General features: G+C 37.0%; 57 protein-coding genes and 2 other annotated features (2 of these 59 only partly in view). Of the genes, 14 read left to right on the forward strand and 43 right to left on the reverse strand.

Translation table 11 applies throughout. The features are described 5' to 3' along the window. The 4 genes from FA707_RS07520 to FA707_RS07535 all read right to left on the reverse strand — a co-directional run. Positions 1 to 172: the 5' end (the start) of a SprT family protein gene (locus FA707_RS07520; RefSeq protein ID WP_136953643.1), read on the reverse strand. The gene continues 347 nt to the left of window position 1, outside the view; only the first 172 of its 519 coding nucleotides appear in the window; it begins with the start codon at positions 170 to 172; its stop codon lies beyond the left edge, outside the window. Positions 173 to 176: 4 nt separating this feature from the next. Continuing rightward, positions 177 to 2,351 (reverse strand): Tex family protein, encoded by a 2,175-nt coding sequence (locus FA707_RS07525; protein WP_136953644.1) that lies wholly within the window; start codon positions 2,349 to 2,351, stop codon positions 177 to 179. A gap of 49 nt (positions 2,352 to 2,400) precedes the next feature. After that, positions 2,401 to 3,129, reverse strand: coding sequence for a metallophosphoesterase family protein (locus FA707_RS07530; RefSeq protein WP_136953645.1), 729 nt, complete (start codon positions 3,127 to 3,129; stop codon positions 2,401 to 2,403). Positions 3,130 to 3,212: 83 nt separating this feature from the next. After that, complete coding sequence (locus FA707_RS07535; RefSeq protein WP_136953646.1) at positions 3,213 to 3,596, reverse strand: DUF1149 family protein; 384 nt, start codon at positions 3,594 to 3,596, stop codon at positions 3,213 to 3,215. Positions 3,597 to 3,836: 240 nt separating this feature from the next. Between FA707_RS07535 and yfcC the strand changes: the two genes are divergently transcribed. The 3 genes from yfcC (at position 3,837) to iadA (ending at position 7,094) form a co-directional block, all read left to right on the forward strand. Then, positions 3,837 to 5,570 carry a putative basic amino acid antiporter YfcC gene (gene yfcC, locus FA707_RS07540; protein WP_136953647.1) on the forward strand — a complete coding sequence of 578 codons (1,734 nt, stop codon included), beginning with the start codon at positions 3,837 to 3,839 and terminating at the stop codon, positions 5,568 to 5,570. 100 nt (positions 5,571 to 5,670) lie between these two features. Further along, positions 5,671 to 5,835 (forward strand): hypothetical protein, encoded by a 165-nt coding sequence (locus tag FA707_RS10475; RefSeq protein WP_154299918.1) that lies wholly within the window; start codon positions 5,671 to 5,673, stop codon positions 5,833 to 5,835. A gap of 74 nt (positions 5,836 to 5,909) precedes the next feature. Next, on the forward strand, positions 5,910 to 7,094 hold the full coding sequence (gene iadA, locus FA707_RS07545) for a beta-aspartyl-peptidase (RefSeq protein WP_136954212.1): 1,185 nt from the start codon (positions 5,910 to 5,912) through the stop codon (positions 7,092 to 7,094). 334 nt (positions 7,095 to 7,428) lie between these two features. Here iadA and FA707_RS07550 read toward each other — a convergent pair whose 3' ends face one another. The 5 genes from FA707_RS07550 to FA707_RS07570 all read right to left on the reverse strand — a co-directional run bounded on the left by FA707_RS07550 (position 7,429) and on the right by FA707_RS07570 (position 12,433). Then, a complete protein-coding gene (locus FA707_RS07550; RefSeq protein WP_136953648.1) occupies positions 7,429 to 8,250 on the reverse strand; it encodes an amino acid ABC transporter substrate-binding protein in 822 nt (273 codons plus the stop codon). A gap of 12 nt (positions 8,251 to 8,262) precedes the next feature. Next, on the reverse strand, positions 8,263 to 8,883 hold the full coding sequence (locus FA707_RS07555; protein WP_136953649.1) for an amino acid ABC transporter ATP-binding protein: 621 nt from the start codon (positions 8,881 to 8,883) through the stop codon (positions 8,263 to 8,265). A gap of 11 nt (positions 8,884 to 8,894) precedes the next feature. Beyond that, the gene (locus FA707_RS07560) at positions 8,895 to 9,539 is read right to left on the reverse strand and encodes an amino acid ABC transporter permease (protein ID WP_136953650.1); all 645 of its coding nucleotides are present in this window, start codon (positions 9,537 to 9,539) and stop codon (positions 8,895 to 8,897) included. A gap of 46 nt (positions 9,540 to 9,585) precedes the next feature. Continuing rightward, positions 9,586 to 9,846 (reverse strand) — a binding site (T-box leader). Positions 9,847 to 9,882: 36 nt separating this feature from the next. Further along, positions 9,883 to 10,129 (reverse strand) — a binding site (T-box leader). A 130-nt stretch (positions 10,130 to 10,259) separates the two neighbouring features. Further along, positions 10,260 to 10,967 carry a DUF4811 domain-containing protein gene (locus tag FA707_RS07565; RefSeq protein ID WP_136953651.1) on the reverse strand — a complete coding sequence of 236 codons (708 nt, stop codon included), beginning with the start codon at positions 10,965 to 10,967 and terminating at the stop codon, positions 10,260 to 10,262. Continuing rightward, the gene (locus FA707_RS07570; RefSeq protein WP_136953652.1) at positions 10,967 to 12,433 is read right to left on the reverse strand and encodes an MDR family MFS transporter; all 1,467 of its coding nucleotides are present in this window, start codon (positions 12,431 to 12,433) and stop codon (positions 10,967 to 10,969) included. Before FA707_RS07570 ends, FA707_RS07565 begins: the two co-directional genes overlap by 1 nt. A gap of 136 nt (positions 12,434 to 12,569) precedes the next feature. Here FA707_RS07570 and FA707_RS07575 point away from each other — a divergent pair, with 136 nt between their 5' ends. Beyond that, entirely contained in the window at positions 12,570 to 13,043 is a 474-nt protein-coding gene (locus FA707_RS07575; protein WP_136953653.1) for a MerR family transcriptional regulator, read from the forward strand. Positions 13,044 to 13,362: 319 nt separating this feature from the next. Here the strand turns inward: FA707_RS07575 and FA707_RS07580 are convergent, their stop codons facing one another. The 13 genes from FA707_RS07580 to FA707_RS07635 form a co-directional block, all read right to left on the reverse strand. After that, a complete protein-coding gene (locus FA707_RS07580) occupies positions 13,363 to 14,742 on the reverse strand; it encodes an ATP-binding cassette domain-containing protein (RefSeq protein ID WP_168177375.1) in 1,380 nt (459 codons plus the stop codon). 47 nt (positions 14,743 to 14,789) lie between these two features. After that, complete coding sequence (locus tag FA707_RS10480) at positions 14,790 to 14,951, reverse strand: hypothetical protein (RefSeq protein WP_154299919.1); 162 nt, start codon at positions 14,949 to 14,951, stop codon at positions 14,790 to 14,792. Positions 14,952 to 15,253: 302 nt separating this feature from the next. Beyond that, positions 15,254 to 16,660: a dihydrolipoyl dehydrogenase gene (gene lpdA / locus FA707_RS07585; protein ID WP_136953655.1), complete on the reverse strand. Its 1,407-nt coding sequence runs from the start codon at positions 16,658 to 16,660 to the stop codon at positions 15,254 to 15,256. 12 nt (positions 16,661 to 16,672) lie between these two features. After that, positions 16,673 to 18,277: a dihydrolipoyllysine-residue acetyltransferase gene (locus tag FA707_RS07590; protein WP_136953656.1), complete on the reverse strand. Its 1,605-nt coding sequence runs from the start codon at positions 18,275 to 18,277 to the stop codon at positions 16,673 to 16,675. A gap of 32 nt (positions 18,278 to 18,309) precedes the next feature. Next, entirely contained in the window at positions 18,310 to 19,287 is a 978-nt protein-coding gene (locus FA707_RS07595) for an alpha-ketoacid dehydrogenase subunit beta (RefSeq protein ID WP_136953657.1), read from the reverse strand. Positions 19,288 to 19,289: 2 nt separating this feature from the next. Beyond that, on the reverse strand, positions 19,290 to 20,402 hold the full coding sequence (pdhA, locus tag FA707_RS07600) for a pyruvate dehydrogenase (acetyl-transferring) E1 component subunit alpha (RefSeq protein ID WP_136953658.1): 1,113 nt from the start codon (positions 20,400 to 20,402) through the stop codon (positions 19,290 to 19,292). 477 nt (positions 20,403 to 20,879) lie between these two features. Further along, positions 20,880 to 21,809 carry an aldo/keto reductase gene (locus tag FA707_RS07605; protein ID WP_136953659.1) on the reverse strand — a complete coding sequence of 310 codons (930 nt, stop codon included), beginning with the start codon at positions 21,807 to 21,809 and terminating at the stop codon, positions 20,880 to 20,882. A 9-nt stretch (positions 21,810 to 21,818) separates the two neighbouring features. Continuing rightward, complete coding sequence (locus FA707_RS07610) at positions 21,819 to 22,487, reverse strand: GntR family transcriptional regulator (protein ID WP_154299920.1); 669 nt, start codon at positions 22,485 to 22,487, stop codon at positions 21,819 to 21,821. Further along, positions 22,480 to 23,613: an ATP-grasp domain-containing protein gene (locus FA707_RS07615; protein WP_168177376.1), complete on the reverse strand. Its 1,134-nt coding sequence runs from the start codon at positions 23,611 to 23,613 to the stop codon at positions 22,480 to 22,482. Before FA707_RS07615 ends, FA707_RS07610 begins: the two co-directional genes overlap by 8 nt. Before the next feature lie 21 nt (positions 23,614 to 23,634). Then, positions 23,635 to 24,270, reverse strand: a complete 636-nt coding sequence (locus FA707_RS07620) for a glycoside hydrolase family 73 protein (RefSeq protein ID WP_246032315.1) — start codon at positions 24,268 to 24,270, stop codon at positions 23,635 to 23,637. After that, positions 24,242 to 25,072, reverse strand: coding sequence for a M15 family metallopeptidase (locus FA707_RS07625; protein WP_136953662.1), 831 nt, complete (start codon positions 25,070 to 25,072; stop codon positions 24,242 to 24,244). The genes FA707_RS07620 and FA707_RS07625 overlap by 29 nt, the downstream gene beginning before the upstream one ends. A 6-nt stretch (positions 25,073 to 25,078) precedes the next feature. Next, entirely contained in the window at positions 25,079 to 25,627 is a 549-nt protein-coding gene (locus FA707_RS07630) for a hypothetical protein (RefSeq protein WP_136953663.1), read from the reverse strand. A gap of 31 nt (positions 25,628 to 25,658) precedes the next feature. After that, the gene (locus tag FA707_RS07635; RefSeq protein ID WP_136953664.1) at positions 25,659 to 26,600 is read right to left on the reverse strand and encodes an aromatic acid exporter family protein; all 942 of its coding nucleotides are present in this window, start codon (positions 26,598 to 26,600) and stop codon (positions 25,659 to 25,661) included. A 151-nt stretch (positions 26,601 to 26,751) separates the two neighbouring features. Between FA707_RS07635 and FA707_RS07640 the strand changes: the two genes are divergently transcribed. From FA707_RS07640 to FA707_RS07650, 3 genes are all read left to right on the forward strand, one after another. Then, a complete protein-coding gene (locus tag FA707_RS07640; RefSeq protein ID WP_136953665.1) occupies positions 26,752 to 27,375 on the forward strand; it encodes an FUSC family protein in 624 nt (207 codons plus the stop codon). Positions 27,376 to 27,467: 92 nt separating this feature from the next. Continuing rightward, a complete protein-coding gene (locus FA707_RS07645) occupies positions 27,468 to 28,142 on the forward strand; it encodes a DNA/RNA non-specific endonuclease (RefSeq protein ID WP_136953666.1) in 675 nt (224 codons plus the stop codon). A gap of 3 nt (positions 28,143 to 28,145) precedes the next feature. Beyond that, positions 28,146 to 28,526, forward strand: a complete 381-nt coding sequence (locus FA707_RS07650; RefSeq protein WP_136953667.1) for a hypothetical protein — start codon at positions 28,146 to 28,148, stop codon at positions 28,524 to 28,526. 63 nt (positions 28,527 to 28,589) lie between these two features. On the opposite strand, the gene rpoE is transcribed toward FA707_RS07650, so the two are convergent. Both rpoE and FA707_RS07660 read right to left on the reverse strand, forming a co-directional pair. Further along, entirely contained in the window at positions 28,590 to 29,204 is a 615-nt protein-coding gene (gene rpoE / locus FA707_RS07655; protein WP_136953668.1) for a DNA-directed RNA polymerase subunit delta, read from the reverse strand. Positions 29,205 to 29,279: 75 nt separating this feature from the next. Next, the gene (locus tag FA707_RS07660) at positions 29,280 to 29,726 is read right to left on the reverse strand and encodes a YwiB family protein (RefSeq protein ID WP_136953669.1); all 447 of its coding nucleotides are present in this window, start codon (positions 29,724 to 29,726) and stop codon (positions 29,280 to 29,282) included. A gap of 155 nt (positions 29,727 to 29,881) precedes the next feature. Here FA707_RS07660 and FA707_RS07665 point away from each other — a divergent pair, with 155 nt between their 5' ends. From FA707_RS07665 to FA707_RS07685, 5 genes are all read left to right on the forward strand, one after another. After that, on the forward strand, positions 29,882 to 30,766 hold the full coding sequence (locus FA707_RS07665) for a lipoate--protein ligase family protein (RefSeq protein ID WP_136953670.1): 885 nt from the start codon (positions 29,882 to 29,884) through the stop codon (positions 30,764 to 30,766). Continuing rightward, positions 30,750 to 32,105, forward strand: a complete 1,356-nt coding sequence (locus tag FA707_RS07670) for an HD domain-containing protein (RefSeq protein WP_136953671.1) — start codon at positions 30,750 to 30,752, stop codon at positions 32,103 to 32,105. Before FA707_RS07665 ends, FA707_RS07670 begins: the two co-directional genes overlap by 17 nt. Before the next feature lie 12 nt (positions 32,106 to 32,117). Then, positions 32,118 to 32,927 carry a sugar-phosphatase gene (gene yidA, locus FA707_RS07675; RefSeq protein ID WP_136953672.1) on the forward strand — a complete coding sequence of 270 codons (810 nt, stop codon included), beginning with the start codon at positions 32,118 to 32,120 and terminating at the stop codon, positions 32,925 to 32,927. A gap of 83 nt (positions 32,928 to 33,010) precedes the next feature. After that, entirely contained in the window at positions 33,011 to 33,388 is a 378-nt protein-coding gene (gloA, locus tag FA707_RS07680; RefSeq protein ID WP_136953673.1) for a lactoylglutathione lyase, read from the forward strand. Between the two features lie 104 nt (positions 33,389 to 33,492). Next, positions 33,493 to 34,317 (forward strand): NUDIX domain-containing protein, encoded by an 825-nt coding sequence (locus FA707_RS07685; RefSeq protein ID WP_136953674.1) that lies wholly within the window; start codon positions 33,493 to 33,495, stop codon positions 34,315 to 34,317. Positions 34,318 to 34,353: 36 nt separating this feature from the next. On the opposite strand, the gene FA707_RS07690 is transcribed toward FA707_RS07685, so the two are convergent. The 18 genes from FA707_RS07690 to uvrC all read right to left on the reverse strand — a co-directional run bounded on the left by FA707_RS07690 (position 34,354) and on the right by uvrC (position 55,909). Then, a complete protein-coding gene (locus FA707_RS07690) occupies positions 34,354 to 35,769 on the reverse strand; it encodes a basic amino acid/polyamine antiporter (protein ID WP_136953675.1) in 1,416 nt (471 codons plus the stop codon). Between the two features lie 71 nt (positions 35,770 to 35,840). Next, positions 35,841 to 36,608 (reverse strand): dimethylarginine dimethylaminohydrolase family protein, encoded by a 768-nt coding sequence (locus FA707_RS07695; protein WP_136953676.1) that lies wholly within the window; start codon positions 36,606 to 36,608, stop codon positions 35,841 to 35,843. A 193-nt stretch (positions 36,609 to 36,801) separates the two neighbouring features. Continuing rightward, on the reverse strand, positions 36,802 to 37,041 hold the full coding sequence (locus FA707_RS07700) for a type B 50S ribosomal protein L31 (RefSeq protein ID WP_136953677.1): 240 nt from the start codon (positions 37,039 to 37,041) through the stop codon (positions 36,802 to 36,804). A 109-nt stretch (positions 37,042 to 37,150) separates the two neighbouring features. Beyond that, on the reverse strand, positions 37,151 to 38,431 hold the full coding sequence (gene rho / locus FA707_RS07705; RefSeq protein ID WP_136953678.1) for a transcription termination factor Rho: 1,281 nt from the start codon (positions 38,429 to 38,431) through the stop codon (positions 37,151 to 37,153). A 16-nt stretch (positions 38,432 to 38,447) separates the two neighbouring features. After that, entirely contained in the window at positions 38,448 to 39,710 is a 1,263-nt protein-coding gene (gene murA / locus FA707_RS07710; protein WP_136953679.1) for a UDP-N-acetylglucosamine 1-carboxyvinyltransferase, read from the reverse strand. A 199-nt stretch (positions 39,711 to 39,909) separates the two neighbouring features. After that, positions 39,910 to 40,773: a VOC family protein gene (locus FA707_RS07715; protein WP_168177377.1), complete on the reverse strand. Its 864-nt coding sequence runs from the start codon at positions 40,771 to 40,773 to the stop codon at positions 39,910 to 39,912. 96 nt (positions 40,774 to 40,869) lie between these two features. Next, positions 40,870 to 41,481, reverse strand: a complete 612-nt coding sequence (locus FA707_RS07720; protein ID WP_136953681.1) for a DUF1054 domain-containing protein — start codon at positions 41,479 to 41,481, stop codon at positions 40,870 to 40,872. 47 nt (positions 41,482 to 41,528) lie between these two features. Next, complete coding sequence (locus tag FA707_RS07725) at positions 41,529 to 42,059, reverse strand: GNAT family N-acetyltransferase (RefSeq protein WP_210409615.1); 531 nt, start codon at positions 42,057 to 42,059, stop codon at positions 41,529 to 41,531. Between the two features lie 139 nt (positions 42,060 to 42,198). Continuing rightward, entirely contained in the window at positions 42,199 to 43,563 is a 1,365-nt protein-coding gene (gene rlmD, locus FA707_RS07730) for a 23S rRNA (uracil(1939)-C(5))-methyltransferase RlmD (protein ID WP_136953683.1), read from the reverse strand. A 153-nt stretch (positions 43,564 to 43,716) separates the two neighbouring features. Next, positions 43,717 to 44,736 (reverse strand): diacylglycerol kinase, encoded by a 1,020-nt coding sequence (locus FA707_RS07735; protein WP_136953684.1) that lies wholly within the window; start codon positions 44,734 to 44,736, stop codon positions 43,717 to 43,719. A gap of 17 nt (positions 44,737 to 44,753) precedes the next feature. Continuing rightward, positions 44,754 to 46,184, reverse strand: a complete 1,431-nt coding sequence (gene gatB, locus FA707_RS07740; RefSeq protein ID WP_136953685.1) for an Asp-tRNA(Asn)/Glu-tRNA(Gln) amidotransferase subunit GatB — start codon at positions 46,182 to 46,184, stop codon at positions 44,754 to 44,756. Position 46,185: 1 nt separating this feature from the next. Further along, entirely contained in the window at positions 46,186 to 47,652 is a 1,467-nt protein-coding gene (gatA, locus tag FA707_RS07745; protein WP_136953686.1) for an Asp-tRNA(Asn)/Glu-tRNA(Gln) amidotransferase subunit GatA, read from the reverse strand. Continuing rightward, positions 47,652 to 47,957, reverse strand: coding sequence for an Asp-tRNA(Asn)/Glu-tRNA(Gln) amidotransferase subunit GatC (gatC, locus tag FA707_RS07750; RefSeq protein ID WP_136953687.1), 306 nt, complete (start codon positions 47,955 to 47,957; stop codon positions 47,652 to 47,654). Before gatC ends, gatA begins: the two co-directional genes overlap by 1 nt. Positions 47,958 to 47,981: 24 nt before the next feature. Next, a complete protein-coding gene (locus FA707_RS07755) occupies positions 47,982 to 49,067 on the reverse strand; it encodes a CamS family sex pheromone protein (protein WP_136953688.1) in 1,086 nt (361 codons plus the stop codon). 3 nt (positions 49,068 to 49,070) lie between these two features. Next, complete coding sequence (gene ligA, locus FA707_RS07760) at positions 49,071 to 51,080, reverse strand: NAD-dependent DNA ligase LigA (RefSeq protein WP_136953689.1); 2,010 nt, start codon at positions 51,078 to 51,080, stop codon at positions 49,071 to 49,073. A gap of 13 nt (positions 51,081 to 51,093) precedes the next feature. Next, positions 51,094 to 53,397, reverse strand: a complete 2,304-nt coding sequence (gene pcrA / locus FA707_RS07765) for a DNA helicase PcrA (protein ID WP_136953690.1) — start codon at positions 53,395 to 53,397, stop codon at positions 51,094 to 51,096. A gap of 159 nt (positions 53,398 to 53,556) precedes the next feature. Further along, positions 53,557 to 53,853, reverse strand: coding sequence for a hypothetical protein (locus FA707_RS07770; RefSeq protein WP_136953691.1), 297 nt, complete (start codon positions 53,851 to 53,853; stop codon positions 53,557 to 53,559). Between the two features lie 277 nt (positions 53,854 to 54,130). Then, positions 54,131 to 55,909, reverse strand: a complete 1,779-nt coding sequence (gene uvrC, locus FA707_RS07775) for an excinuclease ABC subunit UvrC (protein ID WP_136953692.1) — start codon at positions 55,907 to 55,909, stop codon at positions 54,131 to 54,133. A 113-nt stretch (positions 55,910 to 56,022) separates the two neighbouring features. Between uvrC and FA707_RS07780 the strand changes: the two genes are divergently transcribed. Together FA707_RS07780 and FA707_RS07785 are read left to right on the forward strand one after the other, a co-directional pair. Continuing rightward, entirely contained in the window at positions 56,023 to 56,592 is a 570-nt protein-coding gene (locus FA707_RS07780) for an A24 family peptidase (protein WP_136953693.1), read from the forward strand. A gap of 104 nt (positions 56,593 to 56,696) precedes the next feature. Next, complete coding sequence (locus FA707_RS07785; protein ID WP_136953694.1) at positions 56,697 to 57,167, forward strand: arginine repressor; 471 nt, start codon at positions 56,697 to 56,699, stop codon at positions 57,165 to 57,167. 115 nt (positions 57,168 to 57,282) lie between these two features. Here FA707_RS07785 and FA707_RS07790 read toward each other — a convergent pair whose 3' ends face one another. Beyond that, positions 57,283 to 57,671, reverse strand: partial view of a YfcC family protein gene (locus FA707_RS07790; protein ID WP_168177411.1) — the 3' end only. The gene runs 1,066 nt beyond the window's last position; only the last 389 of its 1,455 coding nucleotides appear in the window; its start codon lies off the right edge, out of view; the stop codon is at positions 57,283 to 57,285.

Here is a 57,671-nt window from a genome sequence, read left to right on the forward strand (position 1 = left end):
GATAACGCCCACCTGTCGTTTTTAGCCTTCGATTGACCTTAGCTTGATGTGTAAACGGACGCTTAAAACATCGAGATGAAATCACTTCAATCCAACTTTGTAAATTAGCATCTGTTAACGGTGGCTTCCCTTCAAACAGTGCCGTAAAAAACTCTCGATCTTTTGCCAACATCTTTTTATTTAGGTCCAATCATACTTAAAGCAACACGATGTTTCGTTAAATCTACCTCTTCAATCCAAACGGTAACGATATCACCTACTGCTACCACATCGGTTGGATGCTTCACAAACTTATTACTTAATTTAGAAATATGAACTAAACCATCTTGCTTCACTCCGATATCAACGAACGCACCAAAATCTACCACATTACGAACGGTTCCTTCTAACTCCATTCCAACTTTTAAATCTTCCATAGTTAAGACATCTTTGCGTAGTAATGGCGCTGGCATTGCGTCACGCATATCTCGGCCAGGTTGTTTTAACGCTTCAATGATATCTTTAAGTGTTTCTTCCCCAACGGCTAATTTCGTCGCCATGTCAGATAAAACGATGTTGTCTAGTTTTTGCTTACTTTCATCTGTGCCCAAATCAGCTAAATTAATTGCTAACTCTTTTAATAACGTTTCTGTAGCTTGATAACTTTCTGGGTGAATACCGGTATTATCTAGGACGTTTTTACCACCAACAATACGTAAGAAGCCAACCGCTTGTTCAAAGGCTTTTGGCCCTAAACGTGGCACTTTTTTAAATTGCTTACGATCAGTAAAGACGCCTTGTTCGTCACGATATTTCACAAAGTTTTGCGCAGTTGTTTTATTTAAACCGGCTACGTGTTGTAACAACTCAGAACTAGCCGTATTCGCATTCACTCCGACTTGGTTCACTGCTGTTTCAACGACAAAGTCTAATTGTTCGGCTAAACGTTTTTGAGAGACATCATGTTGATATTGACCAACCCCAACGGCTTTTGGATCAATTTTTACAAGTTCTGCTAATGGATCTTGCAAACGACGCGCAATGCTAACCGCGCTACGTTCTTCAACTTGTAAGTCAGGGAATTCTTCACGGGCAACGCTACTAGCTGAGTAAACAGATGCCCCAGCTTCGTTAACAATCACGTAATAAACATTACGTTTGATGTCACGTAATTGCTCGGCAACAAATAGCTCAGACTCACGACTTGCTGTTCCGTTACCAATCGCCACCATTTCAACTTGATATTTTTCAATTAATTCTTTAAATTGTGTACCGGCTTGCGCTTGCTTGGCGGCAGGTGCTGGTTTATGAGGATAGATTACGCTGATAGCTAACACTTTACCTGTCGCATCAACAACGGCTAGTTTACAACCTGTACGATAGGCAGGGTCAAAGCCCATCACCACTTTACCTTTTAAAGGTGACTGTAATAATAAATTACGCAAATTTTCCCCAAAAATATTAATCGCTTGCTCGTCGGCTTTTTCAGTTAAGTCCCCGCGAATTTCGCGCTCAATTGCTGGCTTGATAAAACGTTTGTAGCTATCTTGATAAGCAGTACGAATCAAGTCAGTAGCTGTACTTTGCGTATGTTTACCAATTAATTGACGTTCAAAATACTGCATCACTTCGTCTTCTGGTAAGACTAACTCAACTTTTAAAATACCTTCTTTTTCTCCACGGTTCATTGCTAAAATACGATGAGATACTAGCGTTTTAACTGCTTCTTGATAGTCGTAGTACATCTCAAAAATGCCTTTTTCATCTTTTGAGGCATCTTTTTCAGTGCTGACCATTACACCTTTTTTCACCGCAAATTCACGCAACCATTCACGGAATTTTGCTTCGTCACTAAACGTTTCAGCCAAAATTTCATGAGCGCCACTATAAACGTCTTCAACAGTAATCAGTTCATATTCGTCGCTTAAATATTTTTGCGCTTCCACTTCAACTGAACCAGTTGGAAATGTTAATAACCAGTTAGCAAATGGTTCTAAACCTTTTTCTTTTGCAATCGTAGCTTTTGTACGACGTTTTTGTTTATATGGTCGGTAAATATCTTCTAACTTTTGCATAGTTGTGGCCGCCTTTATTGCTTTAGACAATTCTGGCGTTAATTTATCTTGTTCAGCAATTAGACGCTCCACTTCTTCGCGGCGTTTTTCTAAGTTAGTAATATATTGATGACGTTCTTCAATTTCACGAATCATCACTTCATCTAGACTGCCGGTTACTTCTTTACGATAACGTGCAATAAACGGTACCGTGTTACCTTCTGCTAGTAATTCCAATACTTTTTTTATTTGATTAGGTCGATATTGCGTTAATTCTTTCGTTACAATCGAAAGCACGCGTTGTTCTTTTTCATCCAAATTTGTCACGTCCTTTACTTCATTTGTTTCCTATTTATCATATCACAAGTTAGCCTTCAGGTTGCCAAACTTCCCCTTGAAAAAATTCCTGGTCTTGGACAATTCCCCGCTCATCAAAAATAACTGCATGTACGCTACCGCCGTAGATGCCCCCACCATCCATTCCGATTTTATGGTCAACTTGCCATAACTTAGTTGTTTGATTATCACCATATAAATTAGGAGTCGGGGTATGGCCAAACACAATTGTTTTACCCGTCTGGTTAGGTAGCTGATGGAATGGTTCACGTATCCAAACGAAATCACGGGCACTAGTCTGTTGCAAATTTTCTTTCGTTAAATCAACCCCTGCATGCACAAAAACATACGGCCCCCATTCATAATAAAGTGGTAATTCCCCTAAAAAAGCTAACAATTCTTTATAATGATGACGAATCATACTAGCAATTTCAACTGCTGAATACTCTTCACAGGCGCCTGGATGAAGTAAACTTTCAATCGTTGCTTTCCCACCATTTAATAAATAATTAGGATAACGCTCAATCGGATCTTCAATAAATCGCAACAATAAATCTTCATGATTTCCTTTTAAATATATAGCTTGTTGCTTCTTAACTAACTGTTGCCCCAACAACAAACACTCCTTGCTGTAACTACCACGATCTAACAAATCTCCTAATAATACGAGTTGATGACTTGAAAAATCATAATCCGCTAACGCACGGTGAAACATAGTGATATCTCCATGAATATCTCCAATAGCATAAATCGACTTCATTATCTCACCTACTTATTATTTTTATACAAAAGTTATACAAAAAGAGGCAGACCTAATCGCCTCCCCCTCATTTACTCACTCTATTAGTCTTCTCTTTGGAAGTTTAATTTTACACCTGGAATATCTAATGCAATTTCAGTTACTTCTTCCGTTAATCGCTCAATCATGCGGAACAATGGTTTAATTAATTCGTTTACTTCTTCCTTAGTTAATTCTTCAGATTTTGTTATTTTACGACCGTGAACTTCTACTAATTGACGGACAGCACCTGTTAAAGCAAAATCTGGGAAAAGAATTTTATAGATAACACGTACCCCTAGAACACTGTTATTATCTGAATCAAAATCTGCTTCTTCATTGACTTCTAGTGGTGTAACATCAACTTTAATTTCATTTTCACCAGTTTCTTCTTTGATTGCATCGTAATGAAAAGCTTCTACAAATGCTTTATGTCTTACTAATTCCATTGTCTTCCTCCTACTTATTCACCGATAATGTATCGATCAATCACTTTTTGTTTTATTATAACATATTGTTTCTAAATAATATCATCCGTGTCTTATATTCTCAGATTTATCCCAAAAAATACATGGTACAATCAAAAATACGTTAACAATTCTATTTAGATGAAATTTTTCAAAGAATTATATTTATTCATGTGCTATAATATTCATTGAATTTATATCATATTATAAAGGAGAAATTATATGTCGGAAACAAACTTGAAGAAGAAAAAAGATTTGACTAAGATTAAAACGCCTCATACTTACGTCATTATCTTTGGTGTTGTTGTCTTCGCATGGTTGCTAACATTCTTAGTACCGGCCGGAAAATTCAATACAACTGATATTGAATACAAAGATGCTAATGGCGAAATTGCAACAAAAACGGTCTTAGACCAAGATTCATTCCGCTATCAATACAACTTAGATGGCAATGTAGTTATCGATAAATTAGAAGATTTAGTTAACGATGAAACTAAATTGGAAGAAATCGGTGTAGCTCAGGCGGACGTTGAAGCGTTAATCGCTGAAGGTCCAGAAAACATTTCACAATCTGCTTTAGATGAAGCAAACTTAACAGATGATACACTGTATGACTTATACGGTAAAGATATTTATGATACGTCAAAAAAATTACACAAAACAGCTAAATTATGGGGAACAGATGACTTCGGTGGTTTTGGTTTCCTAAACTTCGTTTTCGAAGGTTTAGTATCTGGTGATAAATATGGATCAGCTGTCGGAATTGCTGCATTGATCCTAGTCGTAGGTGGTGCCTTTGGTATTATCATGCGAACTGGTGCAATCGATGCTGGTATTTATGCCTTCATTAGTAAAACAAAAGGTTTGGAAAAATTCGCTTTACCATTATTATTCTTTGCCTTTTCATTTGGTGGCGCAACTTTCGGAATGGCTGAAGAAGTTATCCCATTCTCTATGGTAATGGTTCCGTTTGTTATTGCCTTAGGTTATAACTCCATTGTTGCCGTAACCGTGACCTATGTCGCGTCACAAGTCGGGAATGCTGCTTCTTGGATGAGTCCATTTAGTGTGGCAGTTGCCCAAGGTATCGCAGGTGTACCCGTTCTTTCAGGTGCAACTTTCCGTTTAATTATGTGGGTGGTGATTACAGGAGCTGCCGCAGCGTACATGATGATTTACGCTGAAAAAATCCGTAAAAATCCATTAGCTTCAGAAACTTATGAATCAGATCAACATTTCCGTGATCAAATTCAAAAAACTTCTGATGAACAAAAACCTTTCTTATTAGGGCATAAATTAGTCCTAGTAGAAATGTTAGTCGTATTAGTTTGGATCATCTGGGGCGTAACGCAAAAAGGTTACTACATTCCAGAAATCGCTTCTCAATTCTTTGTTATGGGATTAGTAGCAGGTATCACTGGTGTCATTTTCAAACTTGACGGTATGGGAATTAACGATATCGCGAAAAGTTTCCAAAATGGTGCTGCTGATTTAGCTGGAACTGCAATTGTTGTAGGGATGGCTAAAGGTATCTTATTAGTATTAGGTGGTTCTGATGCTGCTCAATACTCAGCTTTAAATACAGTCTTACATTCAATTGGTTCAGCATTATCTGGTTTACCAGCTTTACTTGGTGCTTGGTTCATGTATATTTTCCAAAGTTTATTCAACTTAGTGGTAACGTCAAACTCTGGACAAGCGGCATTAACAATGCCAATTATGGCACCTTTAGCTGACTTACTAAATATCCCAAGACAGATTGCTGTCTTAGCTTACCAATTAGGTGCCGGCTTCATGGATGCCTTCACACCCGTTTCAGCAAGTTTAATCGGGGTACTTGGTGTAGCACATATCGATTGGGCTAAATGGGCTAAATTCCAAATTAAAATGCAAGCATTCTTATTCGTACTAGGTTGTATTTTTATTGCCATTGCGATAATGATTGGTTTACAATAATTAGAACATTTTGAGCTGAAACTTAGGTTTCAGCTCTTTTTTACTATTAATGGGAGCTTTTTTATCGTAAAATATAGACAAACAATGATGGAGGGCTACAATGAAAGCATTAAAAATTATTACTTACGTTGGTATTTTTTCAAGTATCGTTCTACTAATTTCTGGAGTATTTAGCAAAAATTATTACTTAATCGGTGGTGCTGTTCTACTATTCTTAATTTCATTGAGTGACATGAAAAAAGTTAACGATCGTTCTGACAACTAATAAAAATTGTTCAAACGCATTTTCATTACTAATGTTATTGATTTACACTATCACAAAAGGAGTGATTCAACATGATGAAATTAATTAAAAATGCCGAAGTTTACACACCTGATTATTTGGGCCGAAAAGATTTGTTATTAGCAAATGATAAAATTATCGCTATCGAGGACCAAATCAACGCTGAAGGATTTCCGGTGCCAGTCGAAGTAATCGATGTCGCTGGTAATATTGTCACACCTGGTTTTGTAGACTGTCATTTCCACTTAACTGGTGGAGGTGGCGAAGGAGGTTATCAAAACCGCACACCTGAAGTGACATTATCAAAATTAACAACAGCTGGTGTTACAACTGTTGTGGGATGTTTAGGGACTGACGGTATTGGACGTGATATGGTGGCGCTAATTAGCAAGGCTCGAGGTCTTGAAGTTGAAGGAATTTCAACTTACTTATATGTTGGTTCGTATCGTTTGCCTGTCAAAACAGTAACTGACTCTATTATTAAAGACTTACTAACGATTGATAAAATTATTGGGATTGGTGAAGTGGCAATCGCTGACCACCGCTCTTCTCAACCAAGTTTTGAAGAATTCACTCGTGCGGCTGCTGATGCACGAGTTGGAGGAATGTTATCTGGTAAAGCCGGGATTATCAATGTCCATCTAGGTGATGGGGCCAACCCATTTGGCTTAATTGAACGCACAGTCGATGAAACGGAAATTCCAATTAGTCAGTTTTTACCGACTCACATTAACCGTACCGAAGCAGTTTTTGAAGCGGCAATTGACTATGCTAAGCGCGGAGGATATGTTGACTTTACTGGTAGTGAAAATCCTGAATTCTGGGAGAAAAGCGATGGCGAAGTGCGCTTTAGTAAAGGTCTAAAACGACTGTTAGCAGAAGGTATCTCAATTGACCAAATCACAATGACTTCTGACGGACAAGGAAGCTTGCCTTATTTCGATGAGGATAATCAATTTCTTGGTTTAGGAGTTGGAAGTGCTAAATCATTATTAGTTGGCATTAAAGATGCCGTTCTAAACGAAGAAATTCCATTAGAAACAGCAATCCGAACCATTACTAAGAATCCGGCAACGATTTTAAAATTGGAACATAAAGGGAGCTTAGATGTTGGAAAAGATGCAGATATCTGTGTCTTAAATCCTGAAACACTAGACTTAGAAACAGTAATTGCTAAAGGAAAAATTATGGTTCAAAACCAAGAAGTTAAAGTTTGGGGAACATTCGAACAAAACTATTAGAATAACCAAAAGGAGCGATACCAAATTGGTATCGCTCCTTTTTTAGTCTAGGCTTCTTATATTGCTCAAAAGTCCAAGCACTCGCAAGCACTTTATTTAATCCGGCTTTTGGGTGCTGCTTTTTCGACAATATGCTGTGACTCTCAATAATTGTTACACAATTTTCGTCGTCCCACGCATATTGCTCAAAAGCAACCCGTACCCGCAAGCACTTTTATTTAATCCGGCTTTTGGCATCAGCGTCTGCGGTAATATGATGAAGTTCTCAAAAGGATTTTTAATCCTTTCGTCACTTCATGCATATTACTTGAAGCTAAACGATGCCTCAAGCACTTTATTTTACCAAACGGTCTTCGCCAAACCATTTCTCGCTGATGGTTTTAGCTTGGCCATTTTCAATTAGGTTGTTGATAGCTTCATTTACTTTATCTGCTAAATCTGTTTCACCTTTTCTAAAACCAATCGCATAGTCTTCTTCTGGAAATTCAGTTGCTAACATTTTGAAGTCATCTTTGTTAGTTTTTTGAGCTAAATAATAATCAGCAAAAATCTTATCAATTAATAAGCCATCTATACGACCTGCTTCTAAGTCCATAAAGGCTTCTGTATAAGCTGGGTAAGAAATTGCTTCCTGGTCTTTAACAAAGTCCTTTAACAGTTCAGGATTATTATTAAATGCGTCTTCTCCGCTAGAACCTTCTTGTAGTCCAACAACTTTTCCATCTAAATCATTTGGTGTTCTCATTTTATTTTTTTTCAATGTTACGACTACTTGATCGTTTTTCAAATAAGTTTGACTGAATGTCACTTGCGCTTGACGTTCTGAGGTAATCGTATAACCATTCCAAATCGCATCAATGGTGCCATTTTTCAATTCTGTTTCTTTCATTGACCAATCAATTGGTTGAAATTCAACAGATAAACCTAGCTCTTCCCCAACTTTGTCGGCAAGTTCAATATCAAAACCTGTCAATTCTCCCTTGTCGTCACGGAATCCCATTGGTACGAAACTATCGTCTAAGCCAACTACTAACTTGCCTCTCTCCTGATAATCAACAAATGTACGCTCTTCTTCTTTTTGAGCGTTACAAGCGGTTAAACTCACGCCTAATCCAATTAAACAGGCTCCTAATAATACTGATACAGCTGCTTTCATAATAAATTCCTCCTAATATTTTACATTCACTTCATAAATTTTATCGGCAATTGTTTGAGCAAAGGTATGATCATGCGTCACTACAATCTGAGTAATGCCGTTTTCTTTTAAATTCAATAGCATAGCGCCCACACTATCACGTAATTGTGGATCAAGAGCGCTCGTTGGTTCGTCATAGCATATCACTTCTGGTGTTAGCATTAAGGCTCTCGCAATCGCTACCCGTTGTTTTTGTCCACCTGAAAGCTCATACGGATAATGATTCACTTGTTCTCCCAACTCAAATTGCTCAAGCAAGCCTTGTGCTTGTGCCGTCAACTTTTCTACTGATTGACTACTTTTTAATTTAGGGGCTAGTAACAAGTTTTCTAAAACCGTCATATGCGGAAATAAATGATAATCTTGGAACACAACGCCAATTTTGTTCCGTTGCGTTGATATTGGTTGATTATCTAGTAAAATCTCACCTTCTTCAAAATGTTCTAACCCGCTTATACAACGTAGCAGCGTTGTCTTACCTCCACCAGACGGGCCTACCAAACAAATTAATTGGCCTTTCGGAATTTCTAGTGATAAGTTATCAATAATCGTTTTATTCTGAAACTTCTTGGTTAAATTTTTAATCGTTAACATCTACGAACTCCTTATTGATAATAATTTATTTTTTTCTCACCATATTTAAGTATTAAGGTCATCACACCTGTTAAAACTAAGTAAATAATAGCAACATCGATAAGTGGAATAATACTAACCTCACGCTGCATAGCAATACGTCCTGCTTTCATCAATTCACTTAAACCTAATGCATAAACTAATGAAGTATCCTTTACTAACGTGATGACTTCGTTCCCAACTGAAGGATAAACAACTTTGAATACTTGTGGAATAATGACTTTCTTCAACGTTTCCAACTTTGTTAAGCCTAGCACTTGAGCCGCTTCGTATTGTCCTTTAGGAATCGCTTGAATGCCTCCTCTAAAAATTTCAGCAAAATAAGCCGAATAATTAATGACAAATGCAAGTAAAACTGCGGCTAAACGATTTTCAATGACCATCCCTAGTAATGGAAATCCGTAGAAAACGAAGATCATTTGTAATAACAAGGGTGTTCCACGAATCATCCAAACTAAACCATTCAACAAATAACTGAGCCACTTTATTTTGGTTTTTAATAATAATCCTAAGATTAAGCCAAGTGGTAACGATAATAATAATGTCAGAAAAAACACTTCAAGTGTCATTTTAGTTCCTTCAACAAGTGAAGGGAAAACTTTTAATGCGATATCCATCTTCATCTCTCCTTTAAAATAAAAAAAATCCTCTTAGCCTAATAGCTAAGAGGACGTATATTCATACGTGGTGCCACCTCAATACGTTCTCACTTCACAGTAAGAACCTCATGCAGTCAATAAATGACTGACAAGCAGTAACGAGCTCAATCGGTTAAAACTAATAAATCCATCTCAATCACTTGATGAATCTTTCATTTTAACAACTCATAGGTGTGTGTTCAATCCGTTTACTTACTCCGTTTTCAGCTACCGGGAGCTCTCTTTAAGTAGGGACGCATTTACTTGGCCTAATCATTGTTTTTGCGTTATTAAAAAATAAAAAAGTCCTCATGACCGCAGTCATGAGGACGAATAATTACTATACGTGGTGCCACCTCTAATTTTTCTTTATCTCACAATAAAGAACTTAGTTAGTCAATCTATATTGACTAAAAGCGGTAACGGGCTTAACGAAACTTCTTACTTAATACGTGTTCAGAAGTTTAACTCATAGGTGTGTTTCGATTCATGTTCTTACTCTGTTCTCAGCTACCCAGAGCTCTCTATCAAGAAGGGATTTATCTACTTGTCCTAATCAATGTTTGTTACTTTGTTTATTTTTAATACTTTACCATACAAATTCTTATCTGACAAATATTTTTGACTGTTTTTTTTGTGATTATATCAAAAAAGCACTAAAACAGTCCGTTTATCACGACTGTTTCAATGCTTAAAAAATTATTTTTTAATTTCGGCTAAAATATCAGCCACAACTTTTTGCTGGAATTCGCCTGTTAACTTTTCAGTTAATTTAGCAATAGCATCTTTATCCATACTTGGGTCTTTGGCCATAGCCGCTTGAATGCCTGCTTGTACGAAGGCTTTCGCGTCTTCTTCCATTGTTGCTTGTTTTTCTTTCATTAACTTACCAAATTGTTCTAATTGGTCAGTGCTTAACACTTGCCAACCGTTGGCAACGTAAAATTCATTTTTCTCAGAAATAAATTCTTTCTTATTATTTCCATAGTTGAATAAAACTTTCATTACTTTATTTTTTGGTACCCAATACGTTTTAGATTGGACCCATTTAGCTTCTGAACTGTTTTCAATCACTTTGTTGGTAGTATTCGTAGTACCAGTTGCTTTAGGTTCTTTTTGGTCCTCTGAACTTTTCACTAAGTAAATTTCTTCTGACCCGTCGCCTAAACTTTGATACATTAAAATGTTCATACCGTTCATATCACCGCTTGAGACTAGCGCATGTTCTTTTACAACGGTTTCTTTTTTCATGCCGAAATGCTCACTACCATTAGCAATCATCGCAATTGTTGACGCGACAAATAATAACCCAAAAATGGTTGGCAACGCAATATGGCGTTTATCTGTTGCTTTAATTGAGAAATAGGTAAATAATAGCGCACTAATCGCTGAAATCAATAACATCATTACGCCTTACCTCCTACCGCAGTTTGTTTTTTAGCTTTTAACATAAACGCTAATAGACATCCAATAATCGCGAAAATTACTGCGACATAGAAAGCTGAATGATAACCTGATAATAACGCCTCAATTACTTGATCTTTATAAGCAAGTGGTGTTTTATCAACTAGACTTTCTTTTGGCATGTTGTTAGTTGTGACATTTGATAATACACTGATTAAAATAGCTGTTCCGATTGAACTTGCTACTTGGCGGAAGGTACTGTTAACTGCAGTACCGTGACTCACTTGATGATGTGGTAAAGCATTCAATCCTTCAGTTGTTAATGGCATCATCGCCATTGAGATAGCGAACATACGAATACCATATAACACAATAATATAAATTAATGGTGTTTCAGAGGTTAAGAAGGCAAATGGTAAAGTCGCCACTGCTAAAATAAACATTCCTAAAATCGTTAAGCGTTTTGCCCCTTGCTTATCAAAAATCTTACCCGTAATTGGCATCATGAATCCCATCACTAACGCACCAGGTAATAGCATTAAACCTGAGTTGAATGCTGATTCACCGCGAATATTTTGGATATACATTGGTAAAACCATTTCGGCACCAATCATCGCCATCATCACTAAACCAGATAAAATAGTTGAGACTGTAAATGTTTTTGATTTGAACACACGTAATTCTAAGAATGGCTCGTCCATTTTTAATTGACGTAAGCTAAATAACGCTAAGAATACAGCACCGATTACAATACATGCAATAACTAAACTGTCGCCCCATCCTCTTGAACCAACTGATGAAAAACCATACAACATCGTACCAAACGCGATACAAGATAAAATGACTGAAGCAAAGTCGATTTTTGGTTTCGAAACTTCTAATACATTTTTCATTAAGAAGAATGACAAGAATACTACAATCACACTAATCGGTAACATCATACCGAAAAGTACACGCCAGCTGTAATGGTCAACAATCCAACCAGATAAAGTTGGGCCAATCGCTGGAGCTAGTCCGATAACAATTCCAGACATCCCCATAGCGGCCCCACGTTTTTCAGGAGGGAAAATTGAGAACATAATGTTTTGTTGCAATGGCATAGAAATCCCTACACCCATCGCTTGAATCAAACGTCCTATCAGTAAGATAGTAAAATTAGGTGCTGCAAAACAAGCAAATGTTCCGATTAAGAAAATAATCATCGCTGCTAAATATAGGTTCTTAGATGGGAATCGGCTAATTAACCAGCCAGTAATTGGAATCATCATCCCATTGATTAATAAAAAGCCTGTTGTTAACCATTGTACGTCGTTAGCTCCTATGCTAAACGCGTCCATTAGTTTAGGTGTCGCTGTTGCTAGTAATGTTTGGTTTAATACGGTACAGAATGAACCGATTAATAACACAGCAACTAGCCAACCGCGTTTATACGGTTTGCCATGAATATCAAGTGTTTCTTGTTTACTCATTAAATAATTTCTCCTTTATTCTTTTTAATTTTTCACCTACATTACTTTATAAGGTTTCGCTTTCTTTATCAAGAAAGTTGACATATTTGTTAAAGGAAGTATAATGAAAGTTAACTAATGAACAAGGAGTAAGTACATGATTGGAGCAAATGTTAGGCACTTATTGGATAATAATCACCTAGTTATCGGGATTGGAGAACTCGCTGAAATGACTGGTGTCACAACACGTCAACTACGATATTGGGAGAGTAAAGAATTTATAGAATCGATTCAGAACGAGCATCACGCTGCCCGTAGTTTTAACCTCGTCAATATCTTGAAAGTTGAATTAATTAAAGGCTATTTAGACGAAGGTTTCACCCTAAAAAAAGCGGTAGAAAAGGCTCAAAACCAAATGATTTTAATAGCGAATGCAAAAAAAATATTTAATGATTCCTTTAAATCCGTCAATATTTTTGAAGAGTCTCACACTGTCATTTCACTAGGAAATTTTGAAACACAAGCTGAAACGATTTATTTAATACGCGAAAATAAAACAGGAAAATCCTATTATCATATCCAAGCAAACGATGAACGTTTCAATTTGACTAAAGCTTTAGCTAATAAATAACAATAAAGGAGGGGACTGTATCTAGTCCGCTCCTTTTCTTTTTTACAATATAATTATATTTTTCACAATGGTTTTTACACTTTGTTTTTCAAGAAAATCAAACGATTAAAACTAACATCACTCTCATTGATTCTTGATTCAATCACTTTTGTAATCAATTGGGATTTCAGTGGCTCATCATTTTTCCATCACGACTTTAGAAATCACTTTCCTAAACTCTTCTATCAAATTCATTTACTCACTTAATTGAACGATGAACCAAATGATAAGAAATAAACACTAAACAAGCGCTTTACTTTCTGATTTTATCCACCTTATTTTATTTGCTGAATGAGTAAATCCGTTCAAAATAATGACTTAAGCTACTATTTAAATGATGGGTTACAAAAATCACGGTTAAATCTGGCTCAGCTAATATTGTCTCTTCTATCAATTGAGCAGTTTTAGGATCCAAGCCACTCGTTCCTTCGTCAATTATTAGTAAATCTTGAGTATGTAACAAAGCCCGACCTAATTCGACACGTTGTGCTTGTCCTCCTGAGATATTAGCACCTTGCACCCCAAGCGCCTGTTGCTTGTCAAAACTAACTTCGTTTAAAATCATATCCCTCATAACCTTAGTGAGTCTATCATCATCAACATCTTCTTCTAACGTGAGATTAGCGACTAAACTCAAATCAAAGATAGTTGCTTTTTGCGATACATAAGCCCAATGATATTTTAGTTCATCATCATCGATTCTTTGTAACGATTGGTTATCAACTTGAATAACACCTGTAAAATCACGATAATTTTTCATCAAAATATTTAAAAATGTTGATTTACCTGAACCACTTTTCCCGACAATCGCATATTTCTTCCCTTTTTCAAATACCATATCAGGAATTTTAACCGTTACTTCAGGAAACTGATAGCTCACATCCGTAACAGTAATTTTTCGAGTAAACGAATAATCTTGATTAGCTTTAATCGTAACTTCATCATAAATAAGTGCTTCATCGATTTTATCCGAAATCTTTAGAGCAGAGATAAAGTTAGTCACTTCATCAATAAAAAAACTGGTATTGCCAAAAAAATTGCCCGTCAAATCACCAATTGCAAAAATTGTTCCAGCAGATAATTTTTTAGCTAAAATCATTAATCCAGTTACTAATATAATAGCATATTGGGCGATTACCGAGCTCGAACGAATCGCGGTATACATCATTCCTTGCGTTTTCTTTAAGCGCTGCTTCTCCTCCTTAACCCCAATAATCACGCCAGCTAATTTCTGACTTAACAGTTGCGTGTGATTGTAGTGATAAAGCGTATCAAAGCCTTTAAACCATTCATCAATTGTCGCCGTATATTTTTCGAATGATTTCGACATTCTTGCTGTATTGCCCTCTAACGCCTGTTTAAATAACTTAGGAATTAACATCATCAGAACCGATAAAACCAGTGAAACGGCTAATAATAGCCAATGAAACTTAAATATCGCAATGGCAGAAAGCAATAATAGGGTCGCACTTGAAATGGCTCGGTAAAAATTTGCAAAGCCTTGTTCTTCAATTAAATTAATATCATTCGTTAACCACGAACTATACTCATTCGTATTACGCTCATGAAATTGTTCATAGGACAACTGTTCAATTCTTTCAATCACGCTCTTTTTAAAAGTAACTAATTGCTTTTGTTTAATATTCTCGACATATAACAAACGTATTAATCCAATGACTAGTGCAATAGCCCAGGCCCCTCCCGAAATTAAAAATGAAGAGAAAATAACGCACGCTCACTAGCAATTAAACTATTCATAATTTTTGCTAAATAAACCGTTGATAAAATAATCGCTCCTGATTCAATCATTGTTAATATCACTGCCCAAAAATTTTCTCGCCAATATTGCTTAATTATCGTTGCTAACATCTAAACTCCTTTCCTTGTTACAGACTATTTTAGCTTTTATTTTGTCCCTTATAGTAAAAAATAACTATGACAACGATGGATAATGAATAAAACAGGTTATCTGTTGTTAATAACTCTAAATGTAATAAATTGTTAGCGAGTAACATCGTTAACACACAAATAACTAACATAAAGCATATTAAACTAATTATTTTCTTCATTAGATTGACCTCATCCCTTTTTGTTTAAATTATATACCATAAACAAAAAAAGACACAAAAAAAGAGAGGTGCATAGCACCTCTCTTAGTGTTTAATCATTAATTACGCGTGAATTGGTAATCCTAACGCGATTTCAGCTGCGTCCATAGCCGCTTCTGATAATGATGGATGTGAGTGGATTGTTAACGCGATGTCGTCAGCGTTCATACCAGCTTCAATTGCTAAACCTAATTCAGCAATAATATCACTAGCACTGATACCAGCAACTTGCGCTCCAACTAACACATTACCTTCTTTAGTTGTTACTAAACGTACGAAACCTTCAGTTTGGTTTAATGATAAAGCACGACCATTACCTGCTAGAGGGAATTTGATAACTTTAACATCTAAGCCAGCTTCTTTAGCTTCTTTTTCAGTGTAACCAACTGTTGCTAATTCAGGATCTGTGAACGCTACAGCAGGCATACCAATGTAATCAATTGCAACAGGTTTACCAGCGATTGCTTCAGCAGCAATTTTCGCTTCGTAGCTAGCTTTATGAGCTAGAGCAGCACCTGGAGTAATATCACCAATCGCAAAGATTGATTTAACGTTTGTACGTCCTTGGTTGTCAACTTTAACTAAACCACGTTCAGTCATTTCAACACCAGCCACTTCTAAACCTAATTCATCAGTGTTTGGACGACGACCAACTGTTACCATTACGTAGTCAGCTTCAACTGTTTCAGCTTTACCATCTACTTCATAAGTAACTGTTACTGAGTCACCATTGTCAACGGCTTCTTTAGCCATTGCGTTAGTAACGATTTGAATACCTTTTTTGTCGAATTCTTTTTCGACAAGTTTAACCATGTCTTTTTCAAACGTTGGTAAAATTTGTGGAGAACCTTCAAGGATTGTTACTTCAGCTCCTAGGTTAGCATAAGCGCCACCTAATTCAGAACCGATAACCCCACCACCAACGATGACAAGTTTTTTAGGTACTTCAGTTAAGTTTAAACCACCAGTTGAATCGATAACGCGTCCGCCGAATTTGAATCCTTTGATTTCGATTGGACGGCTACCAGTTGCAACGATAGCATTGTTGAATGAGTAAGTTTGAGCGTTGTCACCGTTGATAACACGTAATGTGTGCTCATCTACGAAGAACGCTTCACCTTCGATTACTTCAACTTTATTTTTCTTTAATAGACCTTTAACGCCACCTGTAAGTTTAGCTACAACACCGTTGTTTTTCCACTCTTGAGTTTTAGCGAAGTCTAATTTAACGCCTTCAGTTGTTACACCAAAGATTTCAGAATCTAAAGCTTCTTGATATTTGTGTCCAGCGCTAATTAATGCTTTTGAAGGGATACATCCAACGTTTAAACAAACGCCTCCGATGTATTCACGTTCGATAATTGCAACTTTTTGTCCCATTTGAGAAGCACGAATTGCTGCTACGTATCCACCAGGGCCTGCTCCAATTACGACTGTATCTAATTCTAAAGCGAAATCTCCTACTACCATATTTCTTTCACCTTATCCTTCCATTAATAATAATTCTGGATCTGCTAATAAACGTTTGATATTGTTCATAGCTTTTTGAGCTGTTGCGCCATCGACGATACGGTGGTCGAAGCTTAATGATAATTTCATTACGCGACCTACTGCTAATTCGCCTTCAGCGTTAACGATTGGTTCTTGTTTGATTGTACCAACACCTAAAATAGCAACTTCAGGGTAGTTGATTACTGGTGTGAACCATTGTCCACCAACTGAACCAATGTTAGAGATTGTAACAGTACCGTTACGCATATCTTGAGCTGTTAATTTACCTTCATGAGCTAAAGCAGCTTTAGAGTTAATTTCATCAGCGATATCGAACATGCTCTTCATGTCTGCATGTTTAACGTTTGGTACATATAAACCATGATCAGTATCTGTTGCAATACCGATGTTGTAGTAGTTTTTGTAAACTACTTCGTTTGTAGCGTCATCGATTGAAGCGTTTAATACTGGGTATTGTTTCATAGTTGCTACTAATGCTTTCACAACGTATGGTAAGAATGTTAATTTAGTGTTGCGAGCTGCTGCAACATCTTTAAATTTCTTACGGTGATCCCATAAGTTAGAAACTTCAACATCATCATGTAATGTAACATGAGGTGCTGTATGTTTGCTGTTAACCATTGCTTTAGCGATAGCTTTACGAGTTGGGCTCATTGCTACACGTTCTTCTTGTTCTGGAAGACCTGCAAATGGTGTAGCTGCTTTAGCTGGAGCTGCTTTTTCAGCTTTAGCTTCTGCTGTTGGAGCTGCTGCCGCTTCTGTAGCTGCTGGAGCTGTAGCGCCACCGTTAGCAAATGCATCGATATCTTCACGAACGACACGTCCAGCTTTACCAGTTGGTACTACTAATGTAATATCAACACCTTTTTCACGTGCATATTGACGTACTGAAGGCATTGCTAAAACGCGTTTAGATGGTTGACCAGTTGCTTCACCTGTTGAAGATGATTTAGCTGGAGTAGCTTCTGCTGCAGGTGCTGCCGCTTCTGTAGCTGCTGGAGCTGAAACTGCAGTGTTGTGACCCGGAGCGTCGATTTCGATTAATACGTCACCAACGTTTGCTACTGTTCCTTCTGAAACAACGATTTTTACAACTTTACCTGTTACAGGTGATGGAATTTCTTCGACTGATTTGTCGTTTTGAACTTCTAACATTGTATCGTCTTCGTTGATTGTATCGCCTTCTTTAACGAACCATTTTACGATTTCACCTTCTGCAATACCTTCACCGATATCTGGTAATTTGAATTGGAATACTGCTTGACCTGCTGGAGCTGGAGCCGCTGCTGGAGCTGCTTCTGCTGCAGGTGCTGCTGTTTCTTCTTCGCCTTCGTGACCAGGAGCGTCGATTTCGATTAATACGTCACCAACGTTTGCTACTGTTCCTTCTGAAACAACGATTTTTAATACTTTACCTGTTACAGGTGATGGAATTTCTTCCACAGATTTATCATTTTGTACTTCTAACATTGTATCGTCTTCATTGATTGTATCGCCTTCTTTAACGAACCATTTTACGATTTCGCCTTCTGCAATACCTTCACCGATATCCGGTAATTTAAATTTAAAAGCCATGTTATTACTCTCCTTTGTAAGTTATCCTACTATTAGAATTCGTATACTTCTCTAACTTTTGCTTCGATGTCTGATGCGTTTGGTAACCATGCGCTTTCAGCTTGACCGAATGGGAAGATTGTATCAGGAGCTGCAACACGTCCGATAGGTGCTTCCAATGAAAGAACTGCACGTTCAGAGATTTCAGCAATAACTTGTGCTGATACACCAGCTTGTTTTTGAGCTTCTTGAACGACAACAACGCGACCAGTTTTTTCAACTGAAGCGATGATTGTTTCAACATCTAAAGGAGCTACTGTACGTAAGTCAATGATTTCTACATTGATTCCGTCTTTTTCTAAAGCTTCAGCGGCTTTTAATGATTCACGAACCATTGCACCGTAAGTAATGATAGATACGTCAGTACCTTCTTTAGTTACTGCAGCTTTATCTAAAGGAACAGTGTATTCACCTTCTGGAACTTCTTCACGGAATGAACGGTATAATTTCATGTGCTCTAAGAAGATAACTGGGTCGTTATCACGAATAGCTGAAATTAATAATCCTTTAGCGTCATATGGGTTTGATGGAATTACCACACGGATACCAGGAGATTGTGCAATTAAACCTTCTAAGTTATCAGCATGTAATTCAGGTGTATGTACACCACCACCGAAAGGCGCGCGGATTGTGATAGGCATGTTACGTGTGTTTCCTAAACGGTAACGAGTACGTGCCATTTGAGCTACTACTTCATCCATAACTTCGAAGATGAATCCGAAGAATTGGATTTCAGGTACTGGACGGTAACCTTCTAAAGCTAAACCGAAAGCTAAACCACCGATTCCTGATTCTGCTAATGGAGCATCGAATACACGATCTTCACCAAATTTTGCTTGTAGGCCTTCAGTAGCACGGAATACCCCACCATTGTTACCTACGTCTTCACCGAAGATTAAAACATTTTCGTCTTTTTCAAGTTCGATTGCTAATGCGTCAGTAATCGCTTGAATCATTGTTTTTTGTGCCATGCTTATTTCGACTCCTTCGCTTTGTAAATTTCAATTTGTTCAGCCACGTTTTGAGGTGATACTTCAAACATGTTTTCTAAGAATTCAGACACTTTTTGTTTTGGAGCAGCGTCAGCTTCTTTAATAGCTGCTGCGATTTCTTCTTTAGCTGATTCAATAACAGCTTCTTCTTTTTCTTCAGACCATAAACCTTTTTCAGTTAAGAAAATACGTAGACGGTTTAATGGGTCACGTTTTACCCAATAGTCTTCGATATCTTTTGTACGGTATCTTGTTGGGTCATCCCCTGATAATGTATGTGGACCATAACGGAATGTTAATGTTTCGATTAATACAGGACCGTTTCCAGCTACTGCCCAATCTCTTGCTTGTTTCGTTACAGCATATACAGCTAAAGCATCCATACCATCAACTTGAACACCTGGAATACCAGCAGCAACCGCTTTTTGAGCTAATGTTGTAGCAGCTGTTTGTAATTCACGTGGAGTTGAGATAGCATATCCGTTGTTTTGGATAAAGAAGATTGCGTTAGATTTAGCAGCACCAGCAAAGTTAATTCCTTCATAGAAGTCCCCTTGTGATGATCCACCGTCACCTGTATAAGTAACAACTACAGCATCTTTTTTACGTTTTTTAAGACCTAAAGCGACACCAGCAGCTTGAACGTATTGCGCACCGATGATAATTTGTGGTGGTAATGCGTTTAAGTCTTTATCATATTTGCTTCCGTTTACGTGGCCACGAGACCATAAGAAAGCTTGAGTTAATGGTAAACCGTGTTGGATTAATTGAGGAACATCACGGTATCCAGGTAATAAGTAATCTTCTTTAGATAATGCAAAATGACTACCTAATTGACTTGCTTCTTGTCCAGCAGTAGGAGCGTAGAAACCTAAACGTCCTTGACGGTTTAATGCAGTTGAACGTTGGTCTAATACACGAGCCCATACCATTCTACTCATTAATTCCACTAATTCCTCATCTGAAAGATCAGGCATTAAATCTGGGTTTGTTACTTTTCCGTTCTCATCTAATACTTGCACTGTAGAAAATTCTTGACTGATATTCTTTAATTGTGCTTCGAAATCAATCGTGTTTGTTTTCTCTTTAGCCATTGCTACACAATCCTCTCTTTTTGGTTATTGTATTGTTTTTAGACTTTCAAAACTCAACAGACATTCAAAACTGTATCATATTTCTGTCCTTACTGTCATAATTTAACACGCAAACAAATTAAATGCAAGCAAGATGCGCTTATCACTTTACATTAATTTGTCTAATAAAAACGCTTGGTTACGCATTTGTGAATGTCGTAACTTTACCTAAATTCCCAACGCTAATCTTCCCTAATATTTAGTGTGATTAGTACAACCAAAAAAACTGTATCATTTTCATTACAAGAGCGTTATATCAATTTTTCAGGGACTTTCATTGAAAACGCTTCGTTTCTAACCTTAATCTCTCTTTATTTATCATTTAATTTTTCCTTTGTTTATGAAAATTTAATGATACAGTTTGTGCAAAATTCACAATACAAAAAAAGAATCTATTTTCCTTAGATTCTTTTTTTGTACAATTTTGTTTTATTTTACTTAAGGTAAAATGTTACCTGCCGCACGATATAAAGCATACCAATCTTCTCTAGATAGGGTAATATCACTTGCTTGTGCCACTTCATTGACGCGTTCAAAATTCATTGTCCCAATTAATGTTTGAATGTTTGCTGGATGACGAGAAATCCAAGCAATTGCCAGACCTGTTTTAGTTACCCCATATTTTTTTGCTAACTCAGACAATGCCTTATTTAATTCAGGGAATTTAGGATTATCGACGAATGGTCCTTCGAAAAATCCATATTGGAATGGTGACCATGCTTGAATGGTCATATCATTCAAGCGACTGTATTCAATTAATGAACCATCTCGCATTACGCCTGCTTCATTTTGCATATTCACGTTGAAGCCATGATTAAGCATTGGCGTGAACATCAAGCTCATTTGTAACTGGTTGACTAATAACTCAATACCAGCAGGTGTTAATGATTTTTTTAGTAACTCAATTTGCATTGGATTTTGATTGCTCACTCCAAAGTGACGAACTTTACCAGCTGTTCTTAATTGAGTGAAAGCTTCTGTCACTTCTTCAGGTTCAACTAGTGTATCTGGACGATGCAAGGCTAGCACGTCTAAGTATTCCACATCTAAACGCTGTAGAATTTGATCAACTGATTGAATAATATGCTCTTTAGAAAAATCAAAAAAGCCCTGGCGAATGCCACATTTCGATTGAATGATAATGTCTTCACGTTTAAAACTCGTTTGTTTTAATGCTTTGCCAAAAATAGTTTCACATGCCCCTTGACCATAAATATCGGCATGATCATAGAAATTAATCCCTTGTGCATGGGCATTTTCTAAATAGTTTACCACTTCTGTTTCGCTTAATTGTGCCATCCGCATACAGCCAATGCCCACTTGTGATACTTCTAACTCCGGTTTGTTACCTAAAAAAATTGACTTCATAACATCCTCCTAAAACAGGTATTTTTCTTCATGTATTTCTTGGTTATCAATCACATCTAATGAGATAGCATTAACAAATACTCGAACTTGTTTTCTGGCTGCCGCATATTGATGGGTTTGCACTTTTTCAAATAAAGATAAGAATAGTTGGGTAAATAGGATGGCAAGTTCTCTTAGACTAAACTGCGAACTTGTTTCAGAATAAACTAATACCTCTTTAATAATCGTTTTGAAGCTATCGGTTAAATAGGCATTTTTTTGAAAATCAAAAAAAGTACTCTGTAATTCATTTAGTTCTTGGCTATCAATCTCTTTTTTGTCATTAAATGATTCGAAGAAAACGACTGAATCAGCTGGAAATTGATATTCCCATTGCTCCATACCAACCAATGTATGAATTAATAATAACTCAAACATTTGCATTCTATCAACAAATTCCTTGGTTGATAGCTGTTTAGGCGTGATATACGCCCCCTTGTTCGGAATTAACCTGACAACGTTTTCTTTTTCTAGTTTTTTAAGAGCCGCTCTAACTGGAGAACGGCTAATATTTAATTCTTTGGCAATATCTTCTTCTACTAATTTCATATTTGGCAAAAATTTTTGCGATGCAATATTTTGCTTAATATATAGGCGGACTTTCTCTTCCGCTTTCATCTTCTTTTTAATGTTAATCACTCCATATTTGTGAACCTATAGCATCACTGTATGCTTCCGATAGTTGTTCAACAGGAATCGCCACAAAACCAGCACCTGCTCTACTATCTTTAATCATCGAAACATTTGCTCCAAAAACCTGTATTTGCCAATTCTTTTGATAAGGTAATTGACCAATCAACTGTGGGTAATGATGTTTATCTACTTCAATGGTCAACCACTGTTCCTCTCGGGCTTCAAGTGACAACGGCCAACCACAGGCTGCTCTAACCAATGCATCTGTTTGTGACAATGTACAAGCATATTCGGTAAAATAGCCATCTGATGTTGGAACACCTGAAATTGTATTAACATAGATAATTCCCATATCGTTGATGAACATCTCAATTGTCAAAACACCTTTAACACGAAGCGTTAAGGTTAAGATTTCAGCAATTCGGTATATTTCTTGTTCCAATTCCTCTAATAGATGAATTGGGCCTACCGAACCTTCTAATGATTTATGAATTTTAGCTTTTTCTGAAATTGGGAAAAAGACTGGTTTATCCACGCCATTATTAGCAACCATCACGGATATTTCTTTTGTCTTAGGAATCAAGGACTCTACAATACAAGGACCATGTGCCATCATATCAGCACATTTACTAATATCTTCCATACCTTCAATAATAACAACATTCGGTTGATTAACTAATGGTTTGGCTGATTTGATAATACATGGATAACCCAAATATTCAACCGCATCATAAACATCAACCATCACATGTGCCACACGATACGGTGCAATATTGACATTACAATTCTCTAAAAACGCACGCTCTTCTATGCGATTTTTTGATAGCTCGACTAAAACTTTACCTTGTGGCAATATTGTTACTTCTGATAAAGCTAGTAAATCAGATAATTTAATTTGCTCATCGTCATAGAGAACCATATCCACTTTGTTAGCAAATTCAACTAGTTTCTTTGTGTCACTAACTGCTCCAATAATTTGCCAATCTGCTACATCAGAGGCTAAATTTTTAGGATTTTCATCAATAATTCCAATCCTCATCCCCATTTTCTTTGCGGACAAACAGATCATACGAGCAGTTTTTCCACCACCTATGATCCCAATCGTTTGACCTGGAATTAATAAGTTTGTCATACCTTCACCCATCTTCTATTTTTAAAAATTATTGTCGTACTTAGATAAATCATAAGTTTCAATCACATTAATTATTTTACTTGCATAATCCGGATCTGTCGCATAACCTGCTTGCTGTAAGGCTTGAGCTGCTTCAACATAATTTTTAGATGCTAATACTTGGTGATACAATTGTGTATTCCACGAAACCCCTTCATTAAATAAACGATTATGATCAATAATCGCCGCTTCAACTGTTGGATAGACTTTAAAGTACGCATTGACTGTCGCCCACTGATTATCGACAAACTCTTGTGTTGGGAATAATACTTTATCCTCATGTTCGCCTGCTTTAACACCAAACAAATTATTATAAGAAGCTAGTTCACTTCTTCCCCAATCCGACTCTAAAATCGCTTGTCCAAGAACGATGCTTGGTAATACACGATATTGCGAATAGTTACGCTGAGCAATGGGTGCGATTTCTTGAATAAATTCTTGCTTATGCTCTTGATCTAAGACGCCATAATTGACTGTGTTGGTAAGAATATTTTTTACAAACAACATACCTGTTCCGACCATTAAGATCATCACCAACCCTAACAGCATCACAACAAACGATAAAAAATAATTTTTCTTTCGTTTACGATTAATTCTTTTCTTTTTGTATTTTTTCAACTAATTCAACAAACTCCTCTAAAGTTAACTGATTTCCTGTTATATACTTAGCATTTTCCACGCCAACATAGCGGATATGCCATGGTTCGTAATTGATATTGGTAATCTCTTCCTTACCTTTTGGAAAACGAATAATGAAACCAAATTCGGCACAATGTTCATCAATCCATTTACCAGCTGCAGTCTCAATAAATTCTGGGACCAATCCTTTACCAGCATCTAGCCATAGCTGATCAACTAAGTCGATAGCCAAACCGGTATGATGTTCACTTTTACCAGGTTCAGCAACATAAACAGCCGTTTCTTCTTCAGCTTCTTGTTGACTCATACCTGCATTGATATTATCACTTATAGATTGCTCATAAACTTGTTCTTGATATGACACTGAGCGATAAGTCGAAACCACACGCAGACTTATGCCATCTGCTGCTGCAGCCTCTTTCATCTTTTGATATGGCGTGACTAAATCTGCATGTACTTGATAATTACTGTCTATAATCCCTGTTACAGCTGGTAATTGTTCATCACTGAATGCGTGAGAATCATTGACTAAAATTAAATCATAACGAGATAAATCAACCTGTTCTAAAAACTTTTTATCAGTTGATGTCGTTTGCTCATTATCACTTGTAGTGTCTATTGACTGATTACTGGCCCCTTTGTTGTTACTTACTTCCTTAGTTTGTTCTTGTTTAACAGACACTGTCTTATTGTCATGTTCTTGACTCATCGCTTCTTTACGATTAATAATCAACATGACAGCCATCAATAAGGCCAATGATACTAATATTTTCTTTGACATCTAATTTCAATCCTCTTGGTTTGTTTCCAAATAACTTTCTGTTAAGTTTTCATTTACCCAATCAAGTAAATCAACTGGTGAACTTTCAATTTGTTGCTGAATAACTGCTGGTAAATGAAAAATTAGAATATCATCCATTCCCCAAATGCCATATTCAAGCGACACACGTATTTCAAAGCGACTACTTGGATTTTTCGGGTTTTTATCTCTAATTGAATGACTCTTTTGGGTAATTAATTCGATTTTTGCTTCATCGGTTTGCAACCACTTCTGAGCAATTAATGATTTTAGTCGCTTATATTCAGACACGACATAATTTCTTTTTTCCGGGAAAAGAGCAGCTTGCCTAATTAATTTTTGAATAAGCATCCACTCGTAATCAGAAAATAAATTTTTTATTTTTTGGTTATTTTCAGCGCTTAATGTCACCTCACCTATTTTCCAACCTTGCCACGTTTCGGGTTCAACCTGTAAATACTCTTCATAAAACAACTTTTCAGTAATGTATTGACTTTTTACACGATCGACAACAATTTGTACAAATGATTGATGCATCTCTTCCGCCACCTTTACATAAACATATTACTTAAGATAAAAAGCTTTTTTTTATTTCTAAAAAATGCTCAAACTCTTGAAGAAAATGAAATAAACTCGCACGATCCTCAAATTCTTGACGATTAATCGGTAGAGCCGTCTGACGATAGTAATAGTAGACTTTCTGTAACTTATCTAACAATAGTTTACCATCATTTGCTTCCGAAAACTCGCTAGCTGTTTCCTCTAAAATGTGCGCAATTTCTAATCCCTTGTTATCTACTCGTTCAATTTCTTGTAAAATAACTTCCATTCTCTCTAACGATTGAATTTGTAGTTCACGCATCGAGAAATATGATTGAAAGTAACTTTCATCACTAAAAAAATGATTTTCTGTATGTGTTTTAGACCACTTCCTCGCAGCTGATAATTCGTCTTTAACAGCGACTATTTCAGCTTGTGCACTAGGAACTTGTTGCTTCATTAACTCAGTCGCCATTTTGTGTAAAATACGCTTAATGCCTTCATCAATATTTGCTTGTTTAGAGCGTAGTGTTTTTGATAAATCAGGCATATAAAGATTAGCTAATAATGCACACCCAACACCTAATATCATTAAAAAATAGGCATTAAGGACGTTAGACACGGTCATTTCTTTATAAGTTATAAATTGTGAAATCAAAACTGAATTAACCGCAATGCCTTCATTTAATTTGAACTGATTAGATAACGTAATGAACACAAGTAAAAACAAGCCAAAACTAAGAGCATTGTACCCCACTAAATGATAAACCACAAAAGCAATCACCAACGCTAAGGTTAACGATAATAACCGTTCAAATCCAACTTTTAATGTAGAACGCTTGGTAGAAGTCAGGCTCAAAATCGCAATGATTCCCGCTGAAGCTGGATTTAGTAACCCTATTTGTTGCGCAATAAAGATTGCAATAGGTGCACTTATTGCTGTTTTCACCGTTCGTAAACCTATTTTCACATTTTCACCTTCTTTTCTTTATCTTATCACATTTTTTATAGCAAGCGATAATGCAACATAATATTAATTAATATTTAAAATCTAAAGCGCTTCATCAGATGATTTCTTTGTTATAATGTATTAATAAGGAAATAAGAAAGGGAGCGACACTATGACAATCGGACAATTTCGTCTAGGCTATCGAACCCTAAAAACTGCGCTTTCGGTAGCTATCTGTATATTAATTTTTAGTTTTTTTGATAACCACACACCTGTTATTGCTTGTTTATCAGCAATTGTCGCATTACGTGAGGATATGAGCCAAACCTATTCGTTTGGTGGACTACGTGTACTAGGGACTATTATTGGTAGTCTTGCAGCCGTTCTCTATTATTTCATGCAACAACCTATTCAAAACAAAGACTTAGCAACCTTCATATTAATTCCAATATTCGTTGGACTGCTAATTATTGTTAGCGACGGGCTTAATTTGAATAAAGGAATCGTTGCAAGTGAAGCCACCTTTTTAATTATTATCTTTACTATTCCACAAAGTCAGGCCTTACTTTATATTTTTGAGCGAACGTTTGATTCATTTATCGGTGTGTTTATCGCCTTAACAATTAATCGTTTAATTAAACCACCTGCTGATGCAACTGAAGAAGAGGTAAATGAAGTCGTTGAGGAACTTGTGAACGAATCACCTGATCCTCAAACACGTATTAGCGAATTAGAACAGGAATTGGCTGAATTACGAAAAAAAATTACCAACAAAACGACTGACAGCGACAAATAGAATGAAAACGACCAATTAAACGACGAATCACTTTATCTCAGTCGCTATCTTGCGTATAATGAAAAAGGAATTCAATAGAAAGTAGTGACAAAATGAGTAATAAAAAATCTAAAAACGCCTATAAGAAAACCAAATGGTATTCGTGGGGGGCAATTATTGTTTTAATTTTAAGTTTTTTAGGCGTTAATGTCCCAGGTGTTATCACCGATTTTTTTGAGGTGAATAATGGAACAGCCAAACAAACAGAAGTGAGTAACCAAACCAGTAACGTTCCTAAAGAAAGTGGGAAATCTGAGTTCAACACTAAGGAATTGGAACAATCATCAAAAGGTTGGATTACGTACCAAGCCCTAGATCATCTAAAACGTCCAACTGGCGCCGATGCGTTATTAACTAATGACATGATTGGGACCGGTTCAAAAGCCAACAAGGACATTAAACCACCGGGCTTCATCTCAGGACTTTCACCTTATGGTCATTCACGCGGCCATTTAATCGGGAATCAATTTGGTGGTAGTGGGAATGAAAAAAAGAATCTGGTGACGATTTATCAAAATCCGGTTAATAGTCCCTATATGACAACCTATGAAGGAAAAATTCGCGATGTCTTGAATCGCGGTGGTATTGTGCGCTATCGTGTGACACCTTTGTATGATGGTAACACGTTAATGCCAGCTGCCATTGAAATCCAAGCCAAAAGCATCCAAGGAAAAGCTTTAGACTTCAAAGTCGTGATTCCTAATCAAACCGAAGAAGGAGTCAAATAAACAATGAATGAATGGCAAATTGATAGTTTAGCAAGTTTAGATGGTAGCGTCTCGGCCTTTAAGGACTTCGTCACTAGTCAAGCAATCTACGAAATTGACGGCTATTTTATTTTAGAGTATCCTCGGATTGAACGGTTGTTTCAACAATCCATTACCCAACTAGCAGATACTGCGCATATCACTCCTGACTTTCTCATCGAGAATCAGGCAAGCGTCATTGCCATGACTATCGATGGTGACTTTATTATCGCTAATGATCAACATACTTGGGTGCTAGAACGTTCTCTTTATAAAGAAGATTGCGAATGTTTTACCTTGCCAATTAACTTATGGTGGCAGGCTTACTTTGATGGCGAAATCATATCCAGAATTTTAGCTTTATAACAACAAAAAGAGGTGGCCAAAGCGGCTCACCTCTTTTTGTTAACAATTCTTACGAAAAGTTAATTATAATTCTTCTTCATCTTCTTCGTCTTCATAGTCAAGATCGCTGTCTAAATCATCTTCATCCACAATCGTTAACTCATCTTCAACGCCTTCTGGAATATCATCGTCATCCGAGATATCATCAGCGCCTAATTCTGATAAGTCTTTGTTGTATTCAGCGATTTCTTCATCTTCGTCTTCATCATCGATATAATCATCATCGTCATCGATTGTTAAGTCACTATCTTCTGGATCATCATCATTGTAATCAATCGCATCTTCATCGCTATCGATAAAGGCATTAACGCGTTTACGTTTCTTACGTACTGGACGATCTTCGTCTTCATCATCTTGGAAGTTCGACACTTCTTCGTCGATAGAATCGATTGGATACCATGAACGTAAGCCCCAACGATTTTCTCCTAAAGAAATAAAACTACCATCAATGTTTAAATCTGTATAAAACTGTGATAATTCTTCACGAATCATGCTATCAGATTTACCTAAATAATTTTGGATTTGGTTAACTAGATCTGAAAAATCAATAATATCTCCACGCTTTTCTAAAATCGCATGTGCTACTTCAATCATTGATAATTCTTCTCTATTGACACCTTCAAACGCTTTAATCTCCAAATCGTTACACGTCCTTTCAAAGTCTACTGTTTATCATACAATATTTTGGTACTAAAAATCAATCATAAATCTCGATTATGCTGTAAATTGTAGGCGTAAATGATAAACACCTAACTTATCCTGACCCGCATGTAATTCATAGTCAATCTCGACATTGCCAGAAACGGGTTTATCTTTCAATGTCACACGCAAATTATTAGTGACTGTTCTAATCGGAATAATCCCGTAAGGCGTATGATAGTTAGCCTCAAATTCTTGCTGATAAGCAAATCTTAGGCGCATACGTTGATAATCAGCTCGAATTAAATGTACCGTGCCATCTGGTTCAATTTTAATGGTCACATTAATTGGTTCTGCTGTTGGTTCCTCAGAATTAATCGGTTCTTGGTAGCGAATATATAGATTATCCCCTACTTGGACAAATTGTCCTAACACATCAAAAAAGTGTTCGTCCATCTGCTCATTTTGATAAATTTCTGTTCTTAATTGAATGGAAATTGGCAAACCATTTCGTTCCGTCATTTTAACACCTGCTTATTCATTAATGTCTATAGTGTATCAAATTTTAAAGCGTTTGTCTTTTTTGGTCAATCTTTTATGAATGTTATTCGCCAAACCTTACTTTTTAGTTGTTTTCCTATATAATAGTAACTAGAGAAAACAAAGGAGCGTTTTGAATGCTAAGCAATTATTATCAATTTTTATCAACTTTATTTCCACTTTGTTATGATCAAGTGGTGATTGCCTCTGAAAATCAATTCACCCCATTTGCTTATACCGATATGTTAACAAGTCAAATGACTAAAACAAGTCAGCCGGTGTTACATTTCTGGCAGTTAGAACAATCAGTGATTCTAGGTATGAAGGATTCGCGCGTTCCCCACTTTAAACCAGCCTTAACAGAATTAGCCTCACAAGGTTATCATGTGATGTTAAGAAATTCAGGCGGACTTGGTATTGTCGCGGATAAAGGTATTTTGAATATTTCCTTTATTATTCCTAACCCTGAAATTGCCTCACTTAGTATTTCAGATGCCTATCAATTAGTCATGAGTATCATTCAAACGGCTTTTAGTGATTTTCCACAAGTAGTTGAGGCAAAAGAAATTATCGATTCATATTGCCCTGGCGATTATGATTTAAGTATTCATAATCGTAAATTTGCAGGAATCGCCCAACGTCGTATTAAAGAAGGCATTAGTGTCATGATATACTTGAGTGTTAACGGCAATCAAGCAAAGCGTGGCCAGTTAATGCGCCAGTTTTATACAACCGGTTTGGCAGAACAATTTGGGACAAATGGTTATCCACCCGTTAAGCCTGAATCAATGGCTAATCTTGAAGAATTATTAGATACAACTTTAACCATTTCGGAAGTAAAAGAACGTGTCACTTCAGCTTACGCTAAACTCTTTACCACACCGCTTACTATCTTAACAGATGAAGCGTTAACTGGTAATATTGAAACGCAACAAGCACTTGCTAGACAAATCGAACGCATGAGTGATCGTAACGAAGTGATTACGGATAGTTTAGGAGGTAGCAATGGAAATACCCTATAAGTTACAAACGTTACCGATTGAAAAAGTCTTTAAAGATCCCATTCATAATGATATCCAAGTTGAACATCAAGTGATACTGGATTTAATTAATGCAAAAGAGTTTCAGCGACTACGACGTATTAAACAACTAGGCACTTCTTCCTTCACTTTTCACGGTGGGGAACACAGTCGCTTTTCTCATTCGCTTGGGGTTTACGAAATAACCCGCCGTATTTGCGATATTTTCGCTCGTAATTTTTCAATTGAAAAAGATCCTGTTCATGGTTGGAACGATGATGAACGCCTGGTTGCTTTATGTGCAGCTTTACTACATGACGTTGGTCACGGACCTTATTCTCATACGTTTGAATCAATTTTTGGGACGAACCACGAGCAATTTACAGTCGACATCATCACCTCGCCTTTTACCGAAATTTATCAAATTTTGAATAAGGTCGAAGATGGCTTCCCACAAAAAGTGGCAAGCGTCATTACGAAACAATATCCAAATAAACAAGTCGTTCAAATGATTTCTAGTCAAATCGATGCCGATCGCATGGACTACTTGTTACGTGATGCTTACTTTACTGGTACGGAATATGGGACATTCGATTTAACACGAATTTTACGAGTAATTCGCCCCTACAACAATGGGATTTGCTTTACCACCAACGGCATGCATGCGGTAGAAGATTACATTGTTAGTCGCTACCAAATGTATATGCAAGTCTATTTCCACCCTGTTTCGCGCGGTATGGAAGTCGTTTTAGACCATCTTTTGAAATACGCTGGTAAGCTTTATCAAGACAGCCCAGCTTTTTTTGAAAGAACATCCCCTTGCTTAGTCCCGTTTTTTGAGAAGAATGAAACATTAGAGGACTATTTAAAATTAGATGATAACGTCTTAACGAGCTACTTCCTAGTATGGAGTGATCATCCGGATGAAACGTTGAGCGATCTAGCCCAACGTTTCTTAAACCGCAAGCCACTCAAGTCAGTCAAATTTGTCGCTGAACAAGATGAGCCGCTGATTGAAGAAATGAAGCAACTTATTGAAAAAATTGGCTATGATGCGGAGGTCTATACGGCTATTAATACGAGTTTTGATTTGCCGTATGATTTTTATCGCCCAGATTCTGTTTCATCTCGCACGCAAATCGAGCTGATGGAATATGACGGGACGCTGATTGAATTATCGCAACAGAGTTCATTAGTCCGTGCCTTAGCTGGTGAAATTCATGGCGATGAGCGTTTCTACTTTCCAAAAGAAATGCTGACGACCGAGGACAATTTATTCAGCGATATTTATCAACAATTCCAACGCTACATTCGTAACGGAAAAATAAATAAGCACAATTAAGGAGAGAACACATTGAGTATTAAACTAGTCGCAATTGATATTGATGGGACATTAATCAATTCAAACCACCAATTAACCGAAAAAACAATCGAAGTCATTAAACAAAAGTCAGCCGAAGGAATGAAAATCGTGATTTGTTCTGGCCGTCCGCTAGTTGGGATGTTAGACGTTGTGAATCAACTAGGCTTAACAACTGACCAGGATTATATTATTAGCTACAACGGTGCCTTAGCTGTTAATGCAGCGACTCATCAACCCTTTGTAGAGCATTCATTAACATACGATGATTTAGCGAGTCTTCATCAACTAAGTTTAGACGTTAACGCTCACTATCACTATGCGGATTTAGAGGCAATTTATACCCCTCATCGTCGCATTAACCCTTATTCAGTTCATGAAGTAACTTTAACTGGTATGCCATTAGAACACTTACCATTCGAAGAAGTGAACAAAGACAACAGCATTTGTAAATTAATGTTTATTGATCCGGAAGAAGAAATCACACGTATTATGGATGAAATTCCTGAACAATTTTATGAACAATATAATATCGTTAGAAGCGCACCTTTCTTCTTAGAGTTCTTGAATAAAGACGCTAGTAAAGGTTTAACCCTTAAAAATTTAGCAGACAAGCTAGGTATTGATGCAAGCGAGGTCATGGCGATTGGTGATAACGAAAATGACATTTCAATGTTAGAATATGCAGGTGTTGGAGTAGCAATGGGTAATGCTACTGAAAAAACTAAAGAATATGCACAAAAAATCACCTTATCTAACGATGAAGACGGTGTTGCTTACGCACTAGAGAATTTCACGAACTAACTGAATAAATAAGCACTTCACTTTATAAACTTCTTAATAATTGATAGAATGATGACAGATGTAATTTTGAGGAGGAAACTATTATGAAAATGGCACATACTTGTGTACGTGTAAAAGATTTAGAAGCATCAATTGAATTTTATGAAAAAGCATTTGGGTTTGAAGTTAGCCGTCGTCGCGAATTTCCAGAGCACAAATTTACGTTGGTTTATATGACGTTACCGGGTGATGACTACGAGTTAGAATTAACTTATAACTATGATCACGAAGCTTATGACTTAGGAAACGGATTTGGACACATTGCAATTGCAACAGATGATTTAGAAGGGTTACACGCTAAGCAAACAGAACAAGGTTTAGACGTAACACCACTTAAAAACTTACCTGGTGTTCCCCCTTCATACTACTTCGTTATGGATCCAGATGGCTACAAAGTTGAAGTGGTTCGTTTCAAAAAATAAGTTCTTAATTAGAAGTTATGACAAAAAAGTCATAACTTCTTTTTAATTTCGCTCTTTTTCTGTTAAAATAAAAGTAGATAATACTTAAAACAGGAGGCTTAATTATGAAACCCTTTAAAAATAGTTTAGAAGAAAAACACTATTTTGAAACAGAAGCCACTGAGCAAGAATTTTTAGCTTGGTACAATCGCCAAGAACAACCTAAATACGAAAAACCTTCTGTCACCGTCGATAATGTCTTATTTAGTTACGACAAGACGTCTGAAGATTTAAAAATATTACTGATTCAACGTAATACTCACCCTTATCGCCTATCTTGGGCTTTACCGGGAGGCTTTGTGAATCCCAATGAATCAACTGATGACAGTTGCATTCGCGAAACAAAAGAAGAAACCAACGTCTCTATCACTAAAGATAACATTGAACAATTACATACCTTTAGTACCCCACACCGCGACCCACGTGGCTGGGTGATTACGGTGAGTTATTTAGCCTTTATCGGTGAAGAACCGCTAGTTGCCGGTGATGATGCCAAAGCTGCCTTCTGGTTCTCACTAGTTAGAGATGGCGACTTGCTTTATTTAAGACACGACAAACAAGAACCCATTATTCTCGATTTAATAACCGAAGAATCAATCGGTAAAAATAAACTAGCATTTGATCACACGCAAATCATCTTGAAAGCTTTTAAACGGGTTGAGAATAAAATGTACCATGAGCCTCGTATTTTGCAGGTACTCGGAAAAGATTTCTCAATTACCGATGCTAGAAAAGTATTTTCTAAATTTTTAGGTGGTACTTACCGTGATATTGACCATTCTAACTTCAAAAAATCACTACTACCTTATTTACATGAAGTGGGCGAACGTCCTACGGGTATCGGACGTCCCTCTAAGTTTTATGAACTAAATTTAACTGAAACAGACTAACAAAAATTGCCCTGTCGCATCGACAAGGCGATTTTTTTATAATTGAACTAGCGTCTTAAAGTTGATAAGACCATACACAAATAACGCGATAAACAAGATGAAAATGACTTTTTCATAGTTTTTAAATATTGTCTCGCCATTTTTGCGTTTAACGTAAATGTACATGATACTTCCAGGTAATAACGCCATTACTGTTAATACGAGATACATGGATCCAGAAGCATAGAGTACCCAGAACATATAAATGGACGCAATAATCCCAACTAGCCAATTTTTAATCCGCTTGTCTTTGGTCGAAGCGGTTAATTTTACTTGGAATAGCGCGACACACGTATAAGGTAATAAAATAGTTGAGGAGGATAATTTGGATAACATCGTGTAGGCTTCATCTGTTACTAAAAATGACAGCAATAAGAATTGCACAATTAAGTTTGTAATAATCACTGAGTTAATCGGTATATCATTTTTATTTTCTTTCGTAAACAGTTTTGGAAATAGTTCACGTGTCCCCGCTTGATAGGCTACTTCTTCAGCTAATAACGTATTGGCCATCCATGAACCAAAAATCGAAATAATAACTCCCAAATTAACAATAATCGCCCCTGGTTTACCAATCAGACTTTCTAGAACATACGCCATCGCTGGATTGGGTAAACTTTTTAATTCTGCTTGGCTCATTACCCCGTATGAGAAGACCGTCACAATGGCATAAATGATTGTGACTGAAGCAAACCCCAAAATCGTTGCTTTCCCGACATCACTACGTTTTTTGGCACGTCCAGAAAAGACAACCGCTCCTTCGACCCCAATAAAGACCCAAACTGTTACTAAAACAGTCCCTTTTAACTGTTCCAAAATACTTGTTTCAAGTTGGCCATTACTCTTGAGGTTTCCCCAAAAATCAGTCGTAAAAACATCTAACTTAAAGCCCGCAATGACACAGACAATAAAAATAGCAATCGGTACCATTTTGGCAATCATTACACTGGTATTTAATAGTGTGGCCTTATCCAACCCTCTTAAAATTAAGAAGTGCATCAACCATAAAATAATGGACGCCCCAATGATTGACGGTATATTTTGACCATCCTCAAATACGGGAAAAAAATAACCTAACGCACTAAATAATAACGTCCCAAATGCCACGTTTCCAATAATAACCGAAATCCAATACCCCCAGACCGAGTTGAACCCCATGAATTCACCAAAACCTTCTTGGGCGTAACTAAAAATACCCGAATCTAAGTCGGGCCGTTTACTGTTTAGATTTTCTAAACAAAACGCGAGTGACCCCATCCCAACACCAGCAATCACCCAACCTAATATCGTCACACCGGCTGATGCTGTGTTGGCCATTTCCTTCATTAAGCTAAAAATACCAGCACCAACAATGGCGCTAATAATAATCCCAATTAATGAAAACAGACCGATTTTCTTTTCCGTATTTTCCATCCAATCCCCCCTAACAAAAAAGAGATAAGCTACTAGCTTATCCCTCTTCTAGATACTCGTCACTAGATATCTTAAAATCTAAGAGATAGGCAACTTAGACCACCATCAATTTTTCTAAACTCTGATGTATCAACCACTAACACTTTGTATCCCAACTCTTCGATTTTCTTTTGTACAACTGGATAGCCTTCTGGTACAATCACATAATCATTAATCCAAATACAGTTTGCACCGTAAGCTTCTTCCATATCAATTTCAATTTTATTGAATTTTTCAAACTCAGGCGCTTGTTTAAATTCACCTGCTACAAGTAAATTATTATTTTCTAAATAAGCCAATCCTGTTTTTAAATGTAACATTTCTTTCATTTCGACCATTTGACCAGACAAACCATATTTTTCTAAAATTTCAATCATTTGTTTTGCCCCTTCTTCATTGGTACGAGCCGATAAACCAATGTAGAAATGATCGCCAACCATCATAATATCGCCCGCTTCAACTGTCCCAGGATCTTTAATATATTCAATATTTTCATAAAATTTTTCTAAAGCGGCAATCATATCTGGTAACGCTGCTTCTTTACGGCGACTCAATGCCCCAGGGCGTGTCACAATCGCACATTTACTCGTACATAAAGCTACATCTTCGACAAAACATGAATCAGGAAAATCATCTTGCGGTTCTAATACTGTCACATTCACGCCAGTTTTAGTCAAAGCGCTTACATAATTTTCGTGTTGCATTAAGGCTTTGCTATAAATTGGTTTCCCTTCATTTGCACTCGTTAAACCTTCTGAAATACTGCTTGATGGCACACGAACAATAACATTTTTGAACATACATTTTTCCCTCTTTCTTCTAATTTATTCTTACAACTTCAATTATAACCTCCTTTTTATGAAAACTCAAAGACTTTAAGGATTAAAAACATTCAATAACTGAACTAATATTATACTCAAATAAACTTTTTTTGATAAATTAAAAAAAAAAACGACTCTCTTACGAGAATCGTTTTTGGCTTCATTAAAAATATTACATACCGTATTTTTTGTTGAAGCGATCCACACGTCCGTCTGCTTGAGTGAACTTTTGACGTCCTGTGTAGAATGGGTGAGAATCAGAAGTAACCTCAACACGGATCATTGGGTAAGTGTTACCTTCAAATTCAACAGTTTCTTCAGAGTACTTAGTAGAACCTGATAAAAACTTGAACCCTGTAGTAGTATCCATGAATACTACTTGTCTGTAATCTGGATGAATTCCTTGTTTCATGTGTTTTCTCTCCTTTGCCCTGAATCATTTGCTGAATCAGAGTTATTATTGTCTTCACAACATTACTATATTAGCATGATTGTGTCAAATCTGCAATAAATTTTGTCGATTAACGGCGACCTTTATTATTAAAGGTCACGTCTTTAAAGGCTTTGTATAAGTCTTCATTCGTCTTAGTTTTTCTTAAGAAATTAAGCAATTGTTCGGTGTATTCTAAGGAATCACCTTTCATATTGCGACGAATGTGCCAAATCTCATCTAGTTTTTCTTGTGGAATTAATAATTCTTCGCGACGTGTGCCTGATTTTTTCACATCAATTGCTGGGAAGATACGACGTTCAGCTAGCTCACGAGATAAATGTAATTCCATGTTCCCTGTTCCTTTGAACTCTTCATAGATAACATCATCCATACGACTACCTGTATCGACTAAAGCAGTTGACAGAATCGTTAAGCTACCGCCTTCTTCGATATTACGTGCCGCCCCAAAAAACTTCTTCGGACGATAAAATGCAGCAGGATCAATCCCCCCACTTAAGGTACGGCCACTAGGTGGAATAACCAAGTTATAGGCACGTGCTAAGCGCGTAATATTATCCATTAAAATCACCACGTCGCGTTTGTCTTCAACTAAACGCATTGCACGTTCTAACACTAATTCCGAAATACGCGTATGATTTTGCGGTTGTTGATCAAACGTCGATGACACGACATCCGCTTTGACACTACGCTCAATATCCGTCACCTCTTCAGGACGTTCGTCTAATAGTAATACAATTAATTCAACTTCCGGATAATTGGTCGTAATACCATTGGCGATTTCTTTAATCAATGACGTTTTCCCCGCTTTAGGAGGTGCCACAACTAGCCCGCGTTGACCAAAACCAACCGGTGAAAAAATATCAATCATGCGTGTGCCTAAGCGACCCGCTGTGGTTTCCAATTTCAATTGACGATCTGGATATGTCGCTGTTAAAGCCGGAAAATGCGGACGCTCTTTGGCTTCTTCTGGATTTTTGCCGTTAACTGTTTCAACATGCATCAACCCATAATAACGTTCACTCTCTTTAGGAGGACGCGCTTTCCCACTAACTTTGTCACCATTTCTCAATCCAAAACGACGAATTTGTGAGGCTGAGATATAAATATCTTCCGCACTTGGTGAATAGTTAATCGGACGTAAAAAACCATAGCCATCTTGTGAAACAATATCAAGAATTCCTTCCATCATAAAGAAACCTTGTTTTTCAGCTTGCGCTCGAATAACCGCTAAAGACAATTCTTTTTTATTCATCTGGCTGTAGTATGGAATTTTATATTGTCGAGCATATTCATAGATTTCTTTCAGAGTACTATTATCTAGTTCCCCCATTGTTAAATAATCTTTCAATATGTTACCTACTTTCTTAATCTTCTTCGATTAATTGAATATCAGCTCCTAAAGCAGTTAATTTTTCAATAAAACGGTCATAACCACGTAAAATATGGCCAATGTTTGACACTTTTGTTTCACCTTGAGCCATAATACCAGCAATCACCAGACACGCTCCTGCACGTAAATCACTCGCTGCTACTTCGGCACCATTCAATTCATTTGGCCCATTCAAGACAATCATATTACCTTCAACTTGTGCTTTAGCCCCCATGCGTGCTAACTCTGGAATATGGTTGACACGTTGTTGATAAATCGTATCCTCAATAATACTTTCGCCAGTTGCTTTTAATAATAATGGTGTAATGGGTTGTTGTAAATCAGTCGCAAATCCTGGATAAGGATACGTTTTAACATTAGTCGGTTTCAATTCAGTTGTTGGATGAACGAAGATACTTTCCTCGTTCATATCCATCTTAACGCCCATTTCTTCAAGTTTTAAAATAAAACTATCTAAATGCTCACGAATCACATTTTTAACTAAGATCCCTTCACCAGCAGCTGCTGCTAAAGATAAATACGTTCCCGCTTCAATACGGTCAGGAATAATTGAGTGACGACAGCCACCTAATGTTTCAACTCCATCAATTCTGATTTCGTCAGTCCCTGCACCACGAATTTTAGCCCCCATATTATTTAACAATGTCGCCACATCAATAATTTCAGGTTCACGTGCAGCATTTTCAATCACGGTACGACCTTTAGCCGTTGTCGCTGCTAACATCACGTTAATCGTTGCACCAATTGATACTACATCCATAAAGATACGCGTACCTTTTAATCCTTCAGCTGGTGCTTTTAAATACATTGCCCCGTGTTCTGACTTAACTTCTGCGCCTAATGCTTCAAAGCCTTTAATATGTAAATCAATTGGACGTGGCCCTAAGAAACAACCACCCGGCAAACCAACTACTGCTTCACCATACTTAGCTAATAACGCGCCCATAAAATAATAAGACGCTCTTAAGCTATTAATTTTACCACTCGGCATCGGGATAGATACCATGTTAGTCGGATCAATGGTCATCGTGTTATCTTCAAAGGTAACACCTACACCCATAATTTCTAAAATCTCTTTTAACGAATAAACATCGGCAATATCCGGTACACCTTCTAAAACAACAGGTGAATCTGCCATAATAGCTGCCGGAATTAATGCCACGGTACTGTTTTTAGCCCCATTGATGGTCACTTCGCCTTTAAGCTTAGTACCACCATTTATCAAAAATTTTTTCATTGCTATATTCATTCCTTCTATTTCGTTTTTATCTCGAATACTGTGCAGTTTAAGTGCAATCTTCATTATTTTAACATATCACTAGGTAATTCTAAAGTTATTATTACCTATGCTTAATTAAAAAACAAAAATAGAAAAAGAAGAAATCAACTGAGCGAGATAGCTGATTTCTTCTTTTCTTTTTAAACGTGATTAGTTATTAATTAATTGGTGCTTCGACAACCCTAAACCAAATATGAATACCATCGGGATCGTCGACGTTTAAAATCTTTTTACCTTTATTGTAAAAATAATCAATACCCATTTCATCCAGATGCTCTTTAAGATGTTGCATCGCTTGGTCATGTTGTAAATGGAAGGTTACATAATCTAACCCCATATGTTCATCGTCAGGCTTATCTAATTCTAAAATTTGTGAGTGACGCAATGACACATGATGATGATAGTCATTTCCCGATAGGTAACGAACACTACGATAATCAGTGTTTCTTAGTTTAAACCCTAACACATCTTTATAGAATGCTTCACTTTTCTCTATATCAGAGACATTCAACTGCACATGTCCTACGACTGTTTTAGAATCCAACTCAAGCAATGTCTCAGTTGAGACTTTCTTTAAATCTTCAACATCTAATGGACGATTTTCTGGAGTGAAGTTTTCAATTCCTATTTCACGATCCCAATATATTTTTACAACATTAAATTCAGGATCTTTAATAACTAAAACTTCCGCAAATCCATAATCTAACGTTTCCAATACTGGATAGTTAATACTTTCTAAATAATTTAAAAATTCAGCTAACTGTTGACGCGTTTTAACTTTAATCCCAATGTGATTTAAGCCATTATGTGTATATGGACTTGGCAACGCTCCTGGTTCTTCTAATAACGCGATTAATGGTGATTTACGGCCTCTAGTCCCTAAGAAAGCCATATCATTTTCTTCATTTAAAATAGCTAATTTCAATACATCTGTGTAAAAAGCCAATTGCTTTTCCATGTCTCTAACCTTCAATGCCACAGAACCAATAAATGTTTCTTGGTCTATTAAAAACTTTTGCATGAACATTTACCACTCTTTCTATATTAAATAACTAACGATAGTGTAACATTAAATAAAAAAAAACAGAAGAAATATCCCTTAAAAAAAATTCCCTATCTAACTTCTCACTTCATAAGCTAGTTGATAAAGCGGAACTAGCGCTTGATACGTAGCTATCATATACGCTAACTGTGCTTGCGGCTGTAAGATTTTTTCATCCTCTTTTTGAATGATACGTCCAACCATGAACTCCCCTTTTTTAACATCACGCCACCTTATTAAGCCTTGTTCCAGGTCCATTTCAGACAATTTTAAAACAGTTGGCTGCGTATGATCAAGGGACACAACAAAGTCATCTCCCAAAGATTTAATCAATGATTGATGTTCAATAAAGGTAGTGGCCATTTCTTTTTCAAATTCAGGATTATCAATAAAACTTAACCACATACCAATGTACTCGTCATTAATTGTCAATTCAAAATGAGGGAAGCGTTTATAGCCACGTTTGTTCCCTCCAAAAGCAGCCCACGTACTTTCTGGTGCATAAGTTGTACGACGACGATGTTGTGCAATATGAATTAATAGCTCCTCACCTAATTCGGGTGCTAAGGCCGTCACCACTTCTTCACCAATTGCTTGAAAAGTTGGTTGAATCTCCGCTCTAATCGCGTTCATACGCGCGTCTAAACCGTCGATTTCAAAAATTTTAAAGCTTGCTTCATTAAACATTTCATTCCTCCTTATTTACTCTATATATTCTTAGAATGATTAGTCCTCTAATCATTAGTATTAATTAATTTTTGCCACTGGCTTCTAGAAATTGCATAGACAGATGACACCGTATTGATTGGGTCAGAATACTCTTTAATTTTTGTCATCCCAATCGCCAACGCTGTTTGATAAGACGCGACATTCGTATATTTCATATAAGAATAAATCGTGTCGTAATGTGTATGTACGAAAAACCAATCACGAACCGCACTGGCGGCTTCTTTGGCGTATCCCTGTTTCCAATAGTTTTTGTTAATATGATAGCCAATTTCTGGCACATAGTCACCATCAATCGTCTGCATCGTCACGCCACAATCCCCAATAAATTCACCAGTTTCTTTTAAAATAATCGCCCACAAACCAAAACCGTCACGTTGATAATTGGCAAGATTCCAATCAATCCAACGCTTTGTTCGTTCTTTATCAAAAGGTGCTGGATAATGTTGCATGGTTTCTTCATCTGAGAGGATTTCGTATAACTCTTCAAAATCATCCTGTGTATAAGCTCTTATAATTAAGCGTGATGTCTCAATCACTCGTCTCTCACCTCTTTTAATTAACTCATTTATGTTCATCGTTTGTTTCAGACACTTTATTATACCAAGAAAACATGACAAAATATGGCATAAAAAATAAAAAAAGACGCTTCTTTTTAAGAAACGTCTAAGTGACTGATTAGTTCATCTTAGTTAATAATCCGACCACTTCAACATGTGGTGTTTGTGGGAACATATCAACTGGTTGAACTTTATCTAATTGGTAGCCTAAACCAGCATAGATTTTCACATCACGGGCAAAGGTACTTGGGTTACATGATACATAAACGATTTTTTCAGGTTGCATCGCTGCTGATGTTTCGATAAAGCTTTCTTTCAAGCCTTTACGAGGAGGATCGACGATGATAACATCGGCTTCAATCCCTTTTTCTTGCCATTCCGGTAAGACATATTCAGCTGCCCCAACTTGGAATGTTACATTTTCAACATCATTGATTTCTTGGTTACGTTTAGCATCCTTAATCGCTTCAGGAACAATTTCCATACCGTAAACATGTTCCACTTTATCTGCAATTGTTAAACCAATCGTACCAGTTCCACAGTAAGCATCAATGACCGTATCAGTTGCTTGTAAGTCTGCAAAATCAATGGCTACTTGATATAAAACTTCTGCTTGTTTCGTGTTAACTTGGAAGAATGATTTAGCTGAAATTTCATAACGTTTACCTAACAACTCATCCACAATCACGTCTTTACCATAAAGCGTTCTTGTCCATTCACCTAAAATAACGTTTGTTTGATCACCATTAATATTTTGAATAATTGACGTGACATTTGGTAAAGCTTTAACAATTTCAGCGACTACTTTGTCACCTTGGAAAATTTTACCAACACGTGTTACTAAGACCACCATTAATTCGCCTGTGTAATGACCATGACGGACAATAATATGACGGATTAAACCAGTATTTTCTTCTTCGTTGTATGGTTTGATATTAAATTGACGTAGCACATCACGTACCGCGATTACTGCTTTATCAATCACTTCATCTTGAATGTAGAATGATTCAATCGGCACTAAATCATGGCTATTACGACGGTAGAAACCAGTTTCTAGTTCACCTTCAATTTTTCTAACAGGAATTTGGGCTTTATTACGGTAGTGAGTAGGATCTTCCATCCCCATTGTTGGTAACACTTCGATTTCAGGCATTTTAGCCACTTTACGCATCACGTTTTCAACTTGTTTTTGTTTGAAGTCTAATTGTGCTTCGTAACTCATGTGTTGTAACGGCGCAATACCGGTACGAATTAAAGTTTCATCTTCTAACGCCACACGGCTTTCTGATTCTGTTAAAATTTCTAACACTTTAGCAAAGGCAAATTTTTTGCCGACTTTCATCACGTGAATTTTTACTTGTTCGCCTGGTAAGGCATTTTCGATAAAAATTGGGTAGCCGTCTACTTTGGCAACACCGCGTCCTTCATGGGTCAAATCGATAATATCCACTACTAAGCGGTCATTTTTACTTACTGGTAACATTGTACACTCTCTCTTTCTTGTTTAAACCATTGATACATAACAAAGGGAACTAAGACTTAGTGTCTCAGTCCCCTAAAACATTTCTAATTACAACGATGAATACTTCTTTATTACTGTATAGTATTCATCGCTTAAAAGCAACTTTTTTCGTGCTTAACTAATTTTACCATCTTCATTTAAATCTTCTTGCGTTAAGACTTCCATCTCTTTAACAAACGCATCGCTGACTTCACGCATCTCATTATCACCAGCGTATGAATCTTCAGAAATTTCATCTAAGTTCACATAAAATTCAATGTGTTGAGGGAGTGCTTTAAATGTCATCGGAGCATCACCACCATATTCGCCATCTAAATTCATCATCAAGCGGACGTCATCATCCATCGGTGCTACCTCTAAGTGTGAGGTTTTTGTGTAAATAATCCCCGGATCATTCACATGCTTACCACCATTTAATAATTTTACAATTAAACGTAAAATTTCGACTAAGTTTGCTGTTTTAACGATGATTAGCGAGAATTTACCGTCATCTAACTGCGCATCAGGGACAATCGTTTCGAAACCACCGACTGAATTAGTCAAGCCGACAAAGAACATAGACGCTTCACCTTCGTATACTCCATCATCATACGCTAGACGCATGTTGATAGGTTTAACTCGCGGCAACATTTCGGCTCCCTTAACGATGTACGCTAAATATCCAAAAATACTTTTCAATTGTGATGGAACTTCATAAGTTAACTCGGTTAAGTAACCACCTGCCCCAATATTGATGAAGTAATGGTCATCTGCTTGACCAACATCAATTTTTAGCGTTTGTTTTTTTAACATCACACGGGCTGCTTCTAAGACATCGTTGCGCGGAATTTTTAACGCACGAGCATAGTCATTTGTTGTTCCACCAGGAATGATACCAATTCTAGGACGCTTTTCTAAGGGCGCAATCCCATTAATAACTTGGTTAATCGTGCCGTCTCCACCAGCTGCTACGACTAAATCAAACCCAGCAATCGCCGCGCGACGTGCTTCTTGTTCTGCTGAATCCGGTTCAGGTGTTGTAGCGTAAGCACTGGCTTCATAGCCAGCTTCTTCTAAAATAGCTAGAATATCTGGTAAATGGCGTTTCATTAACTCTTTTCCTGAAGTCGGATTGTAAATCACTCTTGCTCTCATGTTACTTCCTCCACTTGTTAACGTTTCGCAAGCTCTTCCATTAATAATTTATTAACGATACCAGGATTCGCTTGACCTTTAGTTGCTTTCATCGTTTGACCTACTAAGAAACCAACCGCGCGATCTTTTCCGTTTTTGTAATCCTCAATTGATTGCGCATTGTTATCTAAAATCTCCGTAATAATCGGTAATAATTGACTTGGATCTGACAGTTGAACTAACCCTTTAGCTTCAACGACTTGTTTTGCATCGCCGCCATTTTCAATTAATTCTTTGAAGACCTTTTTGGCCATCTTAGAACTAATTGTACCGTCATCTATTAATTGAATCATACCCGCCAAGTTGTCAGGTGTCAATTTTGTCTCATGTAATTCTAATTGCTCACTATTCAAATGTGCAGAAACTTCACCCATCAACCAGTTAGAAGCCGCTTTAGCATCGACCTTATTAGCAATGGTTGCTTCAAAGAAGTCTGACATTTCTTTAGATAGCGTTAAGACCATCGCATCGTATTCTGGTAACCCTAATTCAGAAACGTAACGGGCACGACGCGCTTTTGGCATTTCTGGAATTTGACTACGTAAATCTTCCACCCATTCACGAGAAATTTCTAAAACAGGAATATCTGGTTCTGGGAAATAACGGTAGTCACTTGCCCCTTCTTTCACACGCATTAAGATTGTTTCACCAGTTGAATCATCAAAACGACGAGTTTCTTGTTGAATAATACCACCAGATAGCAAGACTTTCTCTTGACGTTTTACTTCATATTCAAGACCTTTTTTCACATTACTAATCGAGTTAATGTTTTTGATTTCCGTTTTTGTTCCAAATTTTTCTTGACCGTAAGGACGTAATGAAATATTGGCATCGCAACGCATTGAGCCTTCTTCCATTTTCACATCACTCACGCCTGAGAATTGAATCATTGAGCGAACGGCATCTAAATAAGCATAGGCTTCTTCAGGCGAACGCATATCAGCTTCTGATACAATCTCAATCAACGGTGTGCCTTGACGGTTTAAGTCAACATAAGAATAGCCATCTGTTCCATGAATATTTTTACCTGCATCTTCTTCTAAATGAACACGTTCGATACGAATTTTTTTCATTTCGCCGTTCACTTCAATCTCAATCCAGCCATTTGCGCCAACAGGGTAATCTGCTTGCGATATTTGGTAAGCTTTAGGATTGTCCGGATAGAAATAATTTTTACGGTCAAAGTGCGTGTATTCAGCAATTTCACAGTTTAACGCTAGCGCAGCTTTAATACCATACTCTAATGCACCTTTATTTAATACTGGTAAAACACCAGGGTAACTAAAATCAATCTCATTCGTGTTAACGTTTGGGTCTGCCCCAAAGTGAGCAGGTGATGGAGAAAAGATTTTAGAATCAGTTTTTAATTCAACGTGGATTTCTAATCCGATAACTGTTTCAAAGTTCATATTAATTTCCTCCTAATATAACTGGTAATTTTTTGTGATGATCAGTTGCTTGCTCAAAAGCATGCGCAGCTTGATACATCGTTGCTTCACCAAATGGTTTACCAATTATCTGCAAGCCGACTGGTAAGCCTTGAGAGAAACCACATGGAATCGACATTCCTGGTAAACCGGCCATGTTAGTTGGAATGGTTAACACGTCTGACATGTACATTGTAATTGGATCATCAATATTTTCACCTAAACCAAACGCGACTGTTGGCGTTGTTGGTGCCATAATCAAGTCATATTCAGCAAAGACGTTTTCAAAATCTTGAATCATTAGCGTTCTTGCTTTACCGGCTTTGCGGAAGTAAGCATCATAAGAGCCAGCACTTAATGAGAACGTTCCTAACATGATACGACGTTTGACTTCTTCACCAAAACCTTCTGAACGAGATTTCACGTAAACTTCTTCTAAGTTTTTTGCTTCAGGTGAACGGTAACCATAACGAATACCATCAAAGCGTTGTAGGTTTGATGAAGCTTCAGCTGAGGCAATGATATAGTAAGCGGCCACGCCGTATTTAGTATGTGGTAAGCTAACTTCTTCAACGATAGCACCTAATTTTTCATATGTTTTAACGGCTTCTTTAACAGCAGTCGCAACTTCTGGGTCAACCCCTTGTGCGAAGTATTCTTTGGGAACGGCAATTTTCATCCCTTTAACGCCTTCGTTAATGGTAGCAGTAAAATCTGGTACCTCTAATTGAGCGCTTGTGCTATCTTTAACGTCATGTCCACTAATTGCGTTTAAAACTAAGGCATTGTCTTTAACGGTACGTGTCATTGGTCCGATTTGATCTAAGCTTGATGAAAAAGCGATTAAACCATAACGAGAAATACGACCGTAAGTAGGTTTCATCCCAACAATCCCGTTGAATGCTGCAGGCTGACGGATACTACCCCCTGTATCAGAGCCTAGTGAAACAGGAATTTGACCAGCCGCTACTGCAGCAGCCGAACCACCTGAAGAACCACCTGGTACTTTCGTTTCATCCCAAGCATTTTTAGTTTTTTTGTAGTAAGATGTTTCCGTACTTCCACCCATGGCAAACTCGTCCATGTTTAACTTACCGATACTGATAAAGCCTGCTTCATTCACTTTATCAACAACTGTCGCGTCATAGACAGACATGAAGTTTTCTAAAATTTTGCTGGCAGCTGTTGTTGGCATCTCTTTGGTTACAATGTTATCTTTGATCCCAATTGGAATACCTGCTAAGACGTTGCCTTCGGCGATTCCAGCGTTATCTAATTCTGTTGCACGCGCGATGGCGTTTTCTTTATTTAAGGCTAAGAATGCTTCAACTTTTGGTTCAGTTGCTTCAATTCTTGCGAATGTTTGCTCGGTTAATTCTTTAGCCGATAATTCTTTTGATACTAATAATTGATGTAGCTCTTCGATATTTTTTTGGAATAATTCAGTCATTATGCGCCTGCCTCCCCATCATCCATAATTGCTGGTACTTTGATATAGCCGTCGCCTGTTTCAGGAACACGTGCTAATAATTCCTCTTTCAGATTAGACTGAACCGCAATATCTTCACGGTAAACTGAACGGTTATGAGCAACCGTAAATGTTGCGTCAACACCCTCACCATCAATTTCTTCTAGTAATTCAACCATCTTGATGACTGATTGTAATTTTTGCGTAAATACTTCTGATTCAGCGTTAGATAATTCAAGTTTTGATAAACCTGCGACTTTGTTAACTTCTTCTGCACTAATTGGCATTTTACGACACTCCTTTATTTGTTATTATTGAAACACTTGAGCTGTAATTTCTGATTTGCCAGCTGGCTTAATTACAACGGCCTTCGTATTATTTAATTGATTAATTTGGACAGTAACACCTGCTTCTATTTTGAAAATGGAAGATAGGCTACTGCCAACAAATTGTGTAAAACTTTCTAACTCTGAGACACTATAGTAGTTTGATTCAATCACAATACTTAATTGTTGTAACTCATCATTACGGTAATAAGCTGTCCCTGAAAAACCACTTAGATTAGGAAAGAATCCTTGAACATTGGTCTTAAAATCATTAAACTTCGTTTCTATCCCATCGTCAAGTGCTTCGCTATTATTTGTTGATAAAGAAATATACTTCTCGTTGACGTCTTCCCAGTCATCTAACTTATCACCTTTTTTACTTGTGGCAACCGCAAAATAATTACCTCCTGCCACACTCGTTTTAGACGCTTGTTTGAATAGTCCAATTTTGATAGGGATATTTTTGCCGACACCTTCAATTTTGCGCACACGTTTTATCACTTCTTCAGCGATTTTTTTTCCTTGTGTTTTAATTGTCTCATCACTAATGTCTGTTGCCGGATCCGTTGAATAATCGACACTATTTAAAGCAATTCCTAAGCTGATGCCTGATAATTTTTGCGTATCCATTTTTAAGAAATTTTTCTCAATGATTTGTTGTAAAACAAGTGGTTCTTTCTCGTTTTTTGGATTCAGCCCTAACTCATTGGTATCTGTTTTACGGCTTATCCAGCTTTTTAGATCATCTGTTTTTAAATACTGACCTTCTTGTAAGTAGTAATCTTTGGTTTTAAAACTTTCTTTTGATAGCTCAATTAAACCGCGATCAAAATTTTCTAAGTTATAGTTACTATTTAAACGGTTTGCTGCCATGGTCCGCGCAACACTCGTTTTATAGGTGCCATCGACTAATAGCGCCTGATAACTATCTTTACTAACGCCACCCGTCGTGACCACTTTATCATTTGATGTTTTTTGGGTAGTGACTTTGCCACCACTTTCTTCTAAATTCCCACAAGCACTCAATAATAAAACACTTGTAGCTAAAAGACCCACTAAATATTTTTTCATTTCCTACTCACCTCTTTCAAAAGCTTCAACCATTTGAGCTTCTGTCCACACAGTCACGCCTAGTTCCTGTGCTTTTGTTAATTTACTACCGGCTTCTTCACCCGCAATGACGATATCCGTTTTCTTCGAGACGCTACCCGTTACTTTGCCGCCTAATGCTTCAATCATTTTCTTAGCATCATTACGTTTATAAGTTGTTAAGGTACCAGTCAACACGACCGTTTTTCCTTGGAAAACGGAATCAATGGATGCTTTGTCAGCACTCGTTAAGCCTTTATAAGTTAAATTGACCCCCACTTGTTCAAATTCTTGAATTAAGGTTGTGGCTTCTTCTTTTGAAAAATACGTCACTAAGCTATCCGCTATGACTTCGCCTAATGAATCAATCGTCGTCAATTCTTCACGCGTTGCTTGTTGGATTGCCGCCATATTACCGAAATGTTCGGCAATTAATTGGGCAGCTTTCGCTCCGACATGTCGAATACCTAACCCAAATAATAAACGCTCTAAAGAATTTTGCTTACTGGCTTCAATTGCTTGTAATAAATTGTTGGCGGATTTTTCTTTGACTTTGTCCATCGTTAACAATTGTTCTAACGTTAATTTATATAAATCAGCAACGTCTTTAATTAATTCTTTTTCGAATAGTTGTTCAATCACTCGGGGTCCCATACCGTCAATATTCATCGCATTACGAGAAACAAAATGAATCACGCCTTCTTTAATTTGGGCAGGACACATTGGATTAATACAACGTAGTGCAACCTCTTCGTCAAGATGAACGAGTTCACTTTGGCATTCAGGACAATGTGTTGGGGCTTGATAAGGTTGACTACCCACTTCACGCTTATCTGCTATCGAACGCGTTACTTCTGGAATAATGTCCCCTGCTTTATGGACCATCACATAATCATTTAAGCGAATATCTCGCGCCTCGATTAGATCCATGTTATGCAGACTTGCACGAGCTACGGTTGTACCAGCTAGTTGCACTGGTTCCATCACCGCTGTTGGCGTTACAACTCCCGTACGGCCAACTGTCCACTCGATATCTAGCAATTTCGTTTGCGCTTCTTCAGCTGGGAATTTATAGGCAATCGCCCACTTTGGTGCTTTAACGGTATACCCAATTTCTTCTTGTAACGCAAACTCGTTAACTTTAATCACAATCCCATCAATTTCATACGGCAAATCATGACGTTTTTCTTGATAAGTTTGAATATAGTTCCAAACTTCTTCAATCGACTCGCACACAATCCCTTCAGGATTAATGTGAAAACCTAGTTCGTTCATCTTCGCTAAACCTGATGATTGTGAGGTTAAAGCTAATGCTTCTGGTGTCGCAACTGCATAAATAAAGCTACTTAAATTGCGTTTCGCTACTACGCGTGTATCTAGCTGACGTAAACTACCAGCAGCCGCATTACGTGGATTAGCAAAAATATTTTCCCCTTGTGCTTCACGTTCCTCATTCAATTCCACAAAAGAAGACTTCGGCATAAAGCACTCACCGCGAACTTCTAACGTTAACGGTTCTGGTAAGATCTGCGGAATATCTTTGACTTGTTTCAAGTTCTCAGTAATATTCTCACCAATTTTACCGTCACCACGAGTTGCCCCTTGAACAAACTTGCCATCTTGATATTTTAAAGAAATAGCTAGCCCGTCGATTTTCAATTCACAATTATAAGTAATTGGACCTGATACTAGTTTTTTAATGCGTTCTTCAAACGCGACTAAATCTTGGTAGTTAAAGGCATTGCCTAAACTTAACATAGCTGTTTCGTGTTTGACTTTTTCAAAACCAGAAAGAACGCGCCCGCCTACTTCTTGGGTAATCGAGTCTTTCAGCTTCAGTTCTGGATGAGCCGCTTCTAGGGCGACTAATTCTTGATATAAATGATCATACTCTGCATCGGTGACAGATGGTTGATCTTGCTCATAATATTCTTTGGCATACTGCTTTAACAAACGATTTAATTCGAGCATTTTTGCTTGTTGATTTTCTGTCATGATGTTCGTTCCTTTACTTTTTCTTAATTGGGGCAAATGCCGCCATCAAACGTTTAATTCCTTGAGCTGGGAAAGCTACATCTAATTCAGTATCTTGCGCTGAGCCATTGACTTTAACAACTGTTCCTTCGCCCCACATCTTATGAATGACTTTGTCACCCGGACGCCAAGTTGCTTGGTCGCCACCTGTTGTTTGTTTTTGACTGACAGGCTTAGCGACCCCTTGCCCGTAGATGCTACGGCTTGATGTCGCTTGACTACTTGTAGTAGCCCCTCTTTGTGAAAAACCTCGACTCGCTTGGGCCGGACGTGAGCTAGCAAATGTCGTTGCGTTACCACCATAATAAGTCGGGGTCGCTTGTCCTTCACTTTCGATTAGCTCTTGGTTAATTTCACGAATAAAACGTGACGGACTATTGCTTTGTGTACGACCATATAACATACGTGAAGAACTATTTGTTAAAAATAGTTTTTGTTCCGCACGCGTAATCCCCACGTAAGCTAAACGACGTTCTTCTTCTAACCCATCCGCTTCATCCATTGTACGTTGAGAAGGGAATAAGCCTTCTTCCATTCCAATTAAGAATACAACCGGAAACTCAAGTCCTTTGGCCGCATGAAGTGTCATCATCGTCACTTGCGACTGGGGCTCTTCTTCTAAATTATCAATATCAGACACTAATGCCAAATCATTTAAGAATAACGTTAACTTCATCTCTTCTGGCTCTTCTTCTGAGGCAACAAACTGTTTATCGAATTCTTTGGTTACCGTTAAGAACTCGTCCAAGTTTTCTAAACGTGTTTCAGCTTCTAAATTATTTTGGGCGACTAAACTAGCGGAATAACCACTTTTTTTCAACACTTCTTCAACTAAGTCTGTCACCGTCATAAATGGAATCATCTTTTGGAAATCATGAATTAGTTGCGCAAATTTATATAATTCAGTCGCTGCTTTCCCTGTAATATTCGTTAAATCAACATTTGTGGCAGCTTCTAACAAACTCCATTCATGTATCGCCGCAAATTCACGGAGTTTATTAATCGAAGTTGCGCCGATGCCACGTTTAGGCTCGTTAACAACACGTTCAAAACTTAGTGAATCCATTGGGTTAGAGATCAAGCGTAAATACGCCATAATATCTTTAATTTCTTTACGGTCATAGAACTTGTGACCGCCAACCATCGTATAAGGTATATTTGATTTCACAAACATATCCTCTACCGCACGTGACTGCGCATTCGTACGATATAATACAGCAAAATCACCGTTTGAGTAATTTTCCTGCGCTTTTAACGTTTGAATATTTTCAACAATATAGCGGGCTTCATCACGTTCGGTATTGCCACGATAATACGTAATTTTTTCGCCATCGTGATTTTCCGTCCACAATTCTTTTTTGCGACGGTTATCATTATTGTTAATCACATTATTAGCGGCTGCTAAAATATTTTTCGTCGAACGATAGTTTTGCTCTAACAACACGACTTGTGCTTGTGGATAATCTTTTTCAAAATCTAAAATATTTTGCATGTCGGCACCACGCCAACCGTAAATACTTTGGTCAGCATCCCCTACCACACATAGGTTCTTAAAACGCGCCGCCAACATATTAACTAAGGTATATTGTGCATGGTTTGTATCTTGATACTCATCGACATGAATATAATGAAATTTATTTTGATAAAACTTCAATACGTCTGGTTGCTCGTTGAACAAGCGAATCGTTAACATAATCAAGTCATCAAAGTCCATTGATTGATTCAAGCGTAGTTCTTTTTGGTACATCTGATACGCTTTTGCAACAATGCCTTCAAAATAATCGCCTTGAAGTGCATCATAGTCCTCAGCTGTCTTCAGTTCATTTTTAGCTTGGCTAATTTTCCCTAAAATCGCACGAGGCTCGAATTTTTTTGGGTCTACATTCAATTCTTTAACAATTCGTTTCATCAAGGTTAACTGTTCCGAACTGTCTAAGATAGTAAAATTACTGTTGTAACCAATTAAATCAACATCGCGTCTTAAAATACGGACACACATTGAGTGAAAGGTAGAAACCCAAATAGCGTCACTATCTTCCTTCACAATTTTAGCCACACGTTCTTTCATTTCTCGGGCTGCTTTGTTGGTAAACGTAATCGCTAAAATATTCCATGGATTGACGTCTTTTTCTTGAATAAGATAAGCGATACGATGCGTTAACACACGCGTCTTACCACTACCTGCCCCAGCCATGATTAATAGCGGGCCTTCGGTAATTTTTACCGCTTCTTTTTGTTTGGGATTCATCCCGTCTAATAAAGAGTGGTTTGATAACATTGACAACGTCCTCTCTGAATTTACAATCTTTCTTATTATATCAAAAAATCGATAAAACTTCTCTTCCGATTCACTACTATTTATGCTTTTTTTAGATAAACGCCTGGCAAATAAAAAAGTCACAAATTAATATGACATTAATCCGTGACAACTAGTATTTTATCTATTTGGTTTTTTTAATAATTTTATACGATAATAAAGAATACTAAACACATGAACCACACATATAAACGCCACTTTCACAAAAAAGGCCGTAATTAATTTCTTGACCGTAATGCCACTCGTCTGACAATAAAACAGATAAACGGCGAAGCTCAACAAGTAACAACTAAAAGTCACTTGACTAGCATATGACAAGACTTTTTCAGCTTCTTTCTTACGTTTTAATTTTCCTAGTAAAATTAAATAACCTACACTACTACCTAAAATTATCAAACTACAAATTATTTGTACCATAACCGTTCCTTTTCTTTCATTATCAATCGCTTTTTATTTGAATGATTATAGCACACTTATGTTGATGTGTCACTAAACGCTGAATTTATTAACGTTTGTATTTGGCACATATTCCAACTGGATTTGTGATTGCTACATTAAGTTTTAAAAAACTTAACAACACTAATGTTAACAAATAAAAAACATCCTTAAGCGCCAAATCAACTTGCTAATAATCAATACAAACATAACGAGCATAGAAATTTGAAAATTTGAAAATTCTTTGCTCGTTACCTTTTTATTCATCTTGTAATGTTTCCACCACAGCTTGAGCAACTTTTAATGGCAGTCCAAGCTGATTCAACTCTTCAATTGTTGCTTTCTTTATATTTTTGACAGATTTATAATGTTTCAATAACATCTGTTTACGTTTAGGGCCTAAACCTTCGATGCCATCTAGTTTAGACGAGAAACTATTTTTACTTCTCACTTGACGGTGGAAAGTAATCGCAAAACGATGGACCTCCTCTTGAATACGTTGTAGCAAGAAAAATTCGTTGGATTGACGTTTTAACGGAACTGCTTCAAGTGGTTGACCATAGAGCAATTCACTCGTCTTATGTTGATCATTTTTGGCTAGTCCTGCAATTGGAATATCTAAACCTAATTGGTTCTCTAAAACGTCACGCGCTGCTTCGATTTGGCCTTTTCCTCCATCAATTAATATCAAATCAGGAAACGGCAAGTTATCTTTAAGAACTTTGGCGTAACGACGATAAACCACTTCTTTCATTGTCGCATAGTCATCCGGGCCCTCAACCGTTTTTATTTTATATTTGCGGTATTCACCTTTAGCCGGTTGACCATTTAAAAAGACGACCATCGCAGACACCGGACTTGTTCCCATAATATTGGAATTATCAAAGGCTTCGATACGGATAGGGACCGGAATATTTAGCGCATCGCCTAGACCTTCAACAGCACCCATTGTTCGTTCGGTTTTACGTTCAATTAGTTCAAATTTTTGTTCGAGCGATACACGCGCGTTTTTATTTGCCAACTCGACTAACTGTTTCTTTTCTCCAATTTTTGGCTGAATCACTTTGGTTTGTAGTAACACTTGCGCACTCTCTTTATCTATCGAATCCGGGATAAAAATTTCTTTCGGTTTAAAATGTTGATTTTCTAGATAGAACTGTCCTAAATACGTTAGAAAATCTTCTTCCGCCTCATTATAAAATGGAAAAATCGACACATCTCGCTGAATCATCTTGCCTTGACGAATAAAGAACACTTGCACACACATCCAGCCTTTATCTACATGGTACCCAAAAATATCACGGTCAATAAAATCTGTTAGCGTCATTTTTTGTTTTTCCATAACACCTTTAATCGCTGTAATTTGATCACGTAATTCGGCCGCACGTTCAAATTCCATTTTTTCAGCTGACTCATGCATAAACCCTTCTAATTCACGAACCACATCTTTATAACCGTCACCTTTTAGAAAATGTTTAATTTCCTGGATCATACCTTCATAAACTTTCGGACTAACGTCATAGACACATGGTGCCAAACATTGTCCCAGATGATAATACAGACAAACTTCCTTTGGTAATTTTTGACACTTTCTTAACGGATACAGTTTATCCAAAATTTTCTTTGTTTCATTTGCAGAGCGCACATCGGGATACGGACCAAAATATAACGCTTTGTCCTTCTTAACTTTACGGGTAATCAGTAAACGAGGGTAACGTTCGCTCGTCACTTTAATAAAAGGATAATACTTATCGTCCTTGAGCATAATGTTATATTTGGGTTTATTTTGTTGAATTAAATTTATTTCTAACACTAGCGCTTCAGTATTCGACTCCGTCACTATATATTCAAAGTCAACAATTTCACTGACTAAACGCTCAGTCTTCGTATCATGGCCCCCACGAAAATATGAACGCACGCGATTTCTTAAATTTTTTGCTTTCCCAACATAAATAATCGTGCCATGCTTATCTTTCATCAAATAACAACCAGAATTCGTTGGCAAAAGCGATAATTTATGTTCGATTGTTTCGTTCATAAAACTCACCTCTTTACTCCTTTAGTATACATGAAAAAAGATAATAAAAACAAAAATGACTCCAGCAATTAATCACGTAACTATTATTAGCAACTATATAGGAGTTGAATGATATGTTATTTACCAGCTTATGCTTAGTGCTGAACTTTTTACCTGCTTGGTTAATACCTAAAGAATTTCCAAATGAAACAATAACACAGGTCATGACTGATGCTTTATTAGTAAAGATAATACTAGCTTTTACTATAAGTGTTAACATGATCATCCCTATAACAATCACTCTACCATGGATGATTTTAATTGCCTTAACTTATGCACAAGCTCTTGCTGATATACGTTATCAACTCATTTCACCTTTACTCCTAATATGTCAGTTAGTGTTAAGTGTTGGCTGGTTAAATCATTCCTTACATAAACTATTTCTTTGTATTCTTTGCTATTATTTTTTCAAACTCATCACTAGCTTCTGCTCTAAAACGATGTTTGGACTCGGAGATGTTAAGCTACTACTTATGTATTACTACATCCTTCCTCTTATTAACTTTTGCCTTTTAATCATGATTGCTACTTTTTTAGCACTTATGTATGTTTTTTTATTATATTGGGTGACAAAACGACCTCTCAGTCAACCTTTACCTTTCGTCCCATTCATCTATATAGGGCTTATTATTTGTTGTATCTAAAATAAAAAGCTCTATAAAACGGTTACATTTTTTACACCTTTTCTTAATATTGATTTTACCTTCATCTATTTTGTTGGTATAATGGACTAAAGGAGTGAACGTAATTGAGAAAAGCTGACAGACATAATATTATCAAAAAAGTCATCACTGAGAACAACATTGAAAATCAACAACAACTAGTTGAATTTTTGGAAAAAGAAAATGTAGCGATTACGCAAGCCACTATTTCAAGAGATATCCGTGAATTAAACATCGTCAAAAGCCATAACAACGACGGTAAATCGTATTACCGCATCATTAGTACAGCCACAAAAGGTAAGAAAAAAATATCAGATGAAGAAAAACTAATTAATATCTTATCTGAATCTGCCACAAGTATTACGCAAGTTGAATTCTTAAACATTATCACGGCTTTTCCTGGTAATGGTCAAATTATTGGCGTTCTAATCGATAGCCTACGCTCGATTTTCAAAGAAATCGTCGCGTGTGTAGCTGGCGATGACACCGTATTAATTATTTCGAAAAACAAAGAAGATGCTGAAATTGTTAACGAGTATTTCAAACAATATATTTAATCACCACCGCTAAACATATAGCTCAAGCAAATGCTTGAGCTTTTTTGTATCATACTTTAAATATATAGCAAAAAAGAGGGGGCTCACGCCACCCTCTTTTTCATTTTTTTCGATTTTATGCCATTAACATTGCAGCAATTAACACTAGTAAGTTCATTACTGTAATGACAATGATGTGTTTGAATACAAATTTTGTCCAAGTAGTATAGTTAACTTTAGAAACTTCTAAACCACCCATTACTACCCCTGAAGTCGGTGTAATTAAGTTAACCACACCACAAGCAGATACGAAGATCATAATCATTACATCTGCACTTAAACCAACTTTGTCAGCTAACGCACCCATTACTGGGATAGAAACATAAGCTAAACCTGAAGTTGATGGGATTAAGAATGATAATAAGACATAGATAATGTAAGCACCGATTACAAACAAGATTGGTGATAATCCTTGTAATAGGTTAGCTGATTTATCTAAGATATACATATCTAAATGAGTAGTCG

Origin of the sequence: Vagococcus zengguangii, assembly GCF_005145005.1 — a bacterium.
In the GTDB taxonomy this organism is placed as follows: Bacteria; Bacillota; Bacilli; order Lactobacillales; family Vagococcaceae; genus Vagococcus_A; species Vagococcus_A zengguangii.

Bases quoted from the DNA above. Each gene is read 5' to 3' on its own strand.
- FA707_RS07530 (WP_136953645.1), bottom strand. From the start codon at position 3,129: ATGAAGTCGATTTATGCTATTGGAGATATTCATGGAGATATCACTATG.
- FA707_RS07535 (WP_136953646.1), bottom strand. From the start codon at position 3,596: ATGGAATTAGTAAGACATAAAGCATTTGTAGAAGCTTTTCATTACGAT.
- yfcC (WP_136953647.1), top strand. From the start codon at position 3,837: ATGTCGGAAACAAACTTGAAGAAGAAAAAAGATTTGACTAAGATTAAA.
- FA707_RS10475 (WP_154299918.1), top strand. From the start codon at position 5,671: ATGAAAGCATTAAAAATTATTACTTACGTTGGTATTTTTTCAAGTATC.
- iadA (WP_136954212.1), top strand. From the start codon at position 5,910: ATGAAATTAATTAAAAATGCCGAAGTTTACACACCTGATTATTTGGGC.
- FA707_RS07550 (WP_136953648.1), bottom strand. From the start codon at position 8,250: ATGAAAGCAGCTGTATCAGTATTATTAGGAGCCTGTTTAATTGGATTA.
- FA707_RS07555 (WP_136953649.1), bottom strand. From the start codon at position 8,883: ATGTTAACGATTAAAAATTTAACCAAGAAGTTTCAGAATAAAACGATT.
- FA707_RS07560 (WP_136953650.1), bottom strand. From the start codon at position 9,539: ATGGATATCGCATTAAAAGTTTTCCCTTCACTTGTTGAAGGAACTAAA.
- FA707_RS07565 (WP_136953651.1), bottom strand. From the start codon at position 10,967: ATGATGTTATTGATTTCAGCGATTAGTGCGCTATTATTTACCTATTTC.
- FA707_RS07570 (WP_136953652.1), bottom strand. From the start codon at position 12,433: ATGAGTAAACAAGAAACACTTGATATTCATGGCAAACCGTATAAACGC.
- FA707_RS07575 (WP_136953653.1), top strand. From the start codon at position 12,570: ATGATTGGAGCAAATGTTAGGCACTTATTGGATAATAATCACCTAGTT.
- FA707_RS10480 (WP_154299919.1), bottom strand. From the start codon at position 14,951: ATGTTAGCAACGATAATTAAGCAATATTGGCGAGAAAATTTTTGGGCA.
- lpdA (WP_136953655.1), bottom strand. From the start codon at position 16,660: ATGGTAGTAGGAGATTTCGCTTTAGAATTAGATACAGTCGTAATTGGA.
- FA707_RS07590 (WP_136953656.1), bottom strand. From the start codon at position 18,277: ATGGCTTTTAAATTTAAATTACCGGATATCGGTGAAGGTATTGCAGAA.
- FA707_RS07595 (WP_136953657.1), bottom strand. From the start codon at position 19,287: ATGGCACAAAAAACAATGATTCAAGCGATTACTGACGCATTAGCAATC.
- pdhA (WP_136953658.1), bottom strand. From the start codon at position 20,402: ATGGCTAAAGAGAAAACAAACACGATTGATTTCGAAGCACAATTAAAG.
- FA707_RS07605 (WP_136953659.1), bottom strand. From the start codon at position 21,809: ATGAAGTCAATTTTTTTAGGTAACAAACCGGAGTTAGAAGTATCACAA.
- FA707_RS07615 (WP_168177376.1), bottom strand. From the start codon at position 23,613: ATGACAAACTTATTAATTCCAGGTCAAACGATTGGGATCATAGGTGGT.
- FA707_RS07625 (WP_136953662.1), bottom strand. From the start codon at position 25,072: ATGTCAAAGAAAATATTAGTATCATTGGCCTTATTGATGGCTGTCATG.
- FA707_RS07630 (WP_136953663.1), bottom strand. From the start codon at position 25,627: ATGCATCAATCATTTGTACAAATTGTTGTCGATCGTGTAAAAAGTCAA.
- FA707_RS07640 (WP_136953665.1), top strand. From the start codon at position 26,752: ATGACAATCGGACAATTTCGTCTAGGCTATCGAACCCTAAAAACTGCG.
- FA707_RS07645 (WP_136953666.1), top strand. From the start codon at position 27,468: ATGAGTAATAAAAAATCTAAAAACGCCTATAAGAAAACCAAATGGTAT.
- FA707_RS07650 (WP_136953667.1), top strand. From the start codon at position 28,146: ATGAATGAATGGCAAATTGATAGTTTAGCAAGTTTAGATGGTAGCGTC.
- FA707_RS07660 (WP_136953669.1), bottom strand. From the start codon at position 29,726: ATGACGGAACGAAATGGTTTGCCAATTTCCATTCAATTAAGAACAGAA.
- FA707_RS07665 (WP_136953670.1), top strand. From the start codon at position 29,882: ATGCTAAGCAATTATTATCAATTTTTATCAACTTTATTTCCACTTTGT.
- FA707_RS07670 (WP_136953671.1), top strand. From the start codon at position 30,750: ATGGAAATACCCTATAAGTTACAAACGTTACCGATTGAAAAAGTCTTT.
- gloA (WP_136953673.1), top strand. From the start codon at position 33,011: ATGAAAATGGCACATACTTGTGTACGTGTAAAAGATTTAGAAGCATCA.
- FA707_RS07685 (WP_136953674.1), top strand. From the start codon at position 33,493: ATGAAACCCTTTAAAAATAGTTTAGAAGAAAAACACTATTTTGAAACA.
- FA707_RS07690 (WP_136953675.1), bottom strand. From the start codon at position 35,769: ATGGAAAATACGGAAAAGAAAATCGGTCTGTTTTCATTAATTGGGATT.
- FA707_RS07695 (WP_136953676.1), bottom strand. From the start codon at position 36,608: ATGTTCAAAAATGTTATTGTTCGTGTGCCATCAAGCAGTATTTCAGAA.
- FA707_RS07700 (WP_136953677.1), bottom strand. From the start codon at position 37,041: ATGAAACAAGGAATTCATCCAGATTACAGACAAGTAGTATTCATGGAT.
- murA (WP_136953679.1), bottom strand. From the start codon at position 39,710: ATGAAAAAATTTTTGATAAATGGTGGTACTAAGCTTAAAGGCGAAGTG.
- FA707_RS07715 (WP_168177377.1), bottom strand. From the start codon at position 40,773: ATGCAAAAGTTTTTAATAGACCAAGAAACATTTATTGGTTCTGTGGCA.
- FA707_RS07720 (WP_136953681.1), bottom strand. From the start codon at position 41,481: ATGTTTAATGAAGCAAGCTTTAAAATTTTTGAAATCGACGGTTTAGAC.
- rlmD (WP_136953683.1), bottom strand. From the start codon at position 43,563: ATGTTACCAGTAAGTAAAAATGACCGCTTAGTAGTGGATATTATCGAT.
- FA707_RS07735 (WP_136953684.1), bottom strand. From the start codon at position 44,736: ATGAGAGCAAGAGTGATTTACAATCCGACTTCAGGAAAAGAGTTAATG.
- gatB (WP_136953685.1), bottom strand. From the start codon at position 46,184: ATGAACTTTGAAACAGTTATCGGATTAGAAATCCACGTTGAATTAAAA.
- gatA (WP_136953686.1), bottom strand. From the start codon at position 47,652: ATGACTGAATTATTCCAAAAAAATATCGAAGAGCTACATCAATTATTA.
- gatC (WP_136953687.1), bottom strand. From the start codon at position 47,957: ATGCCAATTAGTGCAGAAGAAGTTAACAAAGTCGCAGGTTTATCAAAA.
- FA707_RS07755 (WP_136953688.1), bottom strand. From the start codon at position 49,067: ATGAAAAAATATTTAGTGGGTCTTTTAGCTACAAGTGTTTTATTATTG.
- ligA (WP_136953689.1), bottom strand. From the start codon at position 51,080: ATGACAGAAAATCAACAAGCAAAAATGCTCGAATTAAATCGTTTGTTA.
- pcrA (WP_136953690.1), bottom strand. From the start codon at position 53,397: ATGTTATCAAACCACTCTTTATTAGACGGGATGAATCCCAAACAAAAA.
- FA707_RS07770 (WP_136953691.1), bottom strand. From the start codon at position 53,853: ATGGTACAAATAATTTGTAGTTTGATAATTTTAGGTAGTAGTGTAGGT.
- uvrC (WP_136953692.1), bottom strand. From the start codon at position 55,909: ATGAACGAAACAATCGAACATAAATTATCGCTTTTGCCAACGAATTCT.
- FA707_RS07780 (WP_136953693.1), top strand. From the start codon at position 56,023: ATGTTATTTACCAGCTTATGCTTAGTGCTGAACTTTTTACCTGCTTGG.